Source organism: Anoxynatronum sibiricum (assembly GCF_039414295.1).
GTDB lineage: Bacteria > Bacillota > Clostridia > Peptostreptococcales > Tindalliaceae > Anoxynatronum > Anoxynatronum sibiricum.
This window is the reverse complement of sequence record NZ_JBCITM010000004.1, coordinates 115,343-173,013: the sequence shown is the minus strand read 5'-3', so window position 1 is coordinate 173,013 and position 57,671 is coordinate 115,343. Positions and strand designations below refer to the sequence as shown.

51 protein-coding genes, 1 riboswitch and 1 other annotated feature (2 of these 53 running past the window's edge) are annotated in these 57,671 nt (G+C 49.7%); of the genes, 9 read left to right on the top strand and 42 right to left on the bottom strand.

Going from position 1 to position 57,671, the window contains the following annotated elements; all coding sequences use genetic code 11:
- The 5 genes from AAIG11_RS05925 to AAIG11_RS05905 form a co-directional block, all read left to right on the top strand.
- Positions 1–374: the 3' portion of a methyltransferase family protein gene (locus AAIG11_RS05925; protein WP_343185316.1), read on the top strand. Its footprint begins 244 nt before the window's first position; only the last 374 of its 618 coding nucleotides appear in the window; the start codon falls outside the window, past its left edge; it ends in the stop codon at positions 372–374.
- Positions 352–1,950: a GH3 family acyl-acid amido synthetase gene (locus AAIG11_RS05920; protein ID WP_343185315.1), complete on the top strand. Its 1,599-nt coding sequence runs from the start codon at positions 352–354 to the stop codon at positions 1,948–1,950. Before AAIG11_RS05925 ends, AAIG11_RS05920 begins: the two co-directional genes overlap by 23 nt.
- Positions 1,951–1,965: 15 nt before the next feature.
- The gene (locus AAIG11_RS05915) at positions 1,966–4,539 is read left to right on the top strand and encodes a diguanylate cyclase domain-containing protein (protein ID WP_343185314.1); all 2,574 of its coding nucleotides are present in this window, start codon (positions 1,966–1,968) and stop codon (positions 4,537–4,539) included.
- Between the two features lie 140 nt (positions 4,540–4,679).
- Positions 4,680–5,324 (top strand): flavodoxin family protein, encoded by a 645-nt coding sequence (locus AAIG11_RS05910; RefSeq protein ID WP_343185313.1) that lies wholly within the window; start codon positions 4,680–4,682, stop codon positions 5,322–5,324.
- Positions 5,325–5,353: 29 nt separating this feature from the next.
- On the top strand, positions 5,354–6,082 hold the full coding sequence (locus tag AAIG11_RS05905) for a rhomboid family intramembrane serine protease (protein ID WP_343185312.1): 729 nt from the start codon (positions 5,354–5,356) through the stop codon (positions 6,080–6,082).
- A gap of 290 nt (positions 6,083–6,372) precedes the next feature.
- Here AAIG11_RS05905 and AAIG11_RS05900 read toward each other — a convergent pair whose 3' ends face one another.
- The 3 genes from AAIG11_RS05900 to AAIG11_RS05890 form a co-directional block, all read right to left on the bottom strand.
- On the bottom strand, positions 6,373–6,657 hold the full coding sequence (locus tag AAIG11_RS05900) for a CC/Se motif family (seleno)protein (protein ID WP_343185311.1): 285 nt from the start codon (positions 6,655–6,657) through the stop codon (positions 6,373–6,375).
- Between the two features lie 203 nt (positions 6,658–6,860).
- Complete coding sequence (locus AAIG11_RS05895) at positions 6,861–7,289, bottom strand: flavodoxin (RefSeq protein WP_343185310.1); 429 nt, start codon at positions 7,287–7,289, stop codon at positions 6,861–6,863.
- 41 nt (positions 7,290–7,330) lie between these two features.
- On the bottom strand, positions 7,331–7,972 hold the full coding sequence (locus tag AAIG11_RS05890) for a DUF3793 family protein (RefSeq protein ID WP_343185309.1): 642 nt from the start codon (positions 7,970–7,972) through the stop codon (positions 7,331–7,333).
- A gap of 279 nt (positions 7,973–8,251) precedes the next feature.
- Between AAIG11_RS05890 and hemA the strand changes: the two genes are divergently transcribed.
- Together hemA and hemL are read left to right on the top strand one after the other, a co-directional pair.
- Positions 8,252–9,550, top strand: coding sequence for a glutamyl-tRNA reductase (hemA, locus tag AAIG11_RS05885; RefSeq protein WP_343185308.1), 1,299 nt, complete (start codon positions 8,252–8,254; stop codon positions 9,548–9,550).
- Complete coding sequence (gene hemL / locus AAIG11_RS05880) at positions 9,541–10,836, top strand: glutamate-1-semialdehyde 2,1-aminomutase (protein ID WP_425499409.1); 1,296 nt, start codon at positions 9,541–9,543, stop codon at positions 10,834–10,836. Before hemA ends, hemL begins: the two co-directional genes overlap by 10 nt.
- 142 nt (positions 10,837–10,978) lie before the next feature.
- Here hemL and AAIG11_RS05875 read toward each other — a convergent pair whose 3' ends face one another.
- The 15 genes from AAIG11_RS05875 to AAIG11_RS05805 all read right to left on the bottom strand — a co-directional run bounded on the left by AAIG11_RS05875 (position 10,979) and on the right by AAIG11_RS05805 (position 24,571).
- A complete protein-coding gene (locus AAIG11_RS05875; RefSeq protein WP_343185306.1) occupies positions 10,979–11,419 on the bottom strand; it encodes a universal stress protein in 441 nt (146 codons plus the stop codon).
- Between the two features lie 106 nt (positions 11,420–11,525).
- Positions 11,526–12,860, bottom strand: coding sequence for an MATE family efflux transporter (locus tag AAIG11_RS05870; RefSeq protein WP_343185305.1), 1,335 nt, complete (start codon positions 12,858–12,860; stop codon positions 11,526–11,528).
- Positions 12,861–12,918: 58 nt separating this feature from the next.
- On the bottom strand, positions 12,919–13,380 hold the full coding sequence (locus tag AAIG11_RS05865) for a MarR family winged helix-turn-helix transcriptional regulator (RefSeq protein WP_343185304.1): 462 nt from the start codon (positions 13,378–13,380) through the stop codon (positions 12,919–12,921).
- Positions 13,381–13,615: 235 nt separating this feature from the next.
- Positions 13,616–14,140 carry a Gx transporter family protein gene (locus AAIG11_RS05860; RefSeq protein WP_343185303.1) on the bottom strand — a complete coding sequence of 175 codons (525 nt, stop codon included), beginning with the start codon at positions 14,138–14,140 and terminating at the stop codon, positions 13,616–13,618.
- On the bottom strand, positions 14,137–14,517 hold the full coding sequence (locus AAIG11_RS05855) for a NusG domain II-containing protein (RefSeq protein WP_343185302.1): 381 nt from the start codon (positions 14,515–14,517) through the stop codon (positions 14,137–14,139). Before AAIG11_RS05855 ends, AAIG11_RS05860 begins: the two co-directional genes overlap by 4 nt.
- A gap of 205 nt (positions 14,518–14,722) precedes the next feature.
- Complete coding sequence (locus AAIG11_RS05850; protein ID WP_343185301.1) at positions 14,723–15,622, bottom strand: DMT family transporter; 900 nt, start codon at positions 15,620–15,622, stop codon at positions 14,723–14,725.
- A 163-nt stretch (positions 15,623–15,785) separates the two neighbouring features.
- Positions 15,786–16,598: a tryptophan synthase subunit alpha gene (trpA, locus tag AAIG11_RS05845; protein ID WP_343185300.1), complete on the bottom strand. Its 813-nt coding sequence runs from the start codon at positions 16,596–16,598 to the stop codon at positions 15,786–15,788.
- Positions 16,561–17,814, bottom strand: a complete 1,254-nt coding sequence (gene trpB / locus AAIG11_RS05840; RefSeq protein ID WP_343185374.1) for a tryptophan synthase subunit beta — start codon at positions 17,812–17,814, stop codon at positions 16,561–16,563. The genes trpA and trpB overlap by 38 nt, the downstream gene beginning before the upstream one ends.
- On the bottom strand, positions 17,807–18,433 hold the full coding sequence (locus tag AAIG11_RS05835) for a phosphoribosylanthranilate isomerase (protein ID WP_343185299.1): 627 nt from the start codon (positions 18,431–18,433) through the stop codon (positions 17,807–17,809). The genes trpB and AAIG11_RS05835 overlap by 8 nt, the downstream gene beginning before the upstream one ends.
- A gap of 108 nt (positions 18,434–18,541) precedes the next feature.
- Positions 18,542–19,339: an indole-3-glycerol phosphate synthase TrpC gene (gene trpC / locus AAIG11_RS05830; RefSeq protein WP_343185298.1), complete on the bottom strand. Its 798-nt coding sequence runs from the start codon at positions 19,337–19,339 to the stop codon at positions 18,542–18,544.
- Positions 19,333–20,379, bottom strand: coding sequence for an anthranilate phosphoribosyltransferase (gene trpD, locus AAIG11_RS05825; protein ID WP_343185297.1), 1,047 nt, complete (start codon positions 20,377–20,379; stop codon positions 19,333–19,335). Before trpD ends, trpC begins: the two co-directional genes overlap by 7 nt.
- Positions 20,366–20,974: an anthranilate synthase component II gene (locus tag AAIG11_RS05820; protein ID WP_343185296.1), complete on the bottom strand. Its 609-nt coding sequence runs from the start codon at positions 20,972–20,974 to the stop codon at positions 20,366–20,368. Before AAIG11_RS05820 ends, trpD begins: the two co-directional genes overlap by 14 nt.
- Positions 20,975–20,979: 5 nt before the next feature.
- Positions 20,980–22,605, bottom strand: coding sequence for an anthranilate synthase component I (gene trpE / locus AAIG11_RS05815; RefSeq protein WP_343185295.1), 1,626 nt, complete (start codon positions 22,603–22,605; stop codon positions 20,980–20,982).
- Positions 22,606–22,807: 202 nt separating this feature from the next.
- Positions 22,808–23,063 (bottom strand) — a binding site (T-box leader).
- Positions 23,064–23,147: 84 nt separating this feature from the next.
- Complete coding sequence (locus tag AAIG11_RS05810) at positions 23,148–23,507, bottom strand: DUF2200 domain-containing protein (RefSeq protein ID WP_343185294.1); 360 nt, start codon at positions 23,505–23,507, stop codon at positions 23,148–23,150.
- A gap of 239 nt (positions 23,508–23,746) precedes the next feature.
- Positions 23,747–24,571, bottom strand: a complete 825-nt coding sequence (locus AAIG11_RS05805; RefSeq protein ID WP_343185293.1) for a DNA-formamidopyrimidine glycosylase family protein — start codon at positions 24,569–24,571, stop codon at positions 23,747–23,749.
- Between the two features lie 475 nt (positions 24,572–25,046).
- Here AAIG11_RS05805 and AAIG11_RS05800 point away from each other — a divergent pair, with 475 nt between their 5' ends.
- Entirely contained in the window at positions 25,047–28,091 is a 3,045-nt protein-coding gene (locus tag AAIG11_RS05800) for a fibronectin type III domain-containing protein (protein ID WP_343185292.1), read from the top strand.
- 148 nt (positions 28,092–28,239) lie between these two features.
- Here AAIG11_RS05800 and thiD read toward each other — a convergent pair whose 3' ends face one another.
- The 17 genes from thiD to AAIG11_RS05715 form a co-directional block, all read right to left on the bottom strand.
- Positions 28,240–29,034, bottom strand: coding sequence for a bifunctional hydroxymethylpyrimidine kinase/phosphomethylpyrimidine kinase (thiD, locus tag AAIG11_RS05795; RefSeq protein ID WP_343185291.1), 795 nt, complete (start codon positions 29,032–29,034; stop codon positions 28,240–28,242).
- Between the two features lie 40 nt (positions 29,035–29,074).
- Positions 29,075–29,776, bottom strand: a complete 702-nt coding sequence (locus AAIG11_RS05790) for an MtnX-like HAD-IB family phosphatase (RefSeq protein WP_343185290.1) — start codon at positions 29,774–29,776, stop codon at positions 29,075–29,077.
- Positions 29,764–30,387, bottom strand: coding sequence for a thiamine phosphate synthase (thiE, locus tag AAIG11_RS05785; protein ID WP_343185289.1), 624 nt, complete (start codon positions 30,385–30,387; stop codon positions 29,764–29,766). The genes AAIG11_RS05790 and thiE overlap by 13 nt, the downstream gene beginning before the upstream one ends.
- Positions 30,384–31,805 carry a sodium:solute symporter family transporter gene (locus AAIG11_RS05780; RefSeq protein ID WP_343185288.1) on the bottom strand — a complete coding sequence of 474 codons (1,422 nt, stop codon included), beginning with the start codon at positions 31,803–31,805 and terminating at the stop codon, positions 30,384–30,386. Before AAIG11_RS05780 ends, thiE begins: the two co-directional genes overlap by 4 nt.
- A gap of 61 nt (positions 31,806–31,866) precedes the next feature.
- Positions 31,867–32,670, bottom strand: coding sequence for a hydroxyethylthiazole kinase (thiM, locus tag AAIG11_RS05775; protein WP_343185287.1), 804 nt, complete (start codon positions 32,668–32,670; stop codon positions 31,867–31,869).
- Positions 32,671–32,840: 170 nt separating this feature from the next.
- Positions 32,841–32,943: riboswitch (TPP riboswitch) on the bottom strand.
- Between the two features lie 63 nt (positions 32,944–33,006).
- Positions 33,007–34,056 carry a LacI family DNA-binding transcriptional regulator gene (locus tag AAIG11_RS05770; protein WP_343185286.1) on the bottom strand — a complete coding sequence of 350 codons (1,050 nt, stop codon included), beginning with the start codon at positions 34,054–34,056 and terminating at the stop codon, positions 33,007–33,009.
- Entirely contained in the window at positions 34,053–35,276 is a 1,224-nt protein-coding gene (locus tag AAIG11_RS05765; RefSeq protein WP_343185285.1) for an MFS transporter, read from the bottom strand. The genes AAIG11_RS05770 and AAIG11_RS05765 overlap by 4 nt, the downstream gene beginning before the upstream one ends.
- Before the next feature lie 310 nt (positions 35,277–35,586).
- Positions 35,587–38,607, bottom strand: a complete 3,021-nt coding sequence (locus AAIG11_RS05760; RefSeq protein ID WP_343185284.1) for a ligand-binding sensor domain-containing protein — start codon at positions 38,605–38,607, stop codon at positions 35,587–35,589.
- On the bottom strand, positions 38,604–40,940 hold the full coding sequence (locus AAIG11_RS05755) for an EAL domain-containing protein (protein WP_343185283.1): 2,337 nt from the start codon (positions 40,938–40,940) through the stop codon (positions 38,604–38,606). Before AAIG11_RS05755 ends, AAIG11_RS05760 begins: the two co-directional genes overlap by 4 nt.
- A gap of 138 nt (positions 40,941–41,078) precedes the next feature.
- The gene (locus AAIG11_RS05750) at positions 41,079–42,833 is read right to left on the bottom strand and encodes a methyl-accepting chemotaxis protein (protein WP_343185282.1); all 1,755 of its coding nucleotides are present in this window, start codon (positions 42,831–42,833) and stop codon (positions 41,079–41,081) included.
- Between the two features lie 318 nt (positions 42,834–43,151).
- Positions 43,152–43,562: a hypothetical protein gene (locus AAIG11_RS05745; RefSeq protein ID WP_343185281.1), complete on the bottom strand. Its 411-nt coding sequence runs from the start codon at positions 43,560–43,562 to the stop codon at positions 43,152–43,154.
- Positions 43,559–43,906 (bottom strand): nucleoside triphosphate pyrophosphohydrolase, encoded by a 348-nt coding sequence (locus AAIG11_RS05740; protein WP_343185280.1) that lies wholly within the window; start codon positions 43,904–43,906, stop codon positions 43,559–43,561. The genes AAIG11_RS05745 and AAIG11_RS05740 overlap by 4 nt, the downstream gene beginning before the upstream one ends.
- A 200-nt stretch (positions 43,907–44,106) precedes the next feature.
- On the bottom strand, positions 44,107–45,843 hold the full coding sequence (locus tag AAIG11_RS05735) for a methyl-accepting chemotaxis protein (protein WP_343185279.1): 1,737 nt from the start codon (positions 45,841–45,843) through the stop codon (positions 44,107–44,109).
- 403 nt (positions 45,844–46,246) lie between these two features.
- A complete protein-coding gene (locus AAIG11_RS05730; protein WP_343185278.1) occupies positions 46,247–47,311 on the bottom strand; it encodes an alanine racemase in 1,065 nt (354 codons plus the stop codon).
- A gap of 95 nt (positions 47,312–47,406) precedes the next feature.
- Positions 47,407–48,906, bottom strand: coding sequence for a PAS domain-containing sensor histidine kinase (locus tag AAIG11_RS05725; RefSeq protein WP_343185277.1), 1,500 nt, complete (start codon positions 48,904–48,906; stop codon positions 47,407–47,409).
- A 76-nt stretch (positions 48,907–48,982) separates the two neighbouring features.
- Positions 48,983–49,582 carry a hypothetical protein gene (locus AAIG11_RS05720; protein WP_343185276.1) on the bottom strand — a complete coding sequence of 200 codons (600 nt, stop codon included), beginning with the start codon at positions 49,580–49,582 and terminating at the stop codon, positions 48,983–48,985.
- A gap of 49 nt (positions 49,583–49,631) precedes the next feature.
- On the bottom strand, positions 49,632–50,237 hold the full coding sequence (locus tag AAIG11_RS05715) for a TetR/AcrR family transcriptional regulator (protein WP_343185275.1): 606 nt from the start codon (positions 50,235–50,237) through the stop codon (positions 49,632–49,634).
- A 342-nt stretch (positions 50,238–50,579) separates the two neighbouring features.
- Here AAIG11_RS05715 and AAIG11_RS05710 point away from each other — a divergent pair, with 342 nt between their 5' ends.
- Positions 50,580–52,406 carry a flavocytochrome c gene (locus AAIG11_RS05710; protein WP_343185274.1) on the top strand — a complete coding sequence of 609 codons (1,827 nt, stop codon included), beginning with the start codon at positions 50,580–50,582 and terminating at the stop codon, positions 52,404–52,406.
- A gap of 113 nt (positions 52,407–52,519) precedes the next feature.
- Here AAIG11_RS05710 and AAIG11_RS05705 read toward each other — a convergent pair whose 3' ends face one another.
- The 7 genes from AAIG11_RS05705 to AAIG11_RS05675 all read right to left on the bottom strand — a co-directional run.
- Entirely contained in the window at positions 52,520–53,482 is a 963-nt protein-coding gene (locus tag AAIG11_RS05705; RefSeq protein WP_343185273.1) for an FMN-binding protein, read from the bottom strand.
- A 29-nt stretch (positions 53,483–53,511) separates the two neighbouring features.
- The gene (locus tag AAIG11_RS05700; RefSeq protein ID WP_343185272.1) at positions 53,512–53,973 is read right to left on the bottom strand and encodes a hypothetical protein; all 462 of its coding nucleotides are present in this window, start codon (positions 53,971–53,973) and stop codon (positions 53,512–53,514) included.
- Positions 53,974–54,030: 57 nt separating this feature from the next.
- Complete coding sequence (locus AAIG11_RS05695) at positions 54,031–54,873, bottom strand: deoxyribonuclease IV (protein WP_343185271.1); 843 nt, start codon at positions 54,871–54,873, stop codon at positions 54,031–54,033.
- Between the two features lie 52 nt (positions 54,874–54,925).
- Positions 54,926–55,777, bottom strand: a complete 852-nt coding sequence (locus tag AAIG11_RS05690; protein ID WP_343185270.1) for a pirin family protein — start codon at positions 55,775–55,777, stop codon at positions 54,926–54,928.
- Between the two features lie 230 nt (positions 55,778–56,007).
- The gene (locus AAIG11_RS05685; protein ID WP_343185269.1) at positions 56,008–56,193 is read right to left on the bottom strand and encodes a hypothetical protein; all 186 of its coding nucleotides are present in this window, start codon (positions 56,191–56,193) and stop codon (positions 56,008–56,010) included.
- Between the two features lie 83 nt (positions 56,194–56,276).
- A complete protein-coding gene (locus AAIG11_RS05680) occupies positions 56,277–57,404 on the bottom strand; it encodes a response regulator (RefSeq protein ID WP_343185268.1) in 1,128 nt (375 codons plus the stop codon).
- A gap of 11 nt (positions 57,405–57,415) precedes the next feature.
- Positions 57,416–57,671, bottom strand: the end of a protein-coding gene (locus AAIG11_RS05675; RefSeq protein WP_343185267.1) for an ATP-binding protein. Its footprint extends 2,744 nt past the window's final position; only the last 256 of its 3,000 coding nucleotides appear in the window; its start codon lies beyond the right edge, outside the window; the stop codon is at positions 57,416–57,418.

The following is a 57,671-nucleotide window of genomic DNA, read 5'->3' as shown; positions in this document are numbered from 1 at the left end:
GGCAGTTCTACGCGCTATTCTGGGCATTACCATTCCAGGCCACCTACCTTCATGGGGAGCTTCAGTCGCTGGTTATCACTTCAGGCGCTTTTGCTCTTTGCCGTCATCCAGGTGTTCTGGGCTTTGGAGTGTTTTACTTTTTTCTCTGGCTTGCTTCAGGGGTTCATTTCATTCTGGTTGCAGGTATGATCTGGACGATCATGGACATCATCCACGTATCTATTCAGGACAACTGGCTGTTCCCCCGCAGTTTTCCAGGCTATGGTGCCTACCAGAAGCAAACTCCGTTTCTGATGCCCACCACCGCCAGTTTAAAACTGTGTATTGATACATTTAGAGAGGGCCGATGGGATGAATCTGGACAGAAAGCTTAAAGAAAAACGCTATGAAGAGATTTGGCAGGAATACTGCGGCTTTCTTGACCTTACCATTGATGAGTTCATGGACATTCAAAAGCGCCTCCTCATGGAGCAAATCGGGCTATATGGCAACTGTGAACTGGGGCGTCGGATTATGGGTGACCACCCTCCCGAAACTGTGGAGGCGTTTCGCCGCACCGTCCCGCTGACAACATATGACAATTATGCAGATCTGCTGCTGGCCAAAGCGGAAAATGCCATGCCCTCCAAGCCGCTGCTATGGATTCAAACAACCTGGGAAGGCGGCACCAACCCAATTAAACTGGCACCCTACACTGAAAGTATGATTCAGTGTCATAAGGGCACTTTCATCACCTGCATGATATTGGCAACCAGCCGAAAACGCGGGGACTTCAGCCTTCGCAGCGGCGAAAAGTTCCTTTATGGAATGGCACCTCTGCCGTATCTGACAGGAATTGTCCCCCATATGATTTCTGATGAGTTGACCGTTCACTTTCTTCCGCCCACAAAAGAGGCTGAAGCCATGAGTTTCGGCCAGCGAAACAAAGTGGGGATGAAGATGGGCCTCAGCCAGGGTGTGGATCTTTTTTTTGGCCTTAGCAGTGTCATCATGGTCATCAGCCGCCTGTTGGCTGAGAAAAAAAGCAACCCTGAGAAGACGGGTTTTTTGGGTCGTTCTCCCCGGGCTACTTTTCGACTGCTTCGTGGATGGCTGCGCAGCAAGAAGCAGAAGCGAGGCATCCTTCCCAAAGATCTGTGGCAGCTGAAAGGCCTGATTTGCGCCGGTACCGACACCGCCTCTTTCAAACCGCAAATCGAAGCCTATTGGGGTATCAAACCCCTTGAAATCTTCGGTGGCACAGAGCCCACCTGTATCGCCAGTGAAACATGGGCCCGGGACGGTTTGGTTTTCTTTCCCGATGTCTGTTTTTACGAGTTTATTCCCCGTTCAGAAATGGATCGGGATTTTCAGGACCCCGACTATATCCCCCGTACCTATTTGATGGATGAGCTTCGAGCTGGAGAAGAGTATGAACTGGTGATCAGCAGCTTAAAAGGTGGCGCATTTGCCCGTTATCGGGTGGGTGATGTCTTTCGGTGCCTGCGTGTGAAGAACCCAGAGCAGGGTGTCATGCTGCCTCACTTCACTTATGTGGACCGCGACCCCCATGTTATTGATATTTCAGGCTTCACCCGCATCTCTGAAAAGACCATCCTGAAGGCCTTTGAGTTGTCACGGCTTCAGATTGGCGAATGGTTTGCCGTGAAGGATTTTGATGAACAGGATCGCTCTTTTTTCCATTTGTATCTGGAACTTCATGAAGAGAGCAACAGTTACGCTGTTTCCAGGGAAATTATCAAGGATCATCTGGCCATCTATTTTCGTTATGTCGATGCGGATTACAAGGATTTGAAGGCATTGCTGGGAATCGATCCACTGGTGGTGACCATTTTACCCGGGGGCACCATCAAACGGTACAAGCTGAAGTTCAATCGTAAACTGAGACGAATGAATCCGTCTCATTTTGATGTGATAGAAATTAACAAACTGGCGAATGACAGTCGATAGAAAGCAGGTGAGTACATGCCTTTAAGCCAGTTTTTATTCTGGGGAGTGCCCATCATCGCATTGGTCAGCTACTGCCTGCTGATGCTCTTTCTGGTGCTGTCAACCAAAGACAGGTACATAAAAACGTTTATGTTGGTACTGGGGGCCCTTATCCTCTGGACGGCTTCTGCATTGTTCATGCGAATGGACTTGTCTCCCGGTTCTCTTTTCTGGAATCGAATCATGGTGACCGGTATGTTTTTCGTGCCATTTCTTATTCATGTGTTTGTTTCAGTCTTGGGAGGGCGCCTGCGGAAGCTTCCTCTTTTTGTTGCGGGCATTGCCCTGACCGCTGCTTTGGCAGCCAACTTCAGTGGCATGGTGGTAGAGGAAGCAGCCATCATCAGCACTCCCATTTTCATTCATCAGCAGCCCGCCCTCTATCGGGAACTCACCTATGAACTGGGACCCCTGGCAATTCCAGTTTATATCCTCTTTTTTCTGACCATTTTTTCCGTGCTGTTGCAGGCCCGCAAAGCATCTCAGGCAGGCACAGCTCCCGTCGGTTCCATTCGACTGGTGGTCACCGGAACCATCATCATGTTTGTCGGTGTCGTCCTCAACCTGGTGCCCATGCTGGGCCGTTATCCCCTGGATATTCTGGCCACTTTTATCAACGCCCTGTTACTGGTGGTGGCCATCTACAAGTACCGCATGCTGGAGCTGCGTTTCATGATCACCAGAGGACTGGCCTTTTTTGCTGTTATCGCTGCTCTTATCACTGTTTATCTGCAAGGCCTGTTATGGGTTGACCGTCGTTTCACCCTCTTTTCCGGCAACCACAGCACCCTCATCACTTTAATGCTCATCATGCTCATTGCAGCCACCTTCCAGCCGCTGATCATTCTTTCCCGAAAAGTGGTGAGTCTCATCTTTCAAAAAGCGGATTACTCACGTCGCCAGGCTTTGAAAAATTTCAGTCTCACCATTTCAGGCGTTTTAAGCCTTGAAAAAATCTGCGAGTCTCTCACCGACGCAGTTCAGTCTGTACTGCGAACACGCAAAATATTTGTGATGACCTATAGCGAACATTCGCAGACTTATGATGTTTTCCATTCGTCTTCTCATATTTATCACCCGGAGCTAACCCTTGAAACCAATCATCCACTACCCGTCTGGTTTCGAAAAAACGAAACCAGCCTGACCAGTCAGGCCATGAAGTCACTGCCCTATTTTAAGTCTATGTGGGATCAGGAAAAACGCCTTTTGGATCAACTGGACATTGAAGTCATTGTTCCTGTAAAAAGCCGTAATGAACTCACCGGAATGATTTTGCTTTCCAGCAAAGAGGATAACCGCCCCTACCAGCCGGATGATCTGGACCTACTCACTTATCTGGGTACTTCCACCGGGGTGGCCTTTGATAATGCCCGGCTGTATGCAGCTGCTCAGGCAGAAGCGCACACCGACAGCCTGACCAAACTGTACAACCACCGTTTTTTTTGCCGGTCACTGACTGAACAGATTGAGCAGGTTGGTTCCGGAGACTTATCGCTGCTGCTCATCGATCTGGATTACTTCAAGCTTTACAATGACCTTTATGGCCATTTTGATGGCGACAGAGCCCTGCAGCAGATTGCAGCGATTCTTACCCAGCTGGTGGGCACCAGGGGCATTGTCTCCCGCTATGGCGGTGAGGAATTTACCGTTCTGCTTCCCCATCATCCCACACAACAGGCCTATGAGCTGGCAGAAAGAATTCGCCTCGAAATACAGCAAACCTTTATGAACTCCGACGATGTGACCCAGCAGTTTTTAACTGCCAGTGTTGGTATCTGCACCTACCCCCGATCCGCTCCCAATGGTGATGAACTGCTGAAGCGTGCCGATTTTGCCATGTATACCGCCAAAAACAAAGGGAAAAATCAAACGGTTATTTATACGCCTGCATCGGCAACAAACCCGTCTTCACTTTCCAAGAACCCGCCCGGGGGTAACTTCGATGCTGAACCCTCCTACGCCGCCACCATTTACGCCCTTACTGCTGCCATCGATGCCAAAGACCAGTACACCTTTGGGCACTCCCAGCGAGTGGCGGAGTATGCTGTCACTCTGGGAAAATCGCTAAACCTTGACCCTTCTCATTTAATGATTCTGAAAGAAGCAGCCCTGCTCCACGACATCGGTAAAATTGGAATTCCAGAGCAAATCTTAAATAAAACCGGACCGCTCATTCGCGATGAACTGGAAGTGATCCGAAAACATGTTGAGATGTCCATTACCATCGTCAAACATCTGCCTTCCCTCACCTATGTGCTTCCGGCTGTTATCGGCCACCACGAACGCTGGGATGGCAAAGGGTATCCCCGGGGAACTCAGGGAGAGAACACACCCTTGCTGGCCCGCTGCCTGGCCATAGCCGATACCTTTGATGCCATGACCTCCGACAGGCCTTATCACCGGGGAATGGGCATTCATGAAGCGTTACATGAAATTGAACGCAATGCCGGCACACAGTTTGATCCCGAACTGGTGGTGCTTTTCAGCAAGCTGGTCAAGAATAAAACCATCAGCATCAACCAAAATTACCGAAACTCCATGGTGGGTTAGTATTCATCCTTCAAAACAGCACTGTCCCTGTGAGAACAGTGCTGTTTTGCTTGTGTTGGTTACTTTTCCTGCTTATCATGTTAGGTTTAGTGGTATGAGTAAATGGTAAGAAACAGCTAAATGGAAAGGAGTTTTTACCCATGAAGGTCGTTGCGTTTAATGGAAGTCCAAATCCCAGGGGAAATACCTTCCAGGCACTGGGACTGGTTTTGGAAGAGGTTGAAAATCAGGGAATCGAAACCCAGATAGTTCAGGTCGGCAGTCACATGATTCGGGGATGTACTGCCTGTAATCAGTGTCTCAAGAACCGGGATGAAAAATGCGTGCTTCCCAATGATCCTGTCAATGAATGGATTCAGTTGATCAAAGAGGCTGACGGTATTTTGCTGGGTTCACCGGTTCATTATGCAGCCCTGGGTGCCACCATGAAAGCTTTTCTTGACCGAGCCTTCTATGTGGCCGGCATGAACCGCAGTCTTTTTCGCCATAAGGTGGGGGCTGCGCTGGCAACAGTTCGGCGTTCAGGAGGGCTGCCTGCCTTCCAACAGTTGAACAGCTACCTGCTGTATTCAGAGATGCTGATACCCACTTCCAATTATTGGAATGTGATTCACGGAGCCCGCCCTGGCGAAGTGCTTGAAGACGCCGAAGGGGTTCAGATTATGCAGGTGCTTGGTCAAAACATGGCATGGCTGCTTAAACTGAAAGATCACGGCAGCACCGTGATCGAACCACCGCCGCTGGTCCGCAAAGTGATGACCAATTTTGTGCGCCCACTGGAATGAATCGACAACACTGCAAAGGATGATGTGCCATGATCCCCCTCCGTGACGATGTTCCAAGCCGCAGTGTCCCCTGGATGACCTGGTTGCTGATTGCCATCAACTTGCTGGCTTTTCGTTATCAACTCTCACTGTCGCCGGAAGCACTTTCCTCTCTGGTGCTGAATTATGGCTTTATACCAGCAGATTTTAATCGCATGCTGGTACCCGGCACCGGGTTTCCCGTAGCGCTTCAGGTGGTGCCATTGGTCACCAGCCTGTTTCTACATGGCAGTTGGCTTCATCTCATCAGTAATCTGTGGAGCCTGTGGCTTTTTGGTGATAATGTGGAAGACACCGTGGGACATTTCAGATTTTTTCTCTTTTATCTGACAGGCGGCGTGGCGGCATCGCTGGTTCATTTTCTGTTTCAGCCCGCTTCCACCCTGCCTACCATTGGTGCTTCCGGCGCCATAGCGGCTGTGATGGGTGCTTATATGATCATGTTTCCTCTGGCCCGCATTACAACACTGGTGCCCATTTTCTTTATCCCGCTGTTTTTTCAGGTTCCAGCACTGTTGTTTATCGGTTTTTGGTTTATTTCCCAGGTTTTTTCAGGAGTTTTCACACTGTTTGCCCCCATGAATGGCGGCGGCATTGCCTGGTGGGCTCATATCGGCGGATTTCTTTTCGGCGTGCTTGTCATCCCCTTTATAAGAAGAAAGCGCTGGCAGTACCGGTGCTTTTATGAAGACGGACATTATCACTGCCAGTATGATTAACCTTTTTTCATTTTCTTAAGAAAAGCACCTGCCGGTTATCAGCAGGTGCTCAGACTGTAGACAAAAAAAGATGAAGACAAGGGTTTTGGTAAAGGACAGCCTTGGAAATCTTGTCAGTGTTTTTTCGAAAAGGGGAGAAAACCGCCAGCGCCTGCTGTTTGAGCGTAGCGAGTTCAGGCGCTGTTTTCGAGACTTTCGATTAAAAACACACAAGATTGGAATCAGCTGGCCGGGCCAAAGCCCTTGGTCTTCAACCTCAGCACCTGCCGGTTAACAGTAGGTGCTTTTCGTTACATGAGTTTCAGTGTGGGCAGTTCCAGATCTTTCAGAAGCATCTTTTTCGTCAGCTTCACTTCCACCACATTATCCCGAAAAGTCATGACAGGGCTTACAAAAAGGGTAATGTCGTGATAGGGGAGCTCCATGAACTTCGAGGTATCCTTTGGCTTGTTAAAGATCAGATTCGGAATCATTGTTCCCCCACAACAGCCCGCCGGTACCATCAGCTCCATGGTTAGCTTACCGCCTTTTTTTCGCAAGTATTCATACGTGGTTTCATCCATTCTGACATCCATTATCAAACGCCCCTTTCATCCTATCGAAATGACAAAGACATCATGCCATCCAGTATTAGATGAATATCCATTCATAGTTGTTTTAAACACAAAAGAAAACCCACTTGTCGGATAGCATGTGTGCATTTCCAACAACCGGGTTTTCTGAGGGGGCATTTCATCATTTTGTCTTTGTTTTCATGCAAGAAAAACTCAGGTCAGCATTATTTTGCCAGTCGCTTCCCCAGGGCACGGCAGTTTTCAAGAGCTTCATCATCAGGGTTCAGCCGGGTAATCAGACCGTCATCCACCAGTTGGACTCCAGCTGCTTTCATACGTTCTTCCCAATCGTGCATCCATTCACCGTTACCCCAATCATAGGAGCCGAACAGTGCCATGGGTTTCCCCGTTAGTTCGCCACCCGCCAGTGTTTCCACAAAAGGTTCCATCTCGCCTTCTTCCAGCACTTCGGCACCCATTGAAGGGCAACCAAGTGCAGCTGCATCGGCCTTCCACACATCTTCAGGGCTTGCATCTGACACATTCAGCAGCACCGCCTCGCCGCCGCCTGCTGTGACACCTTCTGCAACGGCCTGTGCCATTTGTTCTGTATTGCCTGATCCTGTCCAGTAAACCACTGCCACTTTTTTCATATGTACTGCCTCCTTATATGTGAATGGTTCATGTGTTACCGTCAGCAGGCGGCTTGTATAACACCGCAGGGGTCCAGCCTTTCCATTTGAAGCTGTATTTGCTTTCTGGCTTCCTGAATCAACCGATATCGCCGGTCTGAAGGCTCAGGGTCACCATATACGCGCCACCCTGTCACCTTTGTGAGTTTCAGTGAAGGATGTCCAATAAATCCCATAACATCTTTCAATGGATAACCTAAAAATAAACCGATTTCATGAGGTAATGTCCCGTTTTCCATATGATCAACCAACTGATCAAGCAGTTTCTCCAATGTGTCATTCACCACATACCCCCGTTGCAGCAAGAAACGTTGATTACGATGGTCATCCTTCATGTTCTGAAGACTGTGATAATGGTAAAAAAGTACTCTGTATCGTCCATTGACGGTTTTAAAAGTGCGATAACCCACCTTATCACTCTGGTCAAGAAGTGCGGTAATGCTGCTGAGGTGACGAAGCTGCTCTTCGGCAGTCAGTCGAAAACACAGCAACTCTGCAGTTTTAGCACCCAAAAGTACTGGTGCAAGTTTATCTGCCATCCATCGCAAAAAAACATGATGATGACTTAGGCTGGTCTGAGAACACTCTTTCTCTCTGCTTTCATCGCACATCTGCCACCAGCATTGTTCTTTTGTCAGCGCCATATACATCCTCCTCGCCTGTATAACGTGATAACGATTATCATTATCGTAATCAAAACTTTATCATACTCCTTGCTTCATTGTCAAGGCTTTGCTTTTTTAAATGATGGATACTCTGTGATCATGTCATGCTTTGTATTTTCTGGTAGAATGCCGCGCCACCTCAAGAAACATTCATTTTTCCTCCTGTTGCATCACCTTGTGAAGCAGGGAAACTTCTGCTATCATGGGAAGTGTGTTTATTGACTCTGTTTCATCAGAAATCCACAAAGGATGCTGCCTATGAACCTGATTATTTTCGGATTGCATTACCAAAAAACGCCATTAACCATTCGGGAACGGGCTGCTTTTCGTTCTTCAGAAATGGAGCAAGCGTATGCCCGCCTGCTTCAAAGTCAGTGCATTGAGGGCGGTGTCATTTTATCCACCTGTAACCGCAGCCAGCTGATTTGCCATGTCTCGGATCTTTCAGCAGCTGCCACCACCCTTTTTCAGTTTTATCTGGATTTCTTCCATTTTTCGAAGGATGAATTGTCCCCCTACTGTCAGACTCTGACAAGCCGAGAGGCTGTCAGCCATTTTTTCGAAACTTGTTGTGGCCTTAACTCGCTGGTATTGGGCGAAGACCAGATTCTTGGACAGGTGAAGGAAGCCTGGTTCAACGCCAGGGATTTTCAGGCAACCAATAAAGTGCTGAACCGATTGTTTCAGGAAGGCATTACTTTGGGAAAAAAAGTGCGTGCTGAAACAAAAATCTCTGAGACCCCCCTCTCTGTGGCTTCCATCGCCGTTCGAATGGGTGAACAGTTTTTCACTGATCTCTCCGGCAAACGGGCACTGGTCATCGGAAGAGGCGAGATGGCTCGGCTGGCTCTGAATCATCTCGGTGATACGGCAGTTTCAGAGATCTATGTGAGCAGCCGACAGTCTCTGATTCTCAGCGATCTGGAAAAACGCAGACGGCTGATTCCCGTTTCTTATGAGGATCGGTACCGTATCGCCGCCGGAGTAGACTGGGTGATCAGCGCCACCGCCGCCCCTCACATTGTTTTCGAGAAAAATGCATTTCTCCGGGAATACCGGGGGCATCCCCTGTTGTTGACAGACATCGCTCTCCCCCGGGACATTGACCCGGCTCTTTCTAAGGAGCCCACTATTCAGCTGTATGATCTTGACATGTTGGAAACCGTTGCCCAGGAAGGAATGGAGCGCCGGTACAGCCATCTCTCCCTGATTCGGCAGCGCCTCAATGAGACAATGAAACAGTTTGAGGAGTGGTGGCACTGTCTGCCGGTTTTCCCCCGCATTCAGGCCATTCAGGAATACTCCCACGCACTCACCACCGGAGAGCTGAAGCAGCTTTTCCAGCAAATGCCTCATTTAACACCTCGTGACCAAGAGCAGATCACCGCTTTTGTGTTCAGTCTGACAAAAAAAATGTGGCGCACCCCCATTCATCAGTTAAAGCAGGAGGGTCTTGAAGGCCGGGGAGAAGCTGCCGGTGCTCTATTGGATCGCCTGCTGAACCAACCCGAATCACATGAAGACATATTGCCTGCACTGAAAGGAGAATCTCAATGAATCATTCCGCCTCACAACAGCTTTTTCTGGAGGCCAAAACCCTCATGCCTGGCGGCGTAAACAGCCCGGTGCGTGCCTTCTCTGCCGTAGGCACCGATCCGGTTTTTATTCGAGAGGGTAACGGTCCTTTGATCACAGATGTTGACAATAATACCTATCTGGATTATGTCCTTTCCTGGGGTCCCATGATTCTGGGCCATGCCGACCCGGATGTGGTGGCAGCCCTGCAAAACGTGATAGGCAAAGGCACCAGCTTTGGAGCGCCCACCGAAGCAGAGAATCAACTGGCCTCCCTGATGATCGAATCCGTTCCTTCTCTGGAAAAAGTGCGTATGGTAAACTCTGGTACTGAAGCTGTTATGTCGGCATTAAGACTGGCCCGGGGTTACACCAACAGGTCTAAAATCGTTAAGTTCAACGGCAACTATCATGGCCACTCCGATGCGCTGTTGGTGAAAGCCGGTTCCGGTCTGCTCACCCATGGCATTCCGGGTAGCCCGGGTGTGCCTGAAGGAGTGGTTCAGTACACCCTGACTGCCCGTTTCAATGATGAAGCCATGATCAGAAACATTTTTGAAACTCATGGAAATGATATTGCTGCGGTGATTGTGGAACCGGTGGCGGGAAACATGGGTGTGGTGCCCATGACCCAGTCGTTTGCACACCTGCTGAGAACCTTAACCAGTCAAGCCGGCAGCCTGCTGGTTTTCGATGAGGTAATGACCGGCTTTCGCCTGGCTTTCCAGGGAGCTCAGTCACTTTATGGCATCACTCCAGATTTATGCTGTTACAGTAAGATCATTGGAGGCGGCCTCCCTGTCGGTGCCTTTGGCGGCCGAAAAGACATCATGGATCACATGGCGCCGGAAGGGCCTGTTTATCAGGCTGGTACACTTTCCGGCAATCCTCTGGCCATGACTGCAGGCCATGCCACTCTCAAAAAACTGCAGGAAAACCCCGGCTATTACGACCAACTGAATCTACAGGGCAGCCGGCTTGCTCAGGGCCTGAGGGATCTCATCAACAAACATAACATCCCTGCCCAGGTAAATCAAAAAGGCTCCATGCTATGCCTCTTCTTCACCGAAGGCGAAGTCACCGATTTTGAATCGGCGGCAGCCTGCGATACCCAGCGATTCGCCCGTTTCTTCAGGGGCATGCTTTCACGGGGCATTTACTTACCCGCATCCCAGTTTGAAGCCTGGTTTCTCTCAGTACTGCATACCGATTCACATATTCATCAGACACTGGAAGCTGTTGATGCCACGCTCAGTGAAATTGACTGATAACGCACAGTAAGAGGGTGTTGCATCACTTTGTATTTCGACGAATATCCCATACGTTTCAGTAACTCCTTTCCTTAACGCTAAAAAGCTGAAAGCCCCCTCATCAGGGACTTTCAGCTTTTGTTTTGTTCATTTCATTTGTTCAATCGTCGCATCTTACAATCAACATGTCGCACCCTGTATGGTGAAGCACTTTTGTGGAAACACTTCCCAGCATCACCCGGCCAAAACCACTCAGGCCGCGGCTTCCCATTACCAGCAGGTCTGGTTTTTCCCGTTCTGCCACCACCAGTATTTCTTCTGCCGGTTCTCCGTAGGCCAATAGGGTTTCATATCTGCCCTCATAAGATTCGAACTGCTCTTTTGCTCCATCAAGTGTTTTCCTGGCGCTGTCTTCAATGACCCGGTCAACCTCATCACTCAGTTGAAAATCACTGCCCGTGTGATAATGGATGGCCTTCAGCTTTTTCACCACTGTTAATATCAATACTTCCGAACCAAATTTATCTGCCAGGGTTCGGGCTTTCTGTAGAACTTTCAGGGATATTTCTGAACCGTCGATGGCCACCATCATTTTTTTCATCGTTGATCCCTCCTGCAACTCATCTACCTCAAGCATTTTAAGACAGAGATTATCAATGATTTCCGATTATCAACTCTCATTGGTAGCATACCCATTATGATGGGTATTATGCCGCCAACTCCTCTTTCATTCGATTCATTTCCCGTTTCATCCAGATGGAGGTGAAAATGGTGGAAAGGCCGTCTGCCAAAGGAAAGGCGAGCCAGATTCCCATGAGGCCCAGACCACCGACCCGGGGAAGAACAGCCACCAGCGGAATGAAGAAAAGCACTTGTCGCGACAGGGTCAGCACCAAGGCTGGAACAGCTTTCCCCAATGATTGGAAGAGAGCGGCACCAATGATCTGCACTCCCACCACCGGCACCATGGCAATGACCACACGAAGGGCCAACACGCCGTATTCCAGCAACGCCGGATCATCGTTGAACAGTCGGATGATGGTTTCAGGAAACAATTGCCCAAAAATGGTGCTGAGTAAGGCCAGCGCCGTGGTCCCTATGATGGAAAGACGCACCACCTCGCTGACGCGATCCATTCTTTTGGCGCCGTAATTAAAGCCGGCAATGGGCTGCATTCCCTGAACAATGCCAAACATGGGCATGAAGAGGAACATGATCACCCGCTGGATGATACCGTAAACGGCCAGTGCCAGCTCACCACCATAAAAGCCCAAAGAGTTGTTCAGGACGATGGCCATAAGACTTCCAGCCGCCTGGCGGGCAAAAGACGATGATCCCACCATCATCATTTCTTTTTGAATCTGCCAGTTCAGCTTCATATGCTTCCATTGAACTTTCAGACTGCTATGCTCTCCATAGAAGTACGCCAGTATATAAACCAGAGAGATAAACTGGGAGATGATGGTGGCCAGTGCAGCGCCCCGAATGCCCATCTGCAAGGGAAAAATAAAGAGATAATCCAGAAATATATTGGCAATGGTGCCCACCAGCATGGAAATCATGGCGGCGCGTGCATTCCCTTCTGCACGAATCAGGTTATTGGCAGAAACCACAAAAGGAAAATAAAGGCTGCCCATAAGAATCACCTGCAGGTAATCCTTCGCGTAGGGCATCAGCAACTCAGTGGCTCCAAAAATACGCAAAATGGGATCTATGAAAATCAGCCCCAGTGCACAGATCATTACGCCCATAAGCGTGACCGCAATATATGAATTACCCACCACATGAAGGGCTTTTTCCCGGTCTTTCGCCCCCAGATATCGGGAAACTGCTGAAGCAGCTCCAATTCCAATCATTTGTGCCATGGCCATGATCCCCATCTGAACAGGAAAAGCAATAGTGAGCCCTCCAATGGCCATATACCCCACTCCCTGCCCAATGAAAATACTGTCAACAATGTTGTAGAGGGCGTTCACCATCATGGCAATGGTTGCAGGAATCGACAATCTCAGTAATATAGTACTCATTTTTTCATGTTCCATTTGATGACTACGGCTCAAAACACTTCAGTCCCTTCTCTTTGGTGAAACTTTGCGAAATCTACTCAGCGTTATGTGTTCTTTCACATTCTTTCAAGTTTTTCAGTGTGTTATCCGAAATTCGTTTCAACATGCCATATAACTGTTGGCGCTCTTCGGGGGAGAGCACCTCCAGCATTTTCTCATTCCACTCCATGATTGCCTGATGAAGTTCTGGCTGAAGCTCCCGTGCTTTGTTAGTGAGAAATACATGGTAAGCCCTTCTGTCTGCCCTGTTTTTTTTGCGCCGCACATATCCTGCTGCTTCAAGCTTGCTGATGGCACGAGCAGTGGTTCCCTTGTCAATCAAGAGTTTCGCTGAAAGTGCTTCCTGGCTGAGGCCATCGTGATGATATAGCGTCAGCAAAAATGAATATTGGCCACTGCCAATGTCATGGGCCTTCATTTTCGCCGCCAGATATGTCTGCCCCAGACGGTTCAACATGGATATATATTTTCCCGTAAGCATTTCATCAGGGATCATTGTGCCACATCCTTTCTCATGAAAACCATACAGATACTGTGTCAACGTCAACAGTTGCATTGACAACCATTAGTAGTATACGCCTATTTAGTTGTTGATGCAACTGTTTTTTTCTTTGCACTGAAAAACCTGCAGATATGACTCTGCAGGCTTGATTTTACCAAGATAAGATCACTTATTTTGACAACAGGAAATCTTAGAATGGCGGAAAAGACTGGATGTAGTCGCCGGCTGTTTACGAGGCGTCCCGGGTTCTCATGGCCGCAGCATTAACACGAAGGCCTTTCAGAACATACTTAGCCACCAAGCCCGTCATAATCCCCGTCACAACACCGGCCACCAGCAACACCGGGAAATACAGCACAAGACTTCTTGTCTGCACCACCGTTGCTGCCATGGCCAACTGCCCCACATTATGAAAGACAGCCCCGGCAACACTGATTCCCAGAATACTCATTCCCTGAACTCTTTTCAGGAGCAGCATCACCACCAGGCTCAGCAGTCCTCCTGCAAGACTGTACATGGCGCCTCCAAGACCAGCAAAGAGCAATCCGCTGAGAACAACTTTCAGCAGCATCAGGCCAAAGGCATGGCGGTTACTCATCATGAAAATGGCATATAGCAACACTGTGTTTCCCAGTCCCAGCTTAATACCCGGCATGGTAGCCGTCAGGGGAATAAAGCGTTCAAAATATCCCAGCACCAATGCCACCGCCGTCAACAAGCTCATTCTGGCGATGGTTTGTGTATTCATTTTCATTCATCTTCACCTTCATCCTTCACCAGTTCGATGGCAATTTCATTGGGAAGGCAAATGATCCAACCACCCAAAATACGGGTTTCCAGATTCTCCAGTGTCACTTCACCCTGATGAATGCAGTCCTGACTGTCACAGTTGGACGCATGCATGACGACACCTTCCTCCCATACTCTGATTTCATTGTGCTTGCCGTCTTTGTCTATGATTACCGTCTGGGGTTCACTAAGAGGAATCCGCTGGTATTCCTCCTGCCCGGCATAAATCACTGCGTAATGTTCATCGACATCATGGTCGTTCAGCATTAAACGTCCCACCGCCAGCGCCGCCAGGGCTGCCAGCAATACGATCACTATCAGTTGTACATCTTTGGTCTTCATTAATCCTTCACTGCTCCTGTCTTTCAATCGATTTGTTTTGCGTTGATGTGCACAATTAAAGCACCTTTCTACCTGAACATGTATGTTCTGCAGGCACTAACCTACATCAGGTTATCAGATTGTGAACAATATCGCAAGTGCTCATATTGATGAAAGTTCGGCGAATTTGTTCAGTTCATTTGCATATGCATATGCATGTCTTTTTTTACGTTTCACTTAAACGACTTAAACGTTTTTCCAGCAATCCAGTGGTGGTATACACCCCGATGAAGACCAGTAGTCCGCCGGTTATTTGCACCAGTGTCACCGGAACACCCAGCATGAGATTGATCCCTGCTGTAAAGACGGGGATCAAATTCAAAAAGATGCCTGCCTTCCCGGCATTGATCTCCCGTAGCGCCACATTCCAGAAAATAAAGGACCCCACGGAGGGAAACAGAAAAATGTAAATAATACCAAGAATTGCCATGGGCGGCAACTGGTGCAAGGTTAAAAACTGAGGTGCGGCAAAGGGAGTTAAGATCACAATGGCAATGAGGGCAGACAGGGCCGTGGCAGTGATGGGGGGCACCTGGGCCAGTCGTTTTCCAATGATGGAGTAGATGGTCCATACGGTAATGGCACCCAGCATCATCACGTCTCCCTGATTAATTTGCATGGCAATGAGCTGCGCAAGGCTTCCCCCGGTGATGATTACCAGCACACCGGTAAACGACACAAAGATCCCCAGACTCTGAATGCGTGTTAGTTTTTCCCGCAGTAACACCGCTGATACCAGCACCAGCAAGGCCGGGTTCAAGGCACTGACCACCGCTGCATTGGTGGAGGAAGTATACGTAAGCGCCGTATATAAAATCATGTTATAAGCAATGATCCCTGACATGGCCATACCCGTCAGCAATTGCCAAGATTTCGCCGCTTTCTTCCAGTCTGGCTTCTCCATTTTTTGGGCAATAACCAGCAGCAGTGCTGTTGCCGGCACCCAGCGAAGATAGGTGAGCAACAGGGGACTCATTTCACCCACCACATATTTTCCAAAAACATAATTACCCGACCAGAATAAATTGCAAAGAATAAGCAAGAGCCATGCTTTCCGTTGATTCATCTTGTGATTCTCCTTGTCAAAAGTCTTATGTACCAGTATGCATTTTTTTGAAAAAAAATGCAAGGGTTCAACGACTTTCTTTCAAGGGCAGACTATTTCTATTGAATCAGCCCTCACTGTTGGGCTTCATCAACAAGCAATTGAGTCTGAAGACTTTTGGAATTTACACCTCCCCAGTTTCTTTATCCAGAGCCTCTCTCAGTTCCCGAATGAAATTCAACGCCGGTTGAACTCCTTTTTCTGCCTGAATCCCATTCTCCAGGGCTGCCACCAGGGCACTGCCCACAATGAAGCTGTCTGCCAGGCAGCGGATCTGTTGAATCATTTCCGGCGAAGAAATGCCAAATCCCAGCGCGGTGGGGCAGGCACTGTGGCGGCTTACTTCTTCCATGAACGGAATCAGATTCTCAGATAAACCCTGACGGGCACCGGTGACTCCCAATGAGGCAATGCAGTAGAGAAAGCCCTGGGCTTCGCCTGCGATCTGCTGAATGCGATGCTTTGAAGTGGGGGCCACCAGCCGGATTTCAGTCACTGGCAGCGGTGTCAGCGGCTTTCCATGGTAATAACGGGATTCCAGGGGAAGATCCGGGATGATGAGACCGTCCATCCCCGCATCCGCCGCCTGTTGCCCGAAGGCTTCCCACCCGTATTGAAACAGGGTGTTCACATAAACCAGCCCCACCAGGGGGAGTTCCGTTCGACGCCGCGCTTCTTTTATCAGATGAAAATAAGCGTTGGGTGTCATGCCCGCTTCCAGAGCCCGCTGAGCTGCCCGCTGCAAGACGGGGCCGTCTGCAAGGGGGTCTGAGTAGGGCATTCCCAGTTCGATAATATCAGCACCGGCAGCCTCCAGGCCTGTGATCATTTCCAGCGTGACACTGGCACTGGGGTCACCCGCGGTGACAAAGGGAATCAGGGCTTTTCTGCCGGTCTCTTTAAGGGATGTAAAACGGTGTGCGATGCGGTTGTTCATGGATGCAGCCCCCTTTCTGGACGGCTGTCGTCGCCGTCATCACAGTATGCATGTCTTTGTCTCCCCGCCCGGAAAGGTTGATGATCATGATGGCCTCCTGCGGCATTTCAGGTGCCTGGCGCAGGGCATAAGCAATGGCGTGGGCACTTTCCAGAGCGGGAATAATTCCTTCTTTTTCTGCCATCAGGCAAAAGGCTGTCAGTGCTTCGTCATCGGTGACAGACTCGTAGCACACCCGCCCGCTGCCAGCCAAATGGGCGTGTTCCGGTCCGATACCGGGATAATCCAAACCGGCAGAGATGGAATGGACCGGTGCAATGCCGCCACATTCATCCTGCATCAAATAGGTGAGCATGCCATGAATCACCCCCACACTTCCTCCATTGATGGCCGCCGCGTGATGAGGGGTGTGCAGCCCTAATCCTGCTGCCTCCACCCCCACCAATGCCACTTTTTCTTCCGGTACAAAGGCATGAAAGATTCCCATGGCATTGCTACCGCCACCCACACAGGCCACCACCATCTCCGGCAGGCGGCCTGCCTGTCGAAGAATCTGCTCCCGTGTTTCTTCTCCAATGATTTTCTGAAATTCCCGCACCATGTAAGGGTAGGGGTGCGGCCCCACCACCGAACCGATTATATAGCAGGTATCCTCCACCCGGGCCACCCATGTGCGGATAGCCTCACTAGTGGCATCTTTCAAGGTGCCTGTGCCGGCATCCACGCCGGTCACCGTTGCCCCCAGCAGTTTCATTTTTTCCACGTTCACTGCCTGGCGGCGAATGTCTTCGGTGCCCATGAACACTTCGCAGTTGAGACCCATTTTGGCGCAAATGGTGGCAGTGGCCACCCCATGCTGTCCTGCACCGGTTTCTGCGATGATGTTTTTTTTGCCCATGCGCCGGGCCAGCAGGGCCTGACCGATCACGTTGTTGATTTTATGAGAACCGGTATGGTTCAGGTCTTCCCGCTTCAAAAAGATCCGGGCACCTTTCAGGTGCCGTGTTAAGTTATCGGCCTCATACAGCGGGGTTTCCCGCCCGGCATACTGGTGCAGCAGCGCCTGGTATTCTGTCATAAAATCCGGGTCAGCCAGTGCTTCCGCCAATCCTGCTTCCAGTTCGTGTAATGCATTCATCAGCGTTTCAGGGACATATCTGCCGCCAAACTCGCCAAAATAACCATTAAACGATTCTCTGGGTGATGTTTCATTCATCATGGGTATTCCTCACTTTCCTGATAAAGATACCTATCTGCCGGGGTGATTTTTCACCCCGAATCTCAACACCGCTGCTGACATCCACCACCGTGGGTATCACTTCTTTCAGGGCCTGTCTCACATTATCCGGCCGAAGACCGCCTGCCAAAATCAGCGGTTTTGACAGCGACACACCGACAAGCCATTGCCATGGAAAGCTTTTACCAGTGCCTCCAGCTCCCCCGATTCCTGCTGCATCCACCAGGTAACCATCCACTTCATACTGGTTCAAATTTTTCAGATCATCCAGCGAAGCCATTGGAAAGACCTTCCAAACCAGCCATCCTTTTCTGCGGAGCTGGGCGCAGGTCTCGGCAGATTCACTGCCATGGAGCTGCAGGATTTTCAGGCCGGCCTGACGACCCACAGCATCCATGGCTGCCACCGTTTCGTTCATGAATACTCCCACCGGCACTGTTTCTGAAGGCAGTTGAACAATCAGTTCCCTGGCTGTTGCCACACTCACCCTCCGTCGGCTGGGGGCAAAAACAAAACCCACATATTCCGGTTTCATTTCTCTTATCACCGGCAGCACTTTTTCGTTCATTAATCCGCAGATTTTAACAGCTGTCTCCATTTGCGTTTTCTCCTTTCATGGCTTTTCACACGATTTTCATTGTTGACTTCCTGCATCGTTTCTTGTTGCCGGTTTGCTGTACAACAGCTATTTTTCGGTCAGTTTTCATCATCCCGTTCCCACCAGCAGCTTCAGGGCGTTCCCGGGATCTGCCGCCGTCACCAGGGCTTCTCCCACTAATATTCCCTGAATGTTCATCTCTTTAAGTTCTGCCACGGTATCAGGGGTGGAAATGCCGCTCTCACTGATACAGATAAACTCCCCTGGAATAAGAGGCCTCAGCTGACGGGTGGTTTCCAGGCTTGTCTGGAAGGTTTTCAGGTTCCGATTGTTGATACCGATGAAGTCCCGCTCCCGCTGCAACGGCAGCGCCAGTACCCGTTCCACTTCTTCCCTGGTGTGGATTTCCATCAGGCACTGAAGTCCCAGAGCCGCTGCCTGGCGGTGCATGGCGGCCAGTTGATCCCCGGGGAGTGCGGCAGCAATGAGCAGCACCACATCTGCCTGGAGCAGGCGACTTTCATAAAGCTGGTATGGCGTTACCAGAAAATCTTTGCGCAGTACGGGACATTTCACACAGCAGCGTACCTGCACCAGATCTTCGTTGCTCCCTTTGAAGTGCTCAGGTTCTGTGAGTACTGAAATCACCGCTACCCCTGCTTGTTCATACCAATCTGCCTGTTCTTTCGGGTCAAGTGTCATGTTTAAAGGTCCTTTGGAGGGAGAAGCCCGTTTGATTTCTGCAATCACCGCCATGGCAGCTTGTTGACCAAAAGCCTGGGGAAGGCTTCGGGGAAAGAATGCTGACGACTGATCTTCCAACGCTTTCATCAGCTGATGAAGCGGTTTGGCTGCTTCTGCTGCTGCCACCCGCCGACGGGTATGTGCCACTATTTGATCTAACATGACGCCGCCTCCCGGAACCCTCCAGGTGCTGCCTCATAACTCCTCAGATCCGCCAGTTTGGCAGCAGCACTCCCATTCTGAATCAGCTGTTTTGCTTGAAACACACCGGTTGCCAAGGTGGCGGCTTTGCCTGCCACATAGAGAGCAGCTCCGGCATTGAGGGCAATGAGATCTGCCGCTTCCGGCCGCTGGTTTGAAAAAGCCCCTTCGATCACCTTGGCATTGAAGGCTGTGTCTCCCCCGATAAGCACTTCAGCATCACACCGTTTCAGCCCCACCGCTTCCGGCTCAAGACTGCTGGATGTCAGGGTTTCCGGGGTGACTTCACAAAGGTAGCTGGTGCCTGTCAGCGTCAGCTCATCCATCCCATCGCTGCCATGAACCACCAGTCCCCGTTGAATTCCCAACTGCTGTAATACCTGAGCCATGGGAGTCACCAGTCGCCGGTCATAGACCCCCAGCACCTGATAGACAGGCCTTCCGGGATTTGCCAGGGGTCCCAGCAAATTGAAAATGGTGCGGAACCCCAGGGTTTTCCGTACGCCTGCCACCTGCTTCATACTCTGATGATAGTCCGGGGCAAAGAGAAAGGTCATCCCCACTGTCTCCAGCGCCTGGCGGGCAGCTTCAGGCTGTTGGTGAATGGCAATGCCCAGGGCCTCCAGCACATCGGCACTGCCACATCGGCTGGATACAGCGCGGTTGCCATGCTTCATCACCTTCACGCCCCCGGCAGCAGCCACCAGGGCGGCAGCCGTGGACACATTGAAGGTAGTACCTCCGTCACCACCGGTACCGCAGGTATCCAGGGCATCAGAAAAACTGACCGGCAGAGGCAAGGCTCTGGCTCGCAGCACCCGGGCAGCGGCGGTCAGTTCTGCCACCGTTTCCCCTTTCATGCGCAGTGCGGTTAAAAAAGCAGCTATTGACACCGGATCTGTCCCTCCTGTCATGATGATCTCCATGGCTTCCGTCATGGCGGCCTCTGGCAAAGGCTGGTGGTTCAACAAGTGTGCAGTGTGATTTTTAAGTTGATTCATGTGATGCTCCTTCCTGCCGGCTCATGCGCTCCGGCTGGTTAATGAATTGCCTCAAAATGGCTTTCCCATGTTCTGAGGCGATGGATTCGGGGTGGAACTGAAGCCCGGTGATGGGAAACCGCTGGTGCTGCACTGCCATGATTTCTCCAGTCTCTGTTTCAGCCGTTACCAGCAACTCCGGGGGCATTTTTTTCGGATCTGCCACCAGGGAATGGTACCGGGCGGCAATGAAAGGACTGGGCAGCCCTGCCAGCAGCCCAGTCTGCTGATGAACAATTTGGGAAGTTTTTCCGTGCACCCGATGTCTGGCAAGGACAATTATTCCTCCGAAAGCTTCACAGATGGCCTGGTGGCCCAAACAGATTCCCAGGGTGGGAATGCGCGGGCCTAACTGCCGGATGGCTTCAATGGAAATGCCTGCATCTTTGGGAAATCCGGGGCCCGGTGAAATAATAAGGTGAGAAGGGTTCATGGCTTCCAGTTCTGACACGGTAACCGCATCGTTACGTATCACCCTGATATCCGGCGAAATTTCTCCCAAATACTGATACAGGTTGTAAGTAAAGGAATCGTAATTGTCGATGAGAATCATCATGGGTCTCAAGCTCCTTCCACACATAGTATTTCCAAAAGGCTGGCGGCTTTTCGCCGGCTTTCCTCGTACTCAGACGCCGGTACAGAATCCTCCACAATGCCTGCACCCGCCTGTACATGGGCTTTCCCACCCTGAAACACCACACTGCGAATGGTGATACAGGTGTCCATGTTGCCGTTGTACCCCACATATCCCACCGCGCCGCCATAAGGGCCTCTGCGTTTGGTTTCCAGTTGGTCGATGATCTCCATGGCCCGAATTTTGGGTGCGCCGGAAAGGGTGCCTGCAGGCAGGCAGGCGGTAAGGGCATCAAAGGCTCCTTTTCCCGGTGCCAGTTTCCCCTGCACCTGGCTGACCAAGTGCATCACATGGGAGAATTTTTTCACCACCATGTACGGGGCCACTGTGACGCTTCCAAAATCAGCCACCCGTCCCACATCATTGCGCGCCAGGTCCACCAGCATCAGATGCTCTGCCCGTTCTTTTTCGTCGGCCAGCATCTCTTTCTCATAGGCCTGGTCTTCTTCTGGTGTGTTTCCTCGGGGGCGGGTGCCGGCAATGGGGCAGGTTTCCACCCGCCGATGCCGGGTTTGCACCAGCATTTCCGGTGATGCTCCAGTGAGCTGAAAGTCATCGAAGTCAAGATAAAACAAATAGGGAGATGGGTTTTGACTGCGCAGGGCCCGGTAAGTGTCAAAGGGGTCGGGCGCTGGCTCAATGGTGTACCGCTGGGAAAGCACCACCTGAAAAATATCTCCCTGTCGGATATGCTCCTTGGCTATCTTCACCTTTTCACTGAAGCTTTCCAGCGTTTCAGTGCTGGTGACCCGAGGCCCTGACGCCGAATGAAGGGGCGCAGTGGCTGACTGTGCATCTGAACCAGGCAGCTCATCTGACGGTATGAGGTGATGCCTTGGCAGGGGTTGACGCACCTTTTCTTCCAGCCTTTCCAACTGCCGTTGCCCATTGTCATAAACTGCTTTCAATGACTCTCTGGTCGCCGGTGCTTCCGGCAGCATCACATTGGTCATGAGCACAATAGTTTGGCGGGCATGATCGTAGGCAGCCAATTCATCCACCAATAAAAAGCAGGTCTCCGGCAGTCCCAGATCATCCTCTGTTTTGTCCGGCAGCTGTTCATATTGACGCACCATGTCATAGGCCATAAACCCTACGGCACCACCAGTAAAGTCTGGCCCATTTTCAGTTTGCCTTTCTACCTCCAGGGGAATATTCAGAAGCTGCTGCAGTTTTTCCAATACAAGTCCCTGTCCCTTACCCTGCCTCTGCCCTTCTTTTCTCTTCAACTGACAGCAAGGCCGTCCCCCACCGACGTCTTTCACCGCACCATCGTCAGGCACAGCTTCATCAGGGATCCCTTCCATCTGCCATTCCCGTCCCCGACTGCTTAATGTGGCAGTGGGACAGCTTCCCATATAGGAATACCGCCCTCGCTGCACGCCGTCGGCCACACTTTCCAGCAGAAAAGAACCTCCCTTCTCCTTCAGTTTTTGGTAGAGACTGATGGGGGTTTCCATGTCGCCCTGAACTTCTTTTTTCAGGCAGATGCGACGCTGTCCTTTCGCCATTTGCTGTGTTGCCATTTCCTGAAAAGCTTCCCATGTGATCATTGACTGCACCTCCTGTGTTGTCTTTTGGATACTGGCCGTTATCCTTTGTTCGGTTTGCCCTGTTGAAAAGCTTCCACGCAAAAAACACACCATCCCCTTGTACAGGGACGATGTGTTTCATAACCACCGCGGTGCCACCCATCTTAGCTGGTGAAGGTCTCATGGGCGGCTTTTCCGGGAAATAAAAAACGCACTTCATCCCGGATAGGACGAAATGCGTTGATTCCGTGTTGCCACCTATGTTAGACGGCTTCAGCCATCTCACTCTTACAGGTACGGAAGCCATGGCTTCGATACCCTGCCCGGATAACGTGGGGCTGACGGCGACCGCTACTTTCCTTGATTTTGCGGCGCTTCTCCGGGAACCATTCAACAGGCTGTTCTGCACCGGGCTTTCACCTTCCCCGGTTCGCTGTGGCGTCCAGTTGCTGTTTACTTTTTCCCTTCACTGAATTTATGGTGTGAAGTGTGAAATTTGTACCATCATACCCGGTTTCTTTTTCACTGTCAAGTCCGTTGATGAATTTTTATGTCTTGCCTGACTATCGTAGTATCTTCTCCATTGCTTTTCCCTTCGCCAGTTCATCAACCAGTTTGTCCAAATACCTTATCTGCCGGGTGACAGGGTTTTCGATTTCTTCGATACGATAGCCGCAAATGCTACCTGTAATCAGGTTCGCCCTGGGATTAAGGTTTGCTCTTTGAAAAAACATTTCGAAGGTGACTTCCTCGTCGATGAGATTCTTCACTTCTTCCTCTTCAAATTCCGTCAACCACCGAATGACCTGTTGCAGTTCTTCAACGGTTCTTCCCTTTTTTTCGATTTTGGCAACATAGTGGGGATATACCGATGCAAAGGTCATTTTTGCCATACGCCCATCATGTTCAGGGGTTGTCTTCATATTATCATCCTCCCAATGGAATCTTTTGTTCACAGGTGCTCATCAGCACATGTCACTTTTCCAACTCAACCAACCACACGGACGATGGTTTCTTATTTCAGTCTTTCCAACACACCTTTTCGCCTGACTAAGTTTTTGTAGTCCCACTGTATGTCTATGGATTGCTTTTTTGAAATCTTTGCTGTTATTCTTGTGTCACGGTATCTTCTTGCTTCTTTTTCAAGTGCACACAGCCGGCTCTATTTCTGACATTCCTCACAGTAATAAATGCTGCCGCCCAAATAGGATTCCTTCTTAATCATCGTGCCACAGACCAGACAAGGCTTGTTGGCTGTATTTTTACTCATTTTGGTCTTGTAACTGCCTGCATTGCCAAATAAATCCTTTTCTGTATCTCTGCCACCCTTGGCAGTCATTTCTGTCAGGGTGCTTCTCACAGCCTCATACAACCGCTCGATTTCCTTTTCAGTAAATGTGCTGCTTTTCCTTTTGGGATGAATGCCTGCATGAAAGAGCATGTCCTGCAGAACGCCGTTTCCTAACCCTGGAATTCTTTGCTCTGTGGCCAAAAGGGCTTTGGCGCTTCGTTTTTTCGCTTCAGGCGCGGAAATAAGACCGTCGAAATAGGCTTTGGTGAAGGCATCTGTCACGGGTGATGGTTTATCCTGTGCCTGCTGGTAATAAATGTTTTCAAGCTCACCTTCTCTAAAACACAGTAGCCCCCCATACATTTGGACAGATGCACTGATGGCTGTGGCATCCTCAAATTCTATGAGAAGCTGATGCTTTTTGGGTCGCATCTCTTCTTTCCCGTGAAATCGCAGATGAATGCCTTCACTCAACAGAATCACCGTACCTTCTCCGCTTATTTCAACAAAGCTTCCGACGGCGACGGCTTGATCCACCTTTTTGCCTGCCAGCAAGTCATGATATTTTTCCGGTTCGCCATGATACCATGCAAGTTTATAGGGAGACTGGGCTGCAATTGCCTGACGAATTCTTTTTCCATTCACCGCTTCATTGATCTGTTGAGCCAGTACAATTGCCTCAGGTATTTCGATCATTTTTTGATCCTCCTTTTCCACACATTCACCCATTTAAACCATTGTGTCCTTGATCATTCTAAACAGCTTCCATTCAATTTCCGCTTTTTCATTAAAACCGTCTGTCCCCGTCAAAAACGTCTGTATCCGTCAAGAGACCCTGCATCGAATCATTCAATTAGCACTATGATCTGTATCAGTTCGCAAGAGTCTCTGTACTTTTTATTTTATCCCAATGGTTGATATATTGACAGAGCAGCCCTCACAAAATCGGTCAAGGCCGGCATTTATTAAATAGCCAAATCTGAGAAGGTGTCTTTTGCATTTCTTCTTCCAGCTCTGGCATAAGCCTTTCGATGAGGTGATTCAGACCAATCGGGTCATGTGGAAAAAAATTTTTCTGCGCCATTAAAAAACAGCAACAAAATCTTCTGAAATGCGTCTCCATGAGTGAAACAGAAATCTTTATTCATTATATTGGAAAGAAGGAGTCATTATGAAAAGGCAATTGTCGATGGTATTAGCAATCTTTATGGTGGTGGGTTTTCTCTGGGGTGGCGCACCGGGGATGGTGGCGTGGGCCAATGATCCACCAGGCATCCCCACAGGTCTTTCAGCTGCAGCCACTTCACCAACCACCATCAATGTCACCTGGACACCCGTCGATGGTGCCGATGGCTATGAACTGTACCAGGGTGAACAGTCTCTCGGAGAAATGACTGCCAGCAACTATCCGCACAGTGGGCTAACACCAAATACCAGCTATACTTACAAGGTGCGCAGCTTCAAAGATGTGGCGGGGATGGATGGCGAAAATCCCATCACCACCAGGATTTACTCAGATTTTTCCAATCCCCCTGCAGTCGCTCTAACGCCACCCGCTCCTGTGACCCCTCCTGCAGCGCCTGCCGGTTTATCAGCCGTCGCTTTGGATGCTGCCAGAATACGCCTTACCTGGACTGCGGGCGCAGGTACCGTTGATGGCTTTTATGTCGAGCAAATGCCGGCAGGAGGTTCCTGGCAGCAAGTGCACACCATCACCAACCCCAGCTCAACCACTTTTGAAAGCACCGGATTAACGGCAAACACCACCTACTACTACCGGGTAAGGGCCTATAACAGCGGTGGTAACTCACCTTATTCCAACCAAGTGACCATTGCAACGCCAGCATTGGTTGTGGTGCCTGCAAAGCCAACGAATCTCACCATTAGTCAGGTAACAGTCAATCAAATGACACTCACATGGAAGGATAATTCCGGTAATGAAACCGGATTTAAAATTGAACGCAAAACCGGCAACGGCACCTACACCGAAATAGCCACCGTTGCTGCCAACGCTGTCACTTTTACCAACACCAGTCTTAACAGCAGTACCACTTACAGCTACCGGGTAAGGGCTTACAACACCGCCGGCAACTCCGATTATTCCAACGAAGCAGCGGCCGCCACATTATCTGCCCTGCCAGCCAAGCCCACCAATCTGTCCGTTTCAACGATGAACAATGGTCAGGTAACCTTAACCTGGAAAGACAATGCCACCAACGAAACCGGGTTCAAGATTGAACGAAAAACCGGTAACGGCAGTTTTTCAGAAATTGCCACGGTAGCTGCTAATGTGGTCACCTTTACAAACACCGGCCTCAGCAATAATACCGCTTACACCTATCGGGTGAGGGCTTACAATGCTGCTGGAAACTCTGATTACTCCAACGAAGCCACTGTCGCTCCCCTTGCTGTGGCACCTTCAAAGCCCACGAATCTGGAAGCCTCTCAGGTGGGTGATAACCAGGTAAAGCTGGTGTGGAAAGATAATGCCACCAATGAGACTGGTTATAAAATTGAACGCAAAACCGTCAGTGGTAATTATTCAGAAATTGCAACTGTTTCAGCCAATGTCACCAATTATACCAATACCGGGCTTAGCAACAACACGACCTACACCTATCGGGTAAGAGCTTACAATGCCGTTGGGAACTCTGATTATTCCAATGAAGCCACCGTCACCATAGCTTCAGTGCCGGCCAAGCCGGATGAGCTGAAAATTTCTTCCACCAGCACGGATCGCCTGACCATTACCTGGAAAGATAATGCCAATAATGAAAAGGGCTTTCGCATTGAACGAAAAACCGGCAGTGGCAGCTTCTCTGAGATTGCCACCGTCTCGGCCAACGTGACCAGCTACACCAATACCGGCTTAAGCAATAACACCACTTACAGCTATCGGGTAAGAGCCTATAATGATGCCGGTAATTCCAATTATTCAAACGAAGTATCCGGAAAAACCGGTGTGGCACTGACCAAGCCAGAAAGCCTTGAAGCAAGCGAAGTCAGCACCGATCGGGTAACCCTTGCCTGGAAAGACAAATCTGATAATGAGAGAGGATTCACCATTGAGAGAAAAACCGGCAGTGGCAGCTATAGCGAAGTTACCACAGTGAAAGCCAACACCACCAGTTACACCGATACACGACTACGCAATGAAACCACTTACACCTATCGAGTGCAGGCATACAATGATGATGGCCGTTCTGAGTACTCAAACGAGTTGAAGGTGACCACCGGATTAACCCCTGAAAAACCGACGGCACTCACAGTTACCCTTGTCACTGCCGATAAAATTCAAATTGAGTGGAAAGACAACGCAGACAACGAAACCGGCTTTAGAATCGAACGGAAAACCGGAAATGGCAGCTTCACAGAAGTTGCCACTGTCAAAGCCAATACCACCACCTATACCAACACTGGGCTTCAAAATCGCACCGAATACACTTATCGCGTGAGAGCTTACAATGACGTTGGAAACTCAGCTTATTCAAATGAAGTGATTACTGCCACCGGACTGGTGCCGGATAAACCTGACCTGCTGGCTGTGACCAGTGAAGAAACCTCTCAGATCTCCCTTTCCTGGCGTGACCAGTCCAGTAATGAAGACGGATTCATTCTGGAACGTCAAACAGGCACCGGAAGCTTTACCCGAATTGCCACCTTAGGGGCAAACACAACCACTTATACTGACCGAAACCTGATGAGCGGTCAAAGCTACACCTACCGGGTAAAAGCTTTTAATAGCAGCGGTGAATCAACAAGCTCCAACGAAGTGGTTGCCCGAACCAGAGTGGAAGTGATCCTTCCTCCGGTTTCAGAAGTAGTCACCCGTCTTGCCATCGGCAGTACCCAGTACCAGGTAAACGGACAACTGCTGCAGATGGATGCCGCTCCTGTTATCTATGAATCACGCACACTGCTGCCCATTCGTTATGTGGCAGAAGCTGTCGGCGCCACTGTAAAATGGGACGCTACCACCGAAAAGGTTACCGTTACCCTGGAAGACACTGTGGTGGAACTGTGGATCGGTAACAATACGGCAAGGGTTAACGGCATCTCAACCCAAATCGATGCCAACAACAGTCAGGTGAAACCATTGATATTGCCTCCAGGCAGAACCATGATTCCCCTGGCCTTCGTATCAAGAAGTCTGGGCTGCAATGTTCAGTGGAACGAGCTGACACAGGAGGTAATCGTTACCTACGCTGCCAGATAACCCAGTGTTGTTGCCCCACTCATCGGCTCGCACCTGAAAAAGCCGCCACCCACAGATCTGCTCCATCTAACTGATTAGGTTGGCCCTTCAGTCAACAAGTTATCAAGCACAGAGGTCATTGCGTTAAACCCGCAATGACCTCTCTTTTTTATTCTGTGGAAACATACATGGGATGGTAATGATGGAGGGGGCCTACCCCGCCTCCGATGGACAGGCCCTGTCGAATGCCTTCAGAAACATAGGCTTTGGCCAGCCGCACCGCCTGTTCAAGGGATTCACCCTGAGCCAGATAAACGGTAATGGCTGAGGAAAGGGTGCAGCCGGTGCCATGGGTGTTTTTACCTGGAATTCTTTCGCAGCTGATGTGCCTCACCTGATCACCGTCAAAGAGCACATCCACCGCATCGCCATGGTAATGGCCCCCTTTCACCAGCACCGCTCCGGGACCCATCCTGAAAATATCCCGTGCCGCCTCCTCCATATCTTCAAGGGTATGAATCCCACGCTCCAGTATCACCGCTGCCTCGGGAAGATTGGGGGTTACCAGGGTGGCCAGCGGCAACAGCTTTTTCACCAAAGCCTTCTCTGCCTGGGGCTGGAGCAACCGATGGTTGCTTTTGGAGACCATGACAGGGTCAAGGATCACATTGACAGGCTGCCACTTGATCAGTGTCTCTCCAATGGCTTCAATGATGGCGGCGGTGGAAACCATTCCAATCTTGGTGCCGTGCACTGGTATATCTGCATAGACCGCATCCATTTGAGCCCGCACCATCTCTGGGCTGATATTCTCCACCCCGGTGACTCCCCGGGTATTCTGGGCGGTCACCGCTGTCAGTACGCTCATTCCATAAGCCTTGAGGGCTCCAAAGGTTTTCAGGTCGGCCTGTATTCCCGCCCCGCCACTGGAATCTGAACCGGCAATGGTTAACAGATTTTTCATCTCATCATCTCCATGGTTTATGATTTGAACATCCTTCGATTCACTGCCTTTCATGGGTTCCTGATCTCATGGACTTCTCCAGCGCTTCCATTTGCTGCAACACCTGATGAAAGTCTTCAAAGGGCCAGGCAGCTATACCCTGTTGACGGCAATGGGCAAGCAACTGCCGTCGGGCAAAAACGAAATCCACTTCTTTCACAGGACAATAATCAGAAACGCCATCGCCAATATACACGCTTTTCCCATCGTTCCTTGAGAGACGCCGCACCAGCTTGCATTTGCATACGCCGCACTGCCCACATGCTGGTTCGCTATAGGGGGTTTCGATGTCCATCTCCGGCTTGAAAACCATCCGATTGGCATAGACAGGAAGTGAAATGCCCGCTTTTTTCAGCAGATGATGGATGTACAGCTCATAGCCGTCACTGAGAATATACAAACGATGTCCCGCCTGCTGGGCTGCCTGAACAAAGGCACCAAATCCTTTTTCAAGGGGGATGCTCTCTGCAATCTGCAAAATGGCCTCTGGCTCCTGTTGTCGAAAGGTCTTCAAGGTTTGCCGCGCACATTCGACGGTGGAAATTTCCCGATTCTCCCATTGCTGGTTAATGGCCTGCCATCCCTCACCTGCCAATGCTTTCACCATGGCATGGCAGACGTCGGTGGTGGTGATGGTACCATCAAAATCCAAAAAAATGTCAAAGTGCTGATCATTTTCATGGTTACCGGTCAGTTTCCCCATTGAAGGATCAACTCCTTTGCTGCTGCTTCAGGCTGAGGATGTCCCAGCACCGACGAAATCAACGAAACACCTGCCACACCTGTGGCTTTTACCTGTGACAGATTCGCTGTTGAAATCCCCCCAATTCCCACCACTGGAATCGCCACGCTTCCCACCACTTCTTCCAGTGTTTTCAGTCCAATGGCGGTGCCTGCGTCTTTTTTGCTGCCAGTGGGAAAAACGGCACCGGCGCCGATATAATCAGCACCCATTTTTTCGCCATAAATGGCAGCCTCAGGGCTTCCGGCAGAATACCCCAGTATTTTATTGGTTCCCAGGCATCGACGCACCACCTCCACCGGCAAATCCCCTTCACCGATGTGCAGCCCATCAGCATCTGCTGCCATTGCAATGTCCAGCCGGTCATTCACAATCACCGGTACCCCAAAGGGAGCTGCCAGTTTTTTCAGTGCACAGGTAATTTCATAAAAGTCCTTTGTTTCCGCCTCTTTTTCCCGCACCTGCAGCAGAGTGACGCCACCGGCCAGCGCCTGATGAACCTTATCAAGAAAACAGGCTTCACCGGTAATGGTTCGATCAGTGACCAGGTACAATCGGTAATCTATTTTCATGCCTTTTCGCCTCCTTTGTAATCAGGTGCTTCAGTGCTTCTTTTTTCAAGTAAAATTCCTCCAAAAACAACCATGGCTGACGTCACCAGCGGTACGATGAAGCTGATCAGCATGCGATTGGCCAAGAAAAACGGAACGCCTGTCGCAATGCCCACCATTGCTGCTGCCAGAGCGGTTTTTTCACTGATTTTGGAGTTGTAAAGCCCTGAAAATAGTGGGAAAGCCACGCCGGCACACAACATGTCTGCCAGGAGAAAAAGATAGAGCACGCTATAGCCTCTGGCTGCAATGAGAGCCAGGGGTAAAACCATGATAAAGGTGGCCCATCGTGCCTTCTTCATCAGTGATGCCTTCTCTGACCCGGCTGCCTGGTGCCGGTCTCTTGTACCCAGGGCAAAGGTGGCTGCCAGGGCATTCAGCAGGGTGTCCACCGTGCTCATCACCAGTACCAGCGCCAGCAACAGTACCACCAGCAGCATGCTTGGCGGGAACAGGGCGTATACCAGGGAAAACAGGGCAGTGGAGGGGTTTTCAGAAAAGCCCATGCCCACGGCTGTTATTCCCAGGTATCCTGTGAACAGCATCACCGGAACCGCAGCGCCAATGGAGATTTTCAGTGAACGGCGGATCGCCACTGTGTTTCTGGCGGCGTACATACGCTGCCAGTACCCCTGGTGAAACAGATTAGCCACCATGACTGCAATGCACAAAGTAAGGCCGAACTCGATTCCAACAGCGTTATGAAGTCGAAACAGCTGGGGAGCCCCCCCTCTGCTGACTTGTGTCATTTGACCAATACCACCTAAAGCATGTATTGTCCCCACTCCCACAATCAAGAGAAACACTCCCATGAGGCCCATTTGAATCATGTCGGTAAACATGGAGGCTCGCAAACCGCCATAAGCAGTGTAAATCATGGTACCGATTCCCACTATCAGGGCAGTGGTCAAGAGGGGCACCCCAGCCGCTTCTTTCATGACCAGTGCAATGGCCGTCAGCTCAGCCACCAAGTGAACCAGCATGTAAAAAATAGCCAGTCCCACCGTTAACCGTTGCATCCATGGCCCATACCGCTGCCGGGCATAATCGGTGAGGGTGCTTCCCTCCGGAAGGTAGTCCCTTATACGGGGGCCCACTTCCATCAGAATCAGATACAAGCCTGCCAGCCCCATTGAATATCCCACAATGCTGCTGAGTCCTCCAATGGCCCCTGCTTCAGGCGGTGTAAAGAGAATGAAAACGCCTAAAAAAGAAGCCAGAAAGGTGGAAAAAAGCATGCCTGTATCAGTGGTTCCTCTGGCCGTTATAAAATCCTCGGCTGTTGACCGGTGCCGCCCACTGTACCAAACCCCCAACGCCGTGAACAGACTCACCACCATCACCAGTCCTGTTACAATCAATTCCTGTGAAAAAATCATAGCTGCTTCCTCCCATTGATGACGCTCTCTTGATGGCACTCAAACCCGTTAGATTGACTGATCACACAGAAAAATACCGGATATTGGCGGATGCCGCCATGGATTCTTCGGTGAGCTGGTGGATTTCATCAATCAGCTTCACTTTAAAGGTACCTGGCAATTGTCCTCCTTCACCAGCCGCTGCCTTTTCTCCCGCCAGCGACATCGCCAAAAGTCCGGCCACAGTCCCTTTAAAAGGATTTTCAGCCGCGCCGCAAAAACCGGCAATCACCGCTCCTGCCATGCAGCCGGCACCGGTGATTTTAGTGAGCATCTGCGTGCCATTTTGGATGACCGCCACCTGTGTGCCGTCTGTCACCACATCCTGTATCCCTGTTGCAGCCACCACACACTGCCACTTTTGTGCAAGGGATACGCAGGCTTCCACAGCATCTTCCCCATTGTCAACGGAATCAACGCCTCTCACCTGAGTTTCAATACCTGCCAGTGATTTAATCTCTCCCAGATTTCCCTTCACCACCTGAATGGGATACTGGCTGCGCAGTTCCTCAAGGTAGTCGATGCGGCTGGGAATAGCGCCGCAGCCTACAGGATCAAGTACCACAGGAATTTCTTTTTCTGCAGCTCCCCGCAATGCCTCTTGAATGGCCTGCCGCTGTTCCGGTGTCAGGGTGCCTATATTGCAGTATACCGCTGCTGACAACCGGCTGAAATCATAGGCCTCCCGGGCCACTTCACACATGGCCGGAGAGGCTCCGCAGGCCAGCAGCACATTGGCACAGTCGTTAATGGTCACATAGTTGGTAATGGCCTGTACCAGTGGTGTCTTGCTTCGAGTTGCTGTTAAAATGCCCTTCACGTTCATAGATCATCGACCTCCTGTAATTTTTTTCGCGTTCAGGCTTCCCTGTGTCCCGCCGAAGGGCACTAAAAAAACTTCCCCATGATATGAGGAAGTTCATCAGTTCATCGAGCACTCATCTGTTAACCAACCGCCAACAGCCTCAGTGAGGCTTCGGTGATATGACTAGTGACATGATCGAATCGACAGCTTCCTACGGTGGGATAATCCACATCAGGTTCAAGGGTAATGAACGAGTTCATTTCTCAGCCTTTTCAGGCACCCCTGCTGTAACGCTATGCTTTTATCTGTTTCATTGTAGCATTCCCACATCCTTCTGTCAAAGAGATGCCTGCCCTTTTATTTCAACTGACGGCAACTCTGCCGAATCACCAGTGTCGGGTTCAGGGTTTGTTGAATGCATGGCTGCTTCAATGGCGCTGTTCCGCCCTTCAACCGTTCCATCAGCATGGCAGCTGCCAGCGTTGAAATGGCTTCCCGGGGCTGATGGATGGTGGTTAGCTCTGGTGTTGTCATAAAGCCTTCCCGCACATCGTCATAGCCGATGACACTGTAGTCTTCTGGCACTTCAATCCCCTGTTCCTGAAGGCCCTTGATAAACCCCAGCGCTGCCTGGTCGGCATGAAAAAAAATCCCGCTGGTTTCCTCCAATAGTTTTTCTGCTTCCTGTGCCAGCTCTTTGCCGGCTTCCCATGTGAGTTCCTCCACCAACAACAGATGGGCGGCTGCCATGCTGCCACCCAGACTGGAAAGCCCCTCCTGAAAGCCCTTCAGGCGATGGGTAAACTCTCTTTCACCGGCATAATGGGCGGCAGTGACACAGGCCAGGTGCCGATGCCCCAGAGAAGCCAGGTATTCTCCTGCCAACCGGCCTCCCCGGTAATTGTCATGATGCACCCAATGAACCGATGGTTCCTCCAGTGCCCAGTGGGGTACCAAATGATAAAAAATGGCAGGAACACCCTCTTCTTCCAGGGCCGTCACCGTTTCCCGGCTCATGGTGGAGGAAGCAATGAGCAGCCCGTCCACCTTTCCCTGTCGAACCAATCGCAGGGCATGACTTTCCTGATGCTGAGGATTTTCATCATAGGCAACAATGCAATCCTTTTGATTCTTTCCCAACATGACCCTGATTTGCTGCAGCAGTTCATCCAGAAAAAGGCTGGTTTCACTCACCTGGCAATAGGGCACGATAACGCCTATGGTGTCTGTTCGATTGCTGCAGAGCCCCCGGGCATTTTGATTGGGTACATAGTTCATTTCTGCTGCGATGCGTTGCACCCGCTGCCGGGTTTCTGCCGATACCAACGGACTGTTATGAAGACATCGGGATACGGTGGGATGACTGACACCGGCTCTTTTGGCAATGTCTTTGATGGTCACCTTCATCTGCATACCCCCTCACCTGTTTCATCGCTTTCTGCGTTTTCAAATGCTTTTCTCAACTGCCCTGCTGCCTGTTGTCGTCGCCACAGTAAAATGGATGTGGCCAACAGCCAGCTGATCCCCGCGCCTGCCAGCAAAATCACCGGCAGTCCGCTGACACCCACCTGTTCCATGGTGTTTCCAGTGATACGGGGGGCCAATACGCCTCCCATGGCCAGAAAAGTAAAGACCACAGAGGTGGCACTGCCCACCGACTGGGGAAAGGCGTCCGAGATCAACACAACAATCACCGGAAAAACCCCTGCCAGGAGCAGCCCCATCAGCGGCAGCATCAGCAGGGTGATCGCCGGCGAGGGCACCAGCGCCCAAAAGGCTGTCACCGCTGCATAGCATGCCAGGGCACCCGCCAAATAGCGCTCATAGCCCACGCTATCAGCCACCCGTCCTGCAAAGCCTCTTCCGATGGTGAAGGCAATCCAAAATACCGCGGGAATCAAGGTGAAGGAAATCCATTGATGATTGCCTGCCTGAAACCAGTACTCACTGATCCATGCACCCACAGTCTGTTCAGTCAGTGGGTAAATGAATGCCAGCAGACCAATGAGCAGCAGAAGTCCACTAAGTCTGACTGGCTGCTGACTGCCCCCGGCTGCCTTTTCAGGAAAAGGGATCACCAGCAGCAAGCCCTGCATCAGTGCCACCATTCCAAGACATATACCGTAAGACAATCGCCAGTTTCCCAATGTGACGGTCCATGTGGCCAGTAAGGGTGCCATCACTGCTCCCAGGCCAAAAAACAGGTTCAGATAGCCCACTTCCTTTCCTTTTCCCCGGGTGGCCATGGTAGCCATGGTCACACTGGCGCCTGTCTGATAGAGTCCAAAACCACTGCCGGTAATGGTCAGTCCTGCTAAAAACCAGGAAAAATCCGAAGCAGCCACCACCATGGCAAATCCTGCCGCCCACAAAAATCCTCCCAGCAGCAATACTATTTTTCGACTCAGCCGATCCATGATAAAAATCCCGGCAAACATGGAAGCCAACAGGCCTGTTGAAAAACCAGACATGGCACTGCCCGCCTGCTGAAAAGTGATTTGAAAGGTGCTCCGGATCTCAGGCAGCAATGCCGCCAACTGACTTCCAGAAATTCCCATAATCAAAAAAGATAAAAACAGAAACAGTTTTAGTGGTGTGTAAGTGTTGGTGGTGTTTGATGGATGCACTCTTCATCGACTCCTTTTCTGATGCCATAACCCTTTTACCTCTTGGCATTCCTCTCAGATGTTCACGCTTCAGGTAGAGAGATATGTGTTGTTGCACACGTGTGCATTTGTGTTAAAAAAAGAGTGCACCTGAAGTGCAATCTCATTATACCGGCTTCATTTACGCCTGTCAATCCTTATATTTTTAGTCTTTTTATGTGAGATTTTCTCAGACTATTGACATCCTTCATTTTTCATCGGTGGTTGTCTTGTGATCATATCACCTAAAAGTTAACTTGCGAAAATGTCACGTTAAGATTACCTCACTGACTCACTGTTGTTCTTCCTCCATTTCCCAACTGACACAAATCCGATTTCTGCCCTGCTCTTTTGCCAGGTAAAGGGTTCGATCCGCTTCCTGCAGTAGTTTTTCCGCTGTCATCTCTTTGTCAGGGATGATGGAAACTACGCCCAGGCTAGTGGTCATTTCAAAGGATTGACCCAGGGATTCCCTAATGGCTTCGCTTGTTTCCACTGCTTTTTTGATGTTCTGTGCCACCTGAAGGGCTCCCTCCTGCCCGGTATCGTAAAGTACCACCACATATTCATCCCCTCCAAAACGGGCAATGAAATCGGTTGTGCGGGGGAGTACCTCTGTTGCAGCCTTGCCAACAGTGACCAATACTTTGTCTCCCACCACATGACCGAAGCGGTCGTTAATTTCCTTGAAATGATCAATATCGAACATTAACAGCGAAAAGGGTACCTGGCTGCGTTTTGCCAGCTGCAGATGTTCTTCCATCATGGTATTAAAGTAACGTCGGTTGAACAGCCCGGTGAGGGGGTCACGGGTGGAAAGATGCTCCAACTGCCGGTTGGCTTCTTCCAGCTTCAGGTTCATGGCAGCCAGTGTTTCATTTCGCCTGCCCACCAGGCGACTTTCCCGAATTTGCAGCAGAAAGACAAAGAGCGCAATGATTAAAACGCCGTATCCAACGTAAGCCAAACTGCTTCGGTACCAGGGTGTTGCAATGACAAAACTCATCATTGCAGGTTCAGTAACAGCTCCCCGAACGGTTTCTGCTTTCACCAGCAGGCGGTATTCTCCCGGGGGGAGATTGGAATAAGTGGCATAATCGCGGTTTCCGGCATGAATCCAGTCTTGATCAAAGCCTTCCAGATAATGAGAAAACCTTACCTTATCAGGTGCATCATAATCCAGTGCCGCAAATCGGAAGCTGAGAAAAGTTTCCTGAGGGCCAAAATGAAGGGTTTCATCGTTGAAAAACATGCGTTCAGGCTGATAGGGATTCTGAAAAAGATCAATACCTGTAATATATACCGGAGGAATCACAGTGGGTCCCTGATCTTTCATCCCTGAAATGACTGTTATGCCATGAACACCTCCAAAATAAAGGTCCCCGTTTTCATCCCTATAATGAGCACTGTTGAACTCCCAACCGCCAATGCCGTCATCTGGTGTCAGAACCAAAAAATCTTCTGTTTCGGGATCAAAAACGGAAATACCGCTGTGAGTACCGATCCACAACCGTCCGTCATCTCCCACAAGCATTCCTGTCACCACATTGCTGGATAATCCATCTTCTTCAATGTAGGTGGTAAAGGTGTCGGTGGTTTCGTTATATCGGGCAATCCCACCGCCCACGGTGCCCACCCAGATCTGTCCCTGGCCATCCTCCAGAATGGTTCGAATGGTGTTGCTGGCCAGTTGGGCTTTGTCTCCCGCCAGTCGCTGGTGCGTTCGAAAACGGTCGCTGCCCGCTTCAAGTACGTTGAGTCCATTGTTGGTTCCCACCCACACACGGTTGTTGCCGTCAACATGAATCGCATAGATCAGATTGTCAGACAGGGAACTGTCCCCCTGGCCGGTATGTTCAAACTGTGTCAGGCTTCCCGTGGTGAGATGATACTTGAAAACACCGTGGGTATAAGTGCCAATCCACAGGTAGTTCTCCTGTTGCGCCAGTGCGTAGACAATCACATCTTCCGGTAGTTCTGTCAGTTGTGAAAATGTATCTGTTTCAGGATGATAGGTCACTACGCCGGCACCCGTTCCCAGCAGCAGCTGGCCTTCGTCAGTTGATAAGATGGCTACCACACTGTCTGAAGGCAGTGATTGGGGGTTTTCAGGGTCATGTCTGTACTTAATCATGGTATCTGTAGCCGGGTCGTAGCGTTCCACCCCGCTGTTGTAAACTGAAATCCAAAGCCGATCCAATTGGTCTTTCACCACGGCGTTTATTTTGCCTGCACTCAGACTCTGACTGTTTTCAGGATCATTGGTAAACCGCACATAATTGGTTTTGCGGGGATTTACCTTGCTGAGGCCTCCGCCGTTGGTACCAATCCAGAGAATGCCGGAGTGATCTTCCAGCAGAGAATAGACCACCGAATGGGGCAGTATGTGGCCTTCGCCTTCACCCGAAAAGTGATAGGACCTTCCATCAGGCATCTCTGCGTAAAGACCGCCACCCCAGGTGCCCACCCATCGGGTGCCGTCACGGGTAGTTGTTATCGTGTATACCCGGTTGTCTTCATAGGTGATGGTCTCGACATCACTTGTCTCCAGATTCACCACTGCCACGCCGCCGTCCCACAGGCCCAGTGTCAGCATGCCCGGATTTTCTTCTTGAATGGTCATCACAAATGAGGTTGGCAGTTCCAGTTCAAGAACTTCGATGCTGTCTGTTACAGAATCATAGTAGAGTAATCCCTCATAGCTGCCCACCAGAAGCCGATTGCCCGTATCCACGTGAAGTGCCCGTACTACGTCACCTGGTATATCGTACTTTTTCAACGTGCCTGTCTGAGGGTTAATACGGTTCAAACCCTTCATGGTGCCCACCCACATATCCCCCAGATGATCAGGATGAATGGCAATGACCACAGGATTGGACAGCCCATCGTCTTCCACTGTATAGTTGACAAAGGTATTTTCGTCAATAAGCAGCCGTGAGATCCCCTGGTAGGTACCGATCCACAGTTCATGGAGCACTTCGTCGTAGTACATGGTTTGAATCAGATTGTGCACCAACCCGTCATCATCAAAAGGGTTATGGCGAGTGACATACATGTACCGTCCGTCAAAACGGTTCAGCCCACCCTGCGTGCCAAACCAGAGGAAGCCATTGCGATCCTCTATCATGGACGATACCGAAAGATTGGAGAGCCCATGATCCCGATTTAGGTACTCAAACGAGGGCGAGGTGGATTCTTCCCAGAAAGCCTGCGCTGACACCGCTGACATGCCCACCAAAAAAAAACTGCATATCATGCAAACTGTTGTCAAGCGCACGAAGTGGATTAATGAACAGCTGTCTGCTTTTCTCAAGATGACCCCTCCTCTCCCGGGCATAAAGTGTCATTGCATAATTCCACTTGTTGGTTTATACCCGATTTCGAAAGAAATACGCCGGTAAGGTCACTTGAAGGCATGGGGCGGTAATAGTAATAGCCCTGCAGCAAATCACAACCGTACTGATCAAGCATATCTGCCTGCGCTTTGGTTTCCACCCCTTCTGCCACCACTTTTTTATCAAGGGCATGGGCCAGGTGAACCAGTGTTTTTACAATTGCCTGATGTTTGTCACTCTTTTCCAGATCACAAATAAAGGATTTATCGATCTTCAGTTCCTGTACCGGCATGGTCTGCAGGCGGTTCATGGAAGAAAATCCTGTTCCAAAATCATCCAGTGATATTTCCAGCCCCAATGCTTTGATCTCTTCCAGGTTAACCATGGTTTCTTTGGGATTCATCATGGCAATGCTCTCGGTGATCTCCAGCTTTAGAGTAGTGCGTGAGATCCCGGGCTCTTGCAGCTGTTTCTTCAAACGATTCAAAAAGAGTGGATGTTGCAGCTGTTTGATGGAGATGTTCACCGAAACTGGTATTGGTTTGATGCCCAGGTGCCACCACTGTTCCAAGTGAAGGTTCACCTCATTCAACAGCCACCAGCCAATATCCAGTATTTGACCCGTTTCTTCGGCAATGGGGATAAACTGCCCCGGCGGTATCATTCCTTTCTTGGGATGCCGCCACCGCAACAAAGCCTCCACGCCCTGGATGGCCCCTGTATGAGCTTCCACCAGTGGTTGATAATGGACTTCAAATTCCTGTAATTCCAGTGCCTGGCGAAGCCCTGCACCGGTTTCCAGCTTGTGGCGGATATGTTCATGAAGGTCACGGGAATAATAGGCTGCTGCGTTTCTTCCCCGCTGTTTTGCCAGATACATGGCCGCATCTGCATGAGCAAACAGTGTCTGAGGATTCTGTGCATCAGAAGGGTAGAACGCAATTCCAACTGATGTGCTTGGGTAAAGATCCAGTTCGTTGATTTTCATAGGTTGATTCATGGCACACAGCAGTTGATCCACAAATTGGTGAAGCGTTTGCCGTTCTTTCATCTGCTTCATGCAAATCATGTACTCATCCCCCCCAAGCCGGGCGATCATGGCATTGTTTGGGCGGAGATCTTTCAGACGGGTGGCCACTTCCACCAGAACAAGATCACCCACTTCATGACCGTACATGTCATTAACCAGTTTGAAGTCATCGAGATCCATCAGCAGAAAAGCCACCTCAGAATGCTCCAAATCCCCTTCCTCAATGGCTTGCTGGAGATAATCATTGAATGCACGCAGGTTGGGAAGTCCTGTCAGTTCATCGTGATATGCCATATGTTTCAGACGCTCTTCACTGATCCGAAGCAACCGGTCCTGCTGGTGCAACTGATCCAGCTGGTCTCCCAGCACCTCTTCCATGGCACGAATTTGCTGATAAGATGCTCTCAGCTCGGTCATCTGACGCCGAATAATGCCATAACGTACGGTCATGAGCAATACTGCCAGCCCCAGACCGCCCAGCAGCATTCGTTGATACTGCTGCTGCCGCTGCCGGGCCAGGCTGTCAGCTGAGGGTTTCTGAAAGTACTTTTGATAGACTCGTTCATAGGTGCCATCTGCCTGCAGGGTTGCCAACCGTTGGTTGATCAGCGAAACCAGCTCAGGCCGTTCTTTCGAGATCCCATAGTGGTAATCTCTGGGATATAAACCAGCTTCATGTGCCACCACCCGCCCCTGGAGCCTGTTTTGAATGAGGAAATGACGAAGTGCCTGCTCTTCGGCAAAAATGAAGTCTATTTGGCCCGCCAGAAGTGCCTGCACAGCCACGTTCAGATTGCGGTAAACCTGATGAGGCTCGACTCCCAGCCGTTCTTTGAGAAGCATCTCATCTGAATAGCTCTGCCCGACACCGATCCGATAGTCTGTCAGCAACTCCATGGAAAATCCCGAAAACTCAGCAGTGCCAAAAAAACCATTTGTAACCCCGGCAATGGGATTCGAGAACAACATGATTTCGCTGCGCGCCTCTGTTTTTGCAAGCGAGCTGATCACATCTGCCCTTCCGCTTTCAATGTGCTGCAAAACATTGATCCAGTTCATACCCTGAACTTGAAGATGGTAATCTGTGCCTGCCATGATGTATTCCAAAAGCTCCACATCAAAACCATCCAGTCCGGCCCCGGATACATAAGAATAGGGCGGATACGTGTCATCCGCATAATAACGAACGACCGTTGCTTCCGCCCGGCTTGTGATGGCTGTACCGATTAACATGATCGCAAGGGTTGCCATTAACACTTTATTTATCATCAACCGATTCATTAGAGACTCCTTTGGAAGCCGGCATTTACCCAGATGCTTTCATGCAGGTCCGCTGCCGTACCAAAACTATTCTATCAAATAACCTGGCTTTTCTGCAAGTTTTTTTCTAAGCTTGACATTACAGCCGTTTAATCGTGTTTAAGGCAGCCTGAACTGTCCCACAGCCGTTTGAAGTTCCTGGGCAAGCACCGCCAGTTCATGGCTGGAGGAAGCAATTTCCTGCATGGAAGCTGTCTGCTGCTGTGCCGCTGCCGAAACATTCTGCACTTCAGATGCCACACTTTCTGCAGACCGGCGGATGATTTCCGCCGCCTGTGAAACGTTGCAACTCCCTGAAGTTACCTGTCCAGTGACTTGATTCACCTCTGCAACGGCTTCATTCATTTGCTGAATCAAGGTGACAATGGATTTGAAGGCAGCTTCAGCATCCTGCACCACTTCCATACCCGAAGCCACCTGCAGGGTTCCGGTTTCCATGACCTCATTGGCCCGGCAAATGTTAGTGTCGTTATCCATAATCAGTTGATTGATTTCTTCAGTGGCCTGCTGTGATTCCTCTGCAAGCTTTCGCACTTCATCTGCCACCACAGCAAATCCTTTTCCCTGTTCGCCGGCCCTTGCTGCTTCAATGGCTGCATTCAGTGCCAGTAAATTGGTTTGCTCAGCAATGCCTCGAATGACTCTGATGATCTCGTTCATCTTTCGGCTGCTCTCAGTAATCTGTATCAGACCACCCTTCACCTGGTGATGGCTGGTTTGAATTTCCTGCATCTGAAGACTTACTCGATTCATTTCCTGCTGGCCTTTTTCAGATTCACCTCTAACAGAGTGACTTAATGATTCGATGCCATCAATATGCTGTGCCACCTGCTCCATTCCTTGGGTGATGTGGCTGATTTCCTGTGTAACCGCCAGTATGGACTTCATTTGGCTGTCAGCACTCACTGCTACCTGTGTGGCGGATCCAGCCACATTCTGCGAGGCTTCAGCAGATTGTCCTGTGGTGGCCGTCAACTGTTCAGAAGCGGCAGCCACTCTTTGAGAAGATGTGACAATTCCCGCAATCAACTGACGAAAAGCATTGATGGTTTGTTGCAATACACGCGCCAATGCTCCAATTTCATCTTTGCGTTCCAGGAGATAAGGTTTAACATCAACAGAAAAATCACCTTTCCCAATGAATGTCGCCTGATTTTCCAGCTCTTTCAATGGTGTTAACATGATTTTTGAGGTGCCCAGCATAAGAATGGCGATCCCCAGCAGAGAAAGGGTGCACATAATGAAAATCATCCGCACACGCATGCCCGCCACCATTTCACCCACCAAAGACGCGGGATAATCGCCGCCCAGCACACCCACCACCTGACCGCCCTCATTGAAAACCGGTATTTTGCTGGTCACCAGCTCGCCCCACTCCTCTGTTTCGTAAATCTCAATCATCACTTCCTGGCCGTTGTATACCCGCTGCGCATCTTCAAATTCATCGGCTTCCACTTCATCTCCAAATGCGCTGAAATCATCACTGGCAGGATCGCCACCATCGACAGCATATACCAAAGTACCGTCTGTCAAAAAAGCTTCTGTATAGAGATATTGGAGACCTGTGGCTGTCTTTACCTGTTCCAGGTAGAGACGCAATGGTTCGTAATAGGAATGCTGTGCCGAAGCCATCTGCACCATCTCCTGAAAAGCATCGCCATCAATCTGAACTGCCGTTGCCCTAAGTATTCCCAGTTGTTCTGTCATGAGCTGTTTTGACAGATTCTGTCTGTATGTGTCCACCACTGCCATGACAACAGCTGTGTTCAACAACACCAGTATCGCTGTCACCAGCCAAAAAACCCGACCTTTCAGCGATCCTCTTTGTTGATTGATTTTTATGCCGACTCCCATAGTCTTCCTCCTTCAGATGTGAGTTTCTGTTGCACGTGTCACTTTCGCAAACAATCTTCATTGATTGGAATATTCTTGCAATTATCGTGCCATTCGAACGTTCTTTTAATCTTTATGTTCAAATGCTTACCATCGCAAAATCCAAGATGTCATAGACTGGCTGGCTCCTGTTGTTTGAGTCCGATTTTTGAGACAAATGATATTTCTTCATTCTTTTGTCAATGGATTTCAACTTCTTGCTGTCCTTGTCTCAAAAAAAAGAAAACGCCGAAGGCGTTTTCCGAGTAATGAGAATAAAGATCGTTGTCTGTCCGCATCTTAGTGATCTTCCAGGTCAACATCAAGGATATTTCTGATTTCTTCCACTTTTTCAGCATTTAAAGGTTTTGTCCGATGTTTTGCTTCAACAGACGCCATCATCCCTTCGCCGTTTTCCCAAAACCAGAAGCTGCTATGGTGAATAACGCTGCTGCCATCAATCAGGTAAACCGCCACATCTGGATACCGCAGGGTTTCGGGTTCTTCCTCAGGTTTTCCTTCAGCCATGCGATCACGATAAAACGCCTGGTACTCATCGACCCGTTCACCTTCAATGCGTCCCATCGAAACCGCTTTACCTTCCTCTCCCTGACGGTACAGCTCAAGTTGAACAGATTGCTCTTCTGTTGTCATATGGAGAAAAACCGAAATCAACATAATAATTCCAATGAGGATCATTGACTTCTTCATGCCTGATCATCCTCAATTGCTTTATCTGCTTCCAATACTGCTTTCAGCAGCAGACGTCTCTGAAAAGCGCCCCGTCGTTCGTTCTTCATCAGTCGCAGCTCTTCAAACTCAGTTCGGGTAACACACCGGTAATCCAAAATGGCATAAATAACCTCCACCAGATCCACCAACTCATCAATGCTGTGTGTTTCATGGTATTCGGCTGCTTCCTCATCCAGTTTTTCATGCAGTTTTTCAAGATACTCACCAGGGCCAAGGATTTCTGTCACTGCTTTTTTACCCGCAGCTTCAATGATTTCTGGAATTCTGTCGCGAATGAGCTTCTGGTATTCAATGGATTTCATCATATCCTCCTATAACATCGTGGTTTCATTAATCAATAGACCGTCATGGCAGCTGCTTTTCTATTATTTTCATAGTATACCATTTGTATTAAAAAAATTCGACCGTCGTTGAACATGAAAAAACCCGGTACGGCTGCTGATTCAACAGTCCTTACCGGGCGATGATTTTTTTCTGTTCATTTCAAGAGATACCGGAGATGTTACTTCAGTTTGAACTGACTCAACCCTGCCTCGATGGCTGCAGCCAGATCTGCCAACACTTTGCTTGACTGAGCAATTTCAGCCATGGCTGCCGTCTGTTCTTCAACAGATGCAGAAGCCTCCTGGGTGCCGGCGGCATTCTCTTCAGAAATGGCCGAAAGATTTTCAATCACACCAATGATCTCATCTTTTTTAGCTTCCATTTGACGGGTGGACTGGTTAAGATCAGCCAGTGCCTGGCCCATTTGCTGCATAGCCTGGTCAATTCCCTGAAATCGCTGGTCTGTCTCTTCCACACGCTGGGTCTGTACCCCAACGATATACCCCACTTTTTCCATGGTGGTCACTGCATGGGCAGTTCGCCCAGTTAAATCTGAAATCACCGTGTCAATTTCGCCTGCAAACTGATTGGACTGTTCTGCCAGTTTTCGAATTTCATCTGCCACCACGGCAAATCCACGACCCGCCTCACCAGCACGGGCAGATTCAATGGCTGCGTTCAAAGCCAGTAAATTGGTTTGTTCTGCGATATTTTTAATCATGGTGCTGGCATTCTGGATTTTTTGAGCACTTTGATGGGTATCAGTAATAATTTCTGTCACCTCAGCAGCAGCCTTGCCGCTTTCAGCAGTTTTATCCACCACCTCTTTCAGCGATGTCATTCCTTCATTCTTCAGCTGATTAACCTGTTCCACAGTGGTGTTCAGCGTCTTCACCAGCTGCTGGTCTGTTTCTATGAGCTGTCCCAGCTCGTTGATGTTGTTGGCTCCCGCTTCTGTGTCGCGGGCCTGATCAGCTGCACCGTTGGCAATTTCTTCAATGGTTCGGGCCACTTCTTCTGAAGCCATTGCCGATTGGTTGCTGGTATCCTTTAGTGACTGGGCTGAATTGGCCACCTGGTTTGTAGCCGCCCCAATTTCAGACATAGTTGTTTGCAACTGGCGGGTGACCGCATCAAAAGCACCTGCCAGCTGACCAATTTCATCTTGCCGCTGCAGAATATCTCTTGGCACTTCTTCTGTAAGATTCAGTTCCCCCACCAGCGCCGCATGTTCTGCCAGACGACGAATGGGAGATGCCAGCCTGCCGGCAAAAATAAACGTGAGCACCGCCGCCGCCAGAAGAATAACGACCGCTCCCGACAGGAGGATCAACAGCATTCTGGTGACAAACACATTGATCATGGAAGCAACTTCATCCTCTGAAACTCCCAGAAAGAGAATGCCAATGATTTGTCCATTTGTGTCGGTAATAGGTTCATAGGCAGTCAGATAATTTTTTCCCAGAATACCAGCTTCTCCCAGATAGCGCTGACCTGCCGATACAGGCTGATAGGCAGCACTCTCGGTTCCAAGATATGTACCGGTCACCCGTTCCCCCTGCTCATTGCGGATGGTGGTGGCTATGCGTTTATAGTCTTCACCGTCTCTGACAAATATGGTAGCGGCAAGGCCCAAATCTTTTTCAAGGGTATCCACAAAGTTGTTTCCTTCCAGCTGCATACCTTCTTGAGTCATCAGCTGATTTCCCGTAAGTGAAAGTCTCCCCAGATAATGCTGTTGGTAGACCACCGATGCATTGATATTGCCTTCAAGTTTTTCCTGAAGCAATGACCGTCCCAACGCTTCACTGCTGTTTTTGGATAAAAAATATGATCCTGCGCTAAAACTCACAGCCGCCAGTAACAGGATCAGTAATACCAATGCCACCATCTGATTTTTTATGCTTCTTTTCAAGATTCATTCCCCCTCCATGCCATGATTTCGATTTTTGTTCATCCCCACTGTCAAATCGATCCCGTGGGCATCATCTGCCTTGCATCAATACGGTTAATATCTTTTCTTGTCCTCCCTCTTATTTTTGTCCAATAATACATTGATTGTTATGTCAATTATAGTCACCATACGTGTACCCATTTAAACCTCATCTTAATCTAAGTGAACTGTTAAATCATTCAAAGTACCAACGTTTTCCGAACAGATTTTGAGATTGATACCACAACAGGAAATCCCTGATATGGATTAGTTTCAGTCAATCATTACGTTTATCCTTTGACTCATGACCCACTTGCGCTCCATACACATATGCGTAAAAAAACCCGCCTTTGGGGGGCGGATTTTTGAGTTCAAGTAAGATGCATCACATCATTATGATTTTTTTAACATATGGAGATGTCATCAAGCTGAGACAGCCGCCATATGTTGGTAAGAATGCCAGACGGCTGCCAACCTGCAAAAATCCAGGGCAGTCTTCCACGTCAAGTATCAAATGATCGCTGCTGGCTCCCAGAATCTGAATACCCTCTTGCAAGGGGCATATCTCGTTGGGGTGAACATCCTGACGACCCAGCGCACAAATGGCCCTCATGCGATTGCCCCGGTCTTCAAATACCGGCCTGTTACCAAAAGCATCCAACCCTATGACACCTTTTGGGATTGAGGGTTTGCGGCGCAGTTCCACAATTTCTGCCAGCAGAAGAAATGCGTCCTGGTGTAACCCTGGGATCGGCTCATCATTCAGCCCAATTCCCATTGCAAGGGATGACCCCAATCTCAGCTGGTTGATTTCACCCGGTATTTCGCCTGCTTCCAGCAGGCTTAACGTGCCGCCGTTGCCACCGGACAACACAGGCAAGTGTCTTTTCAGCAGCTTTTCCAGTGTTGCTTTGATGTTCACCAGTTGTGTCAGATTTTCCCGACTGGGGCGTACACCGCCATAGCAGGTGAGGTTGGTGCCAATACCCGCCAGCTGTATTCCAGGAAGCCCATCCATTATGGATGCTGCTTCCTGTATTTCTTTCGTTTCATAGAGCCCTTCACGCAAATCCCCTACATCAACCATCAAAATCAACTGAATCAATTTATCTTGAGCCATCGCCTGGGTTGAAAGTGCTGTGGCTGTCTCCGGTTCAGAGATCAGCACCATGTCTGCTGTTTGCACAACCGCTTCTGCTTCGCTGATCATGGGAATGCGGAGCAGCATTTTAGGAAGCGAAAAACCGGAAAGGCGCTTCAGATTATCAATACGGGAATCTGCCAGCAGGTCGACACCTCCAGCCACATAGGCGGCGGCAATCTCCGGGTTGCCTCCAAAAAGCTTGGTGACCCCAGCCACCTGAATTCCTTGCTGGTGACACCGTGCCACAGTTGTCCGGGTATTGGTTTCAATTTTGTTGCGATCAACTCTGATTTCGGGATATCCCAAGCCGCTTCCTCCCCTGTTCTGTGACGCTTCCATCACTTAAGCGATACTCCCAATATTCTGGCAGCCTGAATGATGAAAGCTTGCAAGTTCACCACTTATATAATGGTGTCCAACAAACAGCTGAAAGTAACACAGCTCCCGGTTCCCATCTTACTGGAAGCCTGGATGCTGCCTCCCATAAGCTCCACCAGTCCTTTGGATATGGCCAGCCCCAATCCGGTACCGCCATAAACCCGGTTGTCTGAGCTGTCAGTTTGTACAAACCGTTCGAAAATAGCTTCCAGTTGATCCGGTGGAATGCCAATACCTGTGTCAGTAATGGATACTTTCAACTTCACACTGTGCTGCTTCTCACCGGGTTCCACCGAAGCTTCCAGGCAGACTGATCCGCTGGTGGTAAACTTCACGGCATTACCCACCAGATTGGCAGTGATCTGACGAAGCCTGAAAGCGTCTCCCACCAGATATTCCGGAATCAATGGGTCGATATGACTTTTCAACATCAGGCCCTTTTCTGATGCTGTTCCCTGGAAGAGTCCCAGCGTATCAGAAAACAGTTGGCGCACGTGAAAGGGTTTATTTGACAGCTGGACTTTATGGGCTTCAATACGGGAGAAATCAAGGATATCATTTAACACCGCCAGCAATGCCTCTGAAGATCTTTTGGTAAGCGCCAGCAGTTCCTCCTGCTCTTCATTGAGATCTGTTGTTTCAAGTAATTGAAGCATTCCCATAAATCCATTCATGGGCGTTCTGATTTCATGAGACATATTGGCAAGAAACTGACTTTTGGCCACATTGGCAGCTTCTGCTTCTTTTTTTGCTTTTTCCAGTTCAGCCATGGCTCTTTTTTTATCTGTCACATCCTGTATGGTGACGATCACACCTGCCAGTTTTCCTGATTCATCCAGCATGGGACCGAAGGATTGATATGACCAGATATCTTCGCCGGTCTGATGATGTTTAAAATGAAGTTCCACATCACTGCTGCGAACTCCTTCCAAAGCGCGGTGAAGATATGCCATCACACCATTTTCAAGCGTTTCCGGAAAAACCGTCCAGGGATGCTTTCCCAAAACCTCTCCGGCACTAACAGCGGTCTGTTCTTCCATATACGGATTATACACCCGGTAACGCAGCTCTGTATCGTAAACGATGATTCCTTCATTCACATACTGAATAATCTGTCGGTTGAAGGCCAGCGCTTCTTCCAGCGATTTTTCATTCCTTTTAACATCTGTCACATCCTGAAAGAGAGTAATGAACTCTCCTTGAGCCGGTGAATACACAGTCATGTGATGCCATCGCTCCAAAGCTACAGAGTATTCAGTAAATTCGTGATTTGTCCCAAACAGTGCCACCTGGCCAAAGGTTTTAATCCAGTCAAAGCGTCTGCGGGATTCTCTGGGAAAAACGTCGCTTTCCAGCTTGCCAATGACAGCATCAGCCCGAAGCCCCGTCATGGTTTCATAAGCTGAATTGACTTCGAGAAAACGGTAATCCACAGGCTGTCCCTTTTCATCACAAATTATTTGGTGCCGGGCATACCCCATGGGCAGATGTTCAATGATGGATTGATTTATGTCAACATACATATTATTTCACCTGCTTTCCCTGAATAACTCCCCATCCCTGCTTCTTTCTCTCTGCTGTGTCTGGTGATGATTGTTTTTATGATTCATTCGATCTATCCATTCCGGCATGAGCCAATACACGACCAACGCCCTGACTGAAGAGCATGATCTGGCGCTCCGAGACCAGTTCATGACCTTTGGGCATGGCCAGCACGAAGTTTCCCAGCAGCTGGTTGTCGTGAAGAAAACCCATGCTGTAAATGCTGCCGATTCCCAGCATTTTTTCAATGGTAAAGCCAATGAACTCTGGAATATGGTAGGATGAAGCTTCGTGGATGGAATCCAGACGATGCAGTTGAACTTTATTTAGTTCTTCATAAACGCCTTCCGCCAGGACCCATTCATGGCCAACCATTGGATGCCCCAGCTGGTGAATCACTGCTTCCAGTTTCTGGGGTATTCCTTCGATGCTCCGGGTCACCAGTGACATTTTCGCAGGACAATACTCCGAAAGCACCAAAATCAGGGCTCCAGTCAATCGCTTTAAATCCCGTGCCAGACAGGACCACTGAAAACTCTCAGGTTCCCAGTCAGCATAATATTCAAGCACATGGTTCAGTTCTGCATCTGTTGCGGAGGTTGTCAGGTTGACTTGATGCCACTTCACAGCATCATGATTGGGTTCAACGTGTGTCATGTCAAAAACCTTCACTTTCTCCGGTTCCCCTTGCTCGATAAGCGAACAATCATTTTCCTTCAGGAGTTTCCAGCGTTCTAAACAACCGTGACAGGTATCGGTGCATGTCAGCCACCAAGTCATACTCACCGTCATGCAGTGCCCAATGATAGACCACCCCTCTGGCGGCAACGAAAAGATAATCCACCATTTCCTCCGGCGACAGATCTGTGGCCAGTTCCCCGGTTTCCTGGCCCCGGGTAATGATTTCTGCCAGATACACCTGCAGGTATCGGCCTTTCACCCGAAACAAGTTGTTCTGAACTTCATAAAGCTTTTTGACAAATCCCAGACCCTGCTCCACTGTATAGTGAGCATAAGCATCAAAAAAAGTGAGAACTTGGGCACGAATCCCTGATACCCTGAGTTCAGCAATCTGCGGTGTCACCACCTCCCTGAAATAATCATCAATATCCGCGAAAATTTTCTCCAGCACTGCATATTTGGTCGGATAATAGTAATAATATGTTCCTACCGAAATACCTGCTTCACGACAAATGTCTGTCACTGTGATTTCCCGAAACCCTCTCTGCTCAAATAGACGCGTGGCTGTTTCAAGGATTTTCTGCTTTGTTTCAATCGCCTGTTTTTGCCTGTTTGTCAAGTCCTTTCCCATCAAATCTCTCCAGTCTTATGGGTTCTGTTCCCGTTTTTTCTCAGCGCTGTGCAACAATGCGTGTGTAAACCTTCCTCTTTCCGGTTATTAAGGTTCATTATATCAATTCATTCAGAGAATGAAAAGTACTGGCACTCACCCATTATCAGATCATTGTCATGGCACCTCTCAGTTGCATCCTTCTGATCTCTTTAATCAGCCTCCATTTGTTGTTTTTGAGGATACTCTTTTTTTGCAAAACATGTTTCATCTGTTGACAATGTCTTAACAATATCGTAGAATGGTCTAGGTCATTGAGTACATTCAGTGACTACATTCTAAAAGTTTGAAAGGGGTAATTTGATGAATCGCTTGACACATTTTAAGAAAGGCTTGGCTTTGCTGCTTGCATTATTCATGGTGTTAAGTCTGGCTGCCTGCCAGCCAACCACCACAGAAGCACCTGCTGCACCAGTTGATGAGTCTGTTGATGCATTGTTTCAGGCAGGTACCTACACAGCGACTGTTGACGGACACAACGGTGATCTCACTGTTGAAGTCACTGTCACCGCTGATGAAATTGTCAGCATTGAAACAACCGACCACAAAGAGAGTGCCGGCATCACTGATCTTGTTTTCGAAAGAATTCCTGCTGCGATTCTCTCCCAGCAAAACCTGGCAGTTGACGCTGTTTCTGGCGCAACCGTTACCAGTGACGCTCTGATTTCAGCCATTATCAATGCATTGGAGCAGGCCGGCGCAGATATTGCTGCCCTTCAAAGCGGTGCTGGCAGTGCTGCAGCTACCGGTGAAGCCGTTTCCTACGATGCTGATGTGGTGGTCATTGGTGGTGGCGGTGCCGGTCTGGCCGCGGCTGTCACTGCACATCAAAATGGTGCCAGTGTTATTATCATCGAAAAAATGCCCCGCCTGGGTGGTAACACCATTCTTTCCGGTGGTGCATTCAACGCTGTTGATCCCGGCAGACAGGAAGCTCAGGGAATCGAAGATTCCATTGACAAGCATTTTCAGCAAACCTTCGACGGCGGCGACCAGGTGGGTAATCCTGAACTGGTTCGTGTGCTGGTGGAAAACGCCTATCCGGCCATTGAATGGCTGGAAAGCCTGGGCATGAAGTTCAATGATGAGGTGTTTACTGTTCTTGGCGGCCTGTGGCCCCGTGCACACAAACCTTCCACACCATTGGGCACCGGCTTCATTGACACTTACTCCAACTACATTAATGCCCATGATGGTATTGAAGTGCTGCTGGATACCGAAGCCACCGAGCTTATTGTTGAAAACGGTCGTGTCACTGGTGTTATCGCCAAACATTTCAACGACGATGTTACCTTGAACGCCTCCAAGGGTGTTGTCATGGCTTCCGGCGGATTTGGAGTGAACTCAGAAATGCGTGATCGCTTCAACGAAGACTGGCCTGCACTGACCAACCTGAAGAGCACCAATCACCCCGGCGCCACCGGCGATGGTCTGGTTATGGCTGAAGCCATCGGAGCCAGCCTTATCGGCATGAAAGACATTCAGCTGCTTCCCCTGGGCGATCCCAACAGCGGAAGTCTCAGCGGCAACATTGAGCAGGGTGTTGAAAACCGTATCTTCGTCAATAAAGAAGGGAACCGTTTTGTTGATGAAGGAGCACGACGCGATGTGATGACTCTGGCACTGATGGAACAGACAGATTCTTATCTTTACGTTGTATTAGACAGCACCAACTACCCTGACCCCGAAACTCAAAAGAATAATTTTAACGAAACCATTAATGAACTGATTGATCAGGGCCGTGCATTCAAAGGCGACACCCTGGAAGAACTGGCAGCCGCCATTAACGTGGATCCTGCCAGTCTGGTTCAGGCCGTTGAATCATTTAACGAAGCTGTTGAAAAAGGCGGCCCCGACGAGTTTGGCCGCACCCTTTTTGACCGAAAAATTGAACAGGCACCTTTCTATGCAGGTCCCCGCGTACCCACCGTTCACCATACCATGGGTGGTATTGAAATCAACACCCTGGCACAGGTACTTGATACTGACGGCAATGTGATTCCCGGCTTCTACGCTGCCGGCGAAGTCACTGGCGGTATTCATGGTGCCAACCGACTTGGCGGCAACGCCCTGGCAGATATTGCCGTCTTTGGCAGAATCGCCGGTGAAAATGTTGCCAACGAGCAGTAATTACCTTTTGCTTACATCCTCCTTTCTTATATTTTGGTAAGATAACAGCACAAAACCGGAAGCCGCTGCAAGGCACTTCCGGTTTTGTGCTGTTGTTGATCATACCCGTGGAATCATTGGCCGGATCGGTTCACCGGCATGGCATAATCGTATATTTTCCATAAGTCTTCATTCTCACGGTGCCCCACAAGGAAATTGCGAAGGTATCGCCCAGTGCCCCACTGGGGGCCACCGGTGTCATCGGAAAGCACCTGTTCGTAATCCACATTGATCACTTCAAAGTCGACCAGCTGGTACTGTTTTACCAGATCCATCACACCATCATAATAATAGTCATTGCAGGCTCCATTGGCCAACAGCCCCTCATTGTATTCTTTGGCGCTCAGGGTATCCACATGGTACAATGTAACCGCTTTCATGTAACGGCCTTCTTCCAGTGCCAGCTTCCGTTCATTTTCAATACTGACGGTATGTGGCTCAATATCAGCTAAAAGCTTATATTTTTCATCAAAGTCAAAGGTGACTGAGCTGATGAAATCGCGCACCACCACTTCTTCTGCAACTGATTTGGGTAGTCGAACCAGTTCCAGTTCCCGGCCTTCCACTTCCACCCGATGTGGCCCTTCGTACTGGTATTCTTTTGAAATATGAGTCACCGGCGGTGATTTTAAAGCCGTTTCAATGGCTTGAAGAATCACTTTGCTGCTGTTGGTGGCTCCCGACACCAGATCCACCTGGGTGGTTTGGAACGCCATGACCTGACCAGGAATCACATTGGCCGCTTCTCCCCGGTCATGCTGATGACTAAATTCCAGACCGGTGATACGGTGGTTTTCCACCGTCACCCTGGCAGTCGCAGAGATCCAGGTGATGGTTTTCTCCCCTTCATAAATGCCGTCTTCCAGGGTTTTTAAGTCGACGCCTGTCAGTTCAATGGCTGCCACTTCCTGGCGATACTGACGAAGCTGGAACCACCGTTCCCCCCAGATGACACCCGATGCCAGAAATACTATCAGCAGAATACCAATGATAAGCCCCTTTTTCTTCTTAAGTTTGGAAACATTTATCGATTTCATTTAACCTACCCTTTCTGCCTGGCAAGCCATTAGGCACCTGCTGCCTGTCGTTGTCGCAGCTTTCGGGAATAAAACAGGAAGATGGGCAGTGGTATGGCAATCCAGCCCAAGCTTTTAACAAGGGAATTTTTGGCCCGTACCACCTGTCGCTCTGTCTCAGCTATCACCATGGCATCGTACTTTTCCCGAATTTCTTCTTCGCTCAGCTGAGCCATCACTTCACCATCTTCTTTCAGTTCCCGTTCAATTCCCCACCGTCGGTAATCTTCATAGCTCTGGTAGTAGGGAGCCGGCGCCACCATGTCTGCCATTGCCATGAACGCCGCCACGCTGCCGCCAATGGTCATCATTAATGTTGCAAACAAAACCACATAGATGTACACATTTCGAATCATGTCTTCGCCTCCCTGATGTGAACCGCTTCTCGCACCGGCAATCACCAGCACAACAATCGCCAGCAGTGCCAGTGGAATTAATAAAGAAATCACCATCTGCTTTCGCCTCCTTTATGTTGACAATGATACAGACGGTTCACCGAAAGATTTGTTTCACAGAAGGAACTTGGCTGCAGCTGCTTTCAGTTTCCTGATTTCTTCCTGATGCACTGGAAGCTCATTGGGTGTTTCCAGGTTAAAGGGAAGATGCCGCAAACGTGGATGGGTCATTACATTCACCAGTGCCTCAAGTCCCAGACTCCCTTCACCAATGGTGGCGTGACGGTCTTTTCGGGAGTTAAAGGGCACCAGGCTGTCGTTGAGATGAAAGGCCTTCAGTCGCTCCAGGCCAATGAGACTGTCTGCATGATCCAGCACCTTATCCAGATCAGTGACAATATCGTACCCGGCGGAGTAGAGGTGACAGCTATCCAGGCAGATGCCCAGCCGCCGGTTGTTTTTCACCCCGTCAATGATCATCTTGAGTTCTTCGAAGGCACTTCCCACTTCAGACCCTTTTCCTGACATGCCTTCCAGCAATATCCAGTTTTCTGTTTCTGAAGTCAACAGTTCATTGAGGGATTCCACAATCAGGGCGATGCCGGTTTCTACCCCCTGATCCACATGGGAACCGGGATGAAAAACATACACGCTTTCCGGCAGTTGTTTCAGACGTTCCAAGTCATCCTGAAAAATCATTCGGGAAAAAGCCCGGGTTTCCGGTTTGTTGGAGCACAGATTCATGGTATAGGCCCCATGGGCAACCAATGGCCCAAATTGGTGGGTATTCATGAGGGTTTTTAGCTGCTTCACATCTATTTCATCAATCCCCTTGGCTTTCCCACCCCGAGGATTTCTGGTGAAAAACTGAAAGGTATTGGCACCTATGGAAACCGCGTCCAACCCTGCCTGGTAAAATCCTTTTGCGATGGAAAGGTGACATCCGATGGTGATCATAGTACTCCTCCTGCCAGCATGCTTTCTGCCTCGACGTATATTCGATGATATTCTAAATCCGTTCTTTAATGAAGGTACCTTCGTCCAGATCCTGAAAAGCCTGATCCAGTTCTTCGCTTGTGTTCATGACAATGGGGCCTCCCCAGGCAATGGGTTCGTTGAGCCGCGGGCCCGAAAGAAGAATGAACCGCAACGGTTTCTCTCCTGTGGTGACTTTCAGCTGTCTGCCGTCCTCAAAAAGCAGGGTGGTTTTGGCGCCGGTGTTTTCGCCGGAATCCGGATCAAAACACCCTTCCCCTGAAAAGATATAGGTGTAAAGGGTGTTATCAGGCTCTGTATCCAACACCCAGATGCTTTGGGGGGGCATGGTCACATCAATGAACCGGGGCTTAATGTATCTGCCTTCAAAGGCTCCACTGGTTCCCCGGTAATCACCGGCAATAACCCGCACGTCACATCCCTGGTCTTCCAACAGGGGCACGTTTTTTGACAGAATATCCCCGTAGGCGGGAGTGGTCATTTTGTCCTTCGCCGGCAGATTCAACCAAATCTGCACCCCCACCATGCGTCCCGGCGGCTGGGGCATTTCCTGGTGAATAATACCGCTGCCGGCAGTCATCCACTGACAGTCCCCATCATAAATGTTGCCTTTGTTCCCCAGACTGTCACCATGTTCCACGTTTCCTTCCAACAAATAAGTAATGGTTTCAATTCCCCGGTGGGGATGCCAGGGAAACCCTTTCACATACTCCTCCGGCTTGTCATTGTCAAAGGCATCCATCATCAGAAACGGATCAAAGTCAGCGGCATCCCGGTTGCTGAAAACCCGCACCAGCTTCACGCCGGCACCATCGCTGGCATCTCTTCCCCTGACTACTTTTTTGACACTTCGATATGGATTCATTACAGCGCCTCCCTCAGGCTATCGACAATTTCTACTTCCGCACATTCTTTCTGTTTCATACCCGTTGTTACTGAGTTTAACCTGACTCTCAGCAGTCTCATCTACCACTATGAACCTCTCGTAAAACAAAACCTCTGTTTCCCGGAGGAACAGAGGTTCAAAAATCTTTTTCATGAAGAACGCGTATAACACCCGTCAATTGATGCACCCGTTTCTTCTGGTCTTAGAGACTATCCAACAAAAATCATCACCAGTCGGACAAACAGGTTGACGCAGGCAATAATCAAATCTGACAGCCAGCCGGCCGCCTCTGTCGTCGAATTGGTCGCGGCACTTACCGGGTTCATCGCTAACATTATGCTCACTGTTGTGATCAACATACCAACGGATCGGCGCTTCACCACATTGCATTTCATCTTCATTCTCCTTTTCTTTCCCTATATCACCATGCTTCCATTTCATTCTATCATACTTGAAGCAGTCTAAACAAAAACTAAACTCATTTTTCCTGTTTTACATGAAAACAGGCTATTTTATCCCGTAACGACTGGCTGGGTGTTTCTCCCAAATCCTGGAGGAAAAGTTCTTTCACATACTGGTAGTGTGCCCTGACTGCCGGCCAGTTATCCTGCATGATGAATATATCCATGAGTTTTTCATGGTTCTTTTCTTCATAAGGGTCTACCTGCAGGAGGCGTCGCAGGGTCTGTGCCGCTTCCTGCAGTTCTTTCTTTTCCAGCAGGTCGTCAACAAGTCTCTGAAGCGCTTCCAAATACTCCTGTTCGTAACGAGTGCGCTTTTCTTCTGCCCAGGGGTAATCATCTTCCTCGCAATAGGCCCCCTGGTAAATAGCCGCCATTCTTTTGTTGGATTCCAACTGGTTTTCTGTGGCTTCCATCAGCTGCTTTTGTTGTTCAAAGGCTGCCTCATCACTGTCAACCAGGTCCATTCGAAGTCGATAGGCACCATTCAAACGCTCAAAACAGTTGGCCAGATTTCTTTCTTTCAGCGACTCCCGAAGATAATAACTGGTGGCGTGAAAATTTTTCACTGCCCGGTCCAGGTCCATTTCAGGCCAGAGGGTATCCAAAATCACGTCCCGGGACACTGGTTTTCCCTGGTGATGGTGCAAAAAAGCCAGCAGTTCTCTGGCCTTCGCCGTTCGCCAATTGAAATATGCCGGTGAATCTTCACCGGTATGGCACCGAAACCGGCCGAAGCTGCGAATGGATAAAACTGGCGGCCTCTCAGGAGGTTTGTGTGTTTCACGTCTCAGCCGGATCAACTCCAGCTGACGAGCCACTTCTTCAAGTGAAACAGGTTTCAGCAGGTATCCAATGGCGTGGGCCCGATAGGCTTCCAGTGCATAGTGATCATGAGCTGTCACCATCACCACATCCAGCATCGGGTTCACCTCCTGTAATTTCTCTGTCAGTTCCAGTCCGTTCATGCCGGGCATTTCAATATCGATAAACGCCACCGCAGCTCCATCAATCGCTGCATTTTTCAGCGCTTCCTCCGGATTCGTGTAAGCCGCCGCCAGCGTGACCATCCCCGTTTTTGCCAGTAGTCCGCTGAAACGCTTCACAGACATGGGTTCATCATCCACGATAATGACTTTTAGCATCTGCTCACTCCTCACTGTCTTGGAATCAGAAAACGAATGCATGTGCCTTTTTCTGGGTGGCTGCTCGCCTGAAGACCCTGCCCATAAAGGCGTTTTAACCGGGTTTGAATGTTGCAGAGCCCCACACTTTTTCCGCATAGCGACTGATTCATGGCCTGGTGCAAGACCCGAATGTCAACACCGACACCATTGTCACTGACTTCCACCAAATAACCCGATACCTGCTCCATCACCTTGACAGATACTTCTCCCCCTTCCCGCCGGGGA

What these genes read in the sequence shown, in the direction of transcription:
- AAIG11_RS05920 (WP_343185315.1), top strand. Translation starts at nt 352, where the DNA reads ATGAATCTGGACAGAAAGCTTAAAGAAAAACGCTATGAAGAGATTTGG.
- AAIG11_RS05915 (WP_343185314.1), top strand. Translation starts at nt 1,966, where the DNA reads ATGCCTTTAAGCCAGTTTTTATTCTGGGGAGTGCCCATCATCGCATTG.
- AAIG11_RS05910 (WP_343185313.1), top strand. Translation starts at nt 4,680, where the DNA reads ATGAAGGTCGTTGCGTTTAATGGAAGTCCAAATCCCAGGGGAAATACC.
- AAIG11_RS05905 (WP_343185312.1), top strand. Translation starts at nt 5,354, where the DNA reads ATGATCCCCCTCCGTGACGATGTTCCAAGCCGCAGTGTCCCCTGGATG.
- AAIG11_RS05900 (WP_343185311.1), bottom strand. Translation starts at nt 6,657, where the DNA reads ATGGATGTCAGAATGGATGAAACCACGTATGAATACTTGCGAAAAAAA.
- AAIG11_RS05895 (WP_343185310.1), bottom strand. Translation starts at nt 7,289, where the DNA reads ATGAAAAAAGTGGCAGTGGTTTACTGGACAGGATCAGGCAATACAGAA.
- AAIG11_RS05890 (WP_343185309.1), bottom strand. Translation starts at nt 7,972, where the DNA reads ATGGCGCTGACAAAAGAACAATGCTGGTGGCAGATGTGCGATGAAAGC.
- hemA (WP_343185308.1), top strand. Translation starts at nt 8,252, where the DNA reads ATGAACCTGATTATTTTCGGATTGCATTACCAAAAAACGCCATTAACC.
- AAIG11_RS05875 (WP_343185306.1), bottom strand. Translation starts at nt 11,419, where the DNA reads ATGAAAAAAATGATGGTGGCCATCGACGGTTCAGAAATATCCCTGAAA.
- AAIG11_RS05870 (WP_343185305.1), bottom strand. Translation starts at nt 12,860, where the DNA reads ATGGAACATGAAAAAATGAGTACTATATTACTGAGATTGTCGATTCCT.
- AAIG11_RS05865 (WP_343185304.1), bottom strand. Translation starts at nt 13,380, where the DNA reads ATGATCCCTGATGAAATGCTTACGGGAAAATATATATCCATGTTGAAC.
- AAIG11_RS05860 (WP_343185303.1), bottom strand. Translation starts at nt 14,140, where the DNA reads ATGAAAATGAATACACAAACCATCGCCAGAATGAGCTTGTTGACGGCG.
- AAIG11_RS05855 (WP_343185302.1), bottom strand. Translation starts at nt 14,517, where the DNA reads ATGAAGACCAAAGATGTACAACTGATAGTGATCGTATTGCTGGCAGCC.
- AAIG11_RS05850 (WP_343185301.1), bottom strand. Translation starts at nt 15,622, where the DNA reads ATGAATCAACGGAAAGCATGGCTCTTGCTTATTCTTTGCAATTTATTC.
- trpA (WP_343185300.1), bottom strand. Translation starts at nt 16,598, where the DNA reads ATGAACAACCGCATCGCACACCGTTTTACATCCCTTAAAGAGACCGGC.
- trpB (WP_343185374.1), bottom strand. Translation starts at nt 17,814, where the DNA reads ATGAATGAAACATCACCCAGAGAATCGTTTAATGGTTATTTTGGCGAG.
- AAIG11_RS05835 (WP_343185299.1), bottom strand. Translation starts at nt 18,433, where the DNA reads ATGGAGACAGCTGTTAAAATCTGCGGATTAATGAACGAAAAAGTGCTG.
- trpC (WP_343185298.1), bottom strand. Translation starts at nt 19,339, where the DNA reads ATGTTAGATCAAATAGTGGCACATACCCGTCGGCGGGTGGCAGCAGCA.
- trpD (WP_343185297.1), bottom strand. Translation starts at nt 20,379, where the DNA reads ATGAATCAACTTAAAAATCACACTGCACACTTGTTGAACCACCAGCCT.
- AAIG11_RS05820 (WP_343185296.1), bottom strand. Translation starts at nt 20,974, where the DNA reads ATGATGATTCTCATCGACAATTACGATTCCTTTACTTACAACCTGTAT.
- trpE (WP_343185295.1), bottom strand. Translation starts at nt 22,605, where the DNA reads ATGATCACATGGGAAGCTTTTCAGGAAATGGCAACACAGCAAATGGCG.
- AAIG11_RS05810 (WP_343185294.1), bottom strand. Translation starts at nt 23,507, where the DNA reads ATGAAGACAACCCCTGAACATGATGGGCGTATGGCAAAAATGACCTTT.
- AAIG11_RS05805 (WP_343185293.1), bottom strand. Translation starts at nt 24,571, where the DNA reads ATGATCGAAATACCTGAGGCAATTGTACTGGCTCAACAGATCAATGAA.
- AAIG11_RS05800 (WP_343185292.1), top strand. Translation starts at nt 25,047, where the DNA reads ATGAAAAGGCAATTGTCGATGGTATTAGCAATCTTTATGGTGGTGGGT.
- thiD (WP_343185291.1), bottom strand. Translation starts at nt 29,034, where the DNA reads ATGAAAAATCTGTTAACCATTGCCGGTTCAGATTCCAGTGGCGGGGCG.
- AAIG11_RS05790 (WP_343185290.1), bottom strand. Translation starts at nt 29,776, where the DNA reads ATGGGGAAACTGACCGGTAACCATGAAAATGATCAGCACTTTGACATT.
- thiE (WP_343185289.1), bottom strand. Translation starts at nt 30,387, where the DNA reads ATGAAAATAGATTACCGATTGTACCTGGTCACTGATCGAACCATTACC.
- AAIG11_RS05780 (WP_343185288.1), bottom strand. Translation starts at nt 31,805, where the DNA reads ATGATTTTTTCACAGGAATTGATTGTAACAGGACTGGTGATGGTGGTG.
- thiM (WP_343185287.1), bottom strand. Translation starts at nt 32,670, where the DNA reads ATGAACGTGAAGGGCATTTTAACAGCAACTCGAAGCAAGACACCACTG.
- AAIG11_RS05770 (WP_343185286.1), bottom strand. Translation starts at nt 34,056, where the DNA reads ATGAAGGTGACCATCAAAGACATTGCCAAAAGAGCCGGTGTCAGTCAT.
- AAIG11_RS05755 (WP_343185283.1), bottom strand. Translation starts at nt 40,940, where the DNA reads ATGAATCGGTTGATGATAAATAAAGTGTTAATGGCAACCCTTGCGATC.
- AAIG11_RS05750 (WP_343185282.1), bottom strand. Translation starts at nt 42,833, where the DNA reads ATGGGAGTCGGCATAAAAATCAATCAACAAAGAGGATCGCTGAAAGGT.
- AAIG11_RS05745 (WP_343185281.1), bottom strand. Translation starts at nt 43,562, where the DNA reads ATGAAGAAGTCAATGATCCTCATTGGAATTATTATGTTGATTTCGGTT.
- AAIG11_RS05740 (WP_343185280.1), bottom strand. Translation starts at nt 43,906, where the DNA reads ATGAAATCCATTGAATACCAGAAGCTCATTCGCGACAGAATTCCAGAA.
- AAIG11_RS05725 (WP_343185277.1), bottom strand. Translation starts at nt 48,906, where the DNA reads ATGTATGTTGACATAAATCAATCCATCATTGAACATCTGCCCATGGGG.
- AAIG11_RS05720 (WP_343185276.1), bottom strand. Translation starts at nt 49,582, where the DNA reads ATGACACACGTTGAACCCAATCATGATGCTGTGAAGTGGCATCAAGTC.
- AAIG11_RS05715 (WP_343185275.1), bottom strand. Translation starts at nt 50,237, where the DNA reads ATGGGAAAGGACTTGACAAACAGGCAAAAACAGGCGATTGAAACAAAG.
- AAIG11_RS05710 (WP_343185274.1), top strand. Translation starts at nt 50,580, where the DNA reads ATGAATCGCTTGACACATTTTAAGAAAGGCTTGGCTTTGCTGCTTGCA.
- AAIG11_RS05705 (WP_343185273.1), bottom strand. Translation starts at nt 53,482, where the DNA reads ATGAAATCGATAAATGTTTCCAAACTTAAGAAGAAAAAGGGGCTTATC.
- AAIG11_RS05700 (WP_343185272.1), bottom strand. Translation starts at nt 53,973, where the DNA reads ATGGTGATTTCTTTATTAATTCCACTGGCACTGCTGGCGATTGTTGTG.
- AAIG11_RS05695 (WP_343185271.1), bottom strand. Translation starts at nt 54,873, where the DNA reads ATGATCACCATCGGATGTCACCTTTCCATCGCAAAAGGATTTTACCAG.
- AAIG11_RS05690 (WP_343185270.1), bottom strand. Translation starts at nt 55,777, where the DNA reads ATGAATCCATATCGAAGTGTCAAAAAAGTAGTCAGGGGAAGAGATGCC.
- AAIG11_RS05685 (WP_343185269.1), bottom strand. Translation starts at nt 56,193, where the DNA reads ATGAAATGCAATGTGGTGAAGCGCCGATCCGTTGGTATGTTGATCACA.
- AAIG11_RS05680 (WP_343185268.1), bottom strand. Translation starts at nt 57,404, where the DNA reads ATGCTAAAAGTCATTATCGTGGATGATGAACCCATGTCTGTGAAGCGT.